58 protein-coding genes and 1 tRNA gene (2 of these 59 only partly in view) are annotated in these 55087 nt (G+C 67.9%); 24 read left to right on the top strand and 35 right to left on the bottom strand.

Features of this window, described 5'->3' with window-relative positions; translation table 11 throughout:
* On the bottom strand, nucleotides 1–757 hold the 5' portion of the coding sequence (locus tag IE266_RS15655) for a threonine-phosphate decarboxylase (protein WP_189681044.1). Its footprint begins 203 nt before the window's first position; only the first 757 of its 960 coding nucleotides appear in the window; the start codon lies at nucleotides 755–757; the stop codon falls past the left edge of the window.
* Nucleotides 758–951: 194 nt separating this feature from the next.
* Between IE266_RS15655 and IE266_RS15650 the strand changes: the two genes are divergently transcribed.
* Nucleotides 952–1314 carry a response regulator transcription factor gene (locus IE266_RS15650; protein ID WP_189681043.1) on the top strand — a complete coding sequence of 121 codons (363 nt, stop codon included), beginning with the start codon at nucleotides 952–954 and terminating at the stop codon, nucleotides 1312–1314.
* Here IE266_RS15650 and IE266_RS15645 read toward each other — a convergent pair.
* Entirely contained in the window at nucleotides 1311–2285 is a 975-nt protein-coding gene (locus tag IE266_RS15645; protein WP_189681042.1) for a glutathione S-transferase family protein, read from the bottom strand. The genes IE266_RS15650 and IE266_RS15645 overlap by 4 nt on opposite strands.
* A 217-nt stretch (nucleotides 2286–2502) precedes the next feature.
* On the opposite strand from IE266_RS15645, the gene IE266_RS15640 reads away from it, so the two are divergent.
* Nucleotides 2503–2853, top strand: coding sequence for a hypothetical protein (locus IE266_RS15640; RefSeq protein ID WP_189681041.1), 351 nt, complete (start codon nucleotides 2503–2505; stop codon nucleotides 2851–2853).
* A 121-nt stretch (nucleotides 2854–2974) separates the two neighbouring features.
* On the opposite strand, the gene rnc is transcribed toward IE266_RS15640, so the two are convergent.
* The 8 genes from rnc to IE266_RS15600 form a co-directional block, all read right to left on the bottom strand.
* On the bottom strand, nucleotides 2975–3655 hold the full coding sequence (gene rnc / locus IE266_RS15635; RefSeq protein WP_189681040.1) for a ribonuclease III: 681 nt from the start codon (nucleotides 3653–3655) through the stop codon (nucleotides 2975–2977).
* A 55-nt stretch (nucleotides 3656–3710) separates the two neighbouring features.
* Nucleotides 3711–4538, bottom strand: a complete 828-nt coding sequence (gene lepB / locus IE266_RS15630; RefSeq protein WP_189681039.1) for a signal peptidase I — start codon at nucleotides 4536–4538, stop codon at nucleotides 3711–3713.
* A gap of 84 nt (nucleotides 4539–4622) precedes the next feature.
* On the bottom strand, nucleotides 4623–5030 hold the full coding sequence (gene acpS, locus IE266_RS15625) for a holo-ACP synthase (protein ID WP_189681038.1): 408 nt from the start codon (nucleotides 5028–5030) through the stop codon (nucleotides 4623–4625).
* Between the two features lie 104 nt (nucleotides 5031–5134).
* On the bottom strand, nucleotides 5135–5680 hold the full coding sequence (locus IE266_RS15620; RefSeq protein WP_189681037.1) for a hypothetical protein: 546 nt from the start codon (nucleotides 5678–5680) through the stop codon (nucleotides 5135–5137).
* Nucleotides 5681–5772: 92 nt separating this feature from the next.
* A complete protein-coding gene (locus tag IE266_RS15615) occupies nucleotides 5773–6405 on the bottom strand; it encodes a LysE family translocator (RefSeq protein ID WP_229864164.1) in 633 nt (210 codons plus the stop codon).
* Between the two features lie 125 nt (nucleotides 6406–6530).
* Nucleotides 6531–7280: a pyridoxine 5'-phosphate synthase gene (locus IE266_RS15610; RefSeq protein ID WP_189681036.1), complete on the bottom strand. Its 750-nt coding sequence runs from the start codon at nucleotides 7278–7280 to the stop codon at nucleotides 6531–6533.
* 67 nt (nucleotides 7281–7347) lie between these two features.
* On the bottom strand, nucleotides 7348–8298 hold the full coding sequence (ispH, locus tag IE266_RS15605; protein WP_189681035.1) for a 4-hydroxy-3-methylbut-2-enyl diphosphate reductase: 951 nt from the start codon (nucleotides 8296–8298) through the stop codon (nucleotides 7348–7350).
* 152 nt (nucleotides 8299–8450) lie between these two features.
* Nucleotides 8451–9023 carry a LabA-like NYN domain-containing protein gene (locus IE266_RS15600; protein WP_189681034.1) on the bottom strand — a complete coding sequence of 191 codons (573 nt, stop codon included), beginning with the start codon at nucleotides 9021–9023 and terminating at the stop codon, nucleotides 8451–8453.
* Nucleotides 9024–9189: 166 nt separating this feature from the next.
* Between IE266_RS15600 and folK the strand changes: the two genes are divergently transcribed.
* From folK to rnhA, 6 genes are all read left to right on the top strand, one after another.
* A complete protein-coding gene (folK, locus tag IE266_RS15595; protein ID WP_229864162.1) occupies nucleotides 9190–9726 on the top strand; it encodes a 2-amino-4-hydroxy-6-hydroxymethyldihydropteridine diphosphokinase in 537 nt (178 codons plus the stop codon).
* An 87-nt stretch (nucleotides 9727–9813) separates the two neighbouring features.
* Entirely contained in the window at nucleotides 9814–10167 is a 354-nt protein-coding gene (gene rpoZ / locus IE266_RS15590) for a DNA-directed RNA polymerase subunit omega (protein WP_189681032.1), read from the top strand.
* Nucleotides 10168–10195: 28 nt separating this feature from the next.
* On the top strand, nucleotides 10196–12331 hold the full coding sequence (locus IE266_RS15585) for a RelA/SpoT family protein (RefSeq protein WP_189681031.1): 2136 nt from the start codon (nucleotides 10196–10198) through the stop codon (nucleotides 12329–12331).
* 25 nt (nucleotides 12332–12356) lie between these two features.
* Nucleotides 12357–13013, top strand: a complete 657-nt coding sequence (locus IE266_RS15580) for a DUF2062 domain-containing protein (protein WP_189681030.1) — start codon at nucleotides 12357–12359, stop codon at nucleotides 13011–13013.
* 184 nt (nucleotides 13014–13197) lie between these two features.
* Nucleotides 13198–13362: a hypothetical protein gene (locus tag IE266_RS15575; protein ID WP_189681029.1), complete on the top strand. Its 165-nt coding sequence runs from the start codon at nucleotides 13198–13200 to the stop codon at nucleotides 13360–13362.
* Entirely contained in the window at nucleotides 13355–13807 is a 453-nt protein-coding gene (gene rnhA, locus IE266_RS15570) for a ribonuclease HI (RefSeq protein ID WP_189681028.1), read from the top strand. Before IE266_RS15575 ends, rnhA begins: the two co-directional genes overlap by 8 nt.
* Before the next feature lie 6 nt (nucleotides 13808–13813).
* On the opposite strand, the gene IE266_RS15565 is transcribed toward rnhA, so the two are convergent.
* The 7 genes from IE266_RS15565 to def (IE266_RS15535) form a co-directional block, all read right to left on the bottom strand.
* Nucleotides 13814–15307 carry a caspase family protein gene (locus IE266_RS15565; RefSeq protein WP_189681027.1) on the bottom strand — a complete coding sequence of 498 codons (1494 nt, stop codon included), beginning with the start codon at nucleotides 15305–15307 and terminating at the stop codon, nucleotides 13814–13816.
* Nucleotides 15308–15490: 183 nt separating this feature from the next.
* Nucleotides 15491–15730 carry a GlsB/YeaQ/YmgE family stress response membrane protein gene (locus IE266_RS15560; RefSeq protein WP_229864160.1) on the bottom strand — a complete coding sequence of 80 codons (240 nt, stop codon included), beginning with the start codon at nucleotides 15728–15730 and terminating at the stop codon, nucleotides 15491–15493.
* Between the two features lie 10 nt (nucleotides 15731–15740).
* The gene (locus IE266_RS15555; protein ID WP_189681026.1) at nucleotides 15741–15977 is read right to left on the bottom strand and encodes a hypothetical protein; all 237 of its coding nucleotides are present in this window, start codon (nucleotides 15975–15977) and stop codon (nucleotides 15741–15743) included.
* A gap of 9 nt (nucleotides 15978–15986) precedes the next feature.
* Nucleotides 15987–16892: a methionyl-tRNA formyltransferase gene (fmt, locus tag IE266_RS15550; protein ID WP_189681025.1), complete on the bottom strand. Its 906-nt coding sequence runs from the start codon at nucleotides 16890–16892 to the stop codon at nucleotides 15987–15989.
* A 37-nt stretch (nucleotides 16893–16929) separates the two neighbouring features.
* Nucleotides 16930–17424: a peptide deformylase gene (gene def, locus IE266_RS15545; protein WP_189681024.1), complete on the bottom strand. Its 495-nt coding sequence runs from the start codon at nucleotides 17422–17424 to the stop codon at nucleotides 16930–16932.
* Nucleotides 17421–17918 carry a peptide deformylase gene (def, locus tag IE266_RS15540; protein WP_189681023.1) on the bottom strand — a complete coding sequence of 166 codons (498 nt, stop codon included), beginning with the start codon at nucleotides 17916–17918 and terminating at the stop codon, nucleotides 17421–17423. The genes def (IE266_RS15545) and def (IE266_RS15540) overlap by 4 nt, the downstream gene beginning before the upstream one ends.
* A gap of 1 nt (nucleotide 17919) precedes the next feature.
* On the bottom strand, nucleotides 17920–18438 hold the full coding sequence (gene def / locus IE266_RS15535; RefSeq protein WP_189681022.1) for a peptide deformylase: 519 nt from the start codon (nucleotides 18436–18438) through the stop codon (nucleotides 17920–17922).
* Nucleotides 18439–18540: 102 nt separating this feature from the next.
* On the opposite strand from def (IE266_RS15535), the gene IE266_RS15530 reads away from it, so the two are divergent.
* The 3 genes from IE266_RS15530 (at nucleotide 18541) to serA (ending at nucleotide 22846) form a co-directional block, all read left to right on the top strand.
* Nucleotides 18541–19719 carry a MalY/PatB family protein gene (locus tag IE266_RS15530; RefSeq protein ID WP_189681021.1) on the top strand — a complete coding sequence of 393 codons (1179 nt, stop codon included), beginning with the start codon at nucleotides 18541–18543 and terminating at the stop codon, nucleotides 19717–19719.
* A 275-nt stretch (nucleotides 19720–19994) separates the two neighbouring features.
* Nucleotides 19995–21149, top strand: a complete 1155-nt coding sequence (locus IE266_RS15525) for a phosphoserine transaminase (protein ID WP_189681020.1) — start codon at nucleotides 19995–19997, stop codon at nucleotides 21147–21149.
* Nucleotides 21150–21247: 98 nt separating this feature from the next.
* Nucleotides 21248–22846, top strand: coding sequence for a phosphoglycerate dehydrogenase (gene serA, locus IE266_RS15520; RefSeq protein ID WP_189681019.1), 1599 nt, complete (start codon nucleotides 21248–21250; stop codon nucleotides 22844–22846).
* 42 nt (nucleotides 22847–22888) lie between these two features.
* Here serA and IE266_RS15515 read toward each other — a convergent pair whose 3' ends face one another.
* Both IE266_RS15515 and IE266_RS15510 read right to left on the bottom strand, forming a co-directional pair.
* Entirely contained in the window at nucleotides 22889–23260 is a 372-nt protein-coding gene (locus IE266_RS15515) for a hypothetical protein (RefSeq protein ID WP_189681018.1), read from the bottom strand.
* A 46-nt stretch (nucleotides 23261–23306) separates the two neighbouring features.
* Nucleotides 23307–23762, bottom strand: a complete 456-nt coding sequence (locus IE266_RS15510) for a cupin domain-containing protein (protein ID WP_189681017.1) — start codon at nucleotides 23760–23762, stop codon at nucleotides 23307–23309.
* A 155-nt stretch (nucleotides 23763–23917) separates the two neighbouring features.
* Between IE266_RS15510 and IE266_RS15505 the strand changes: the two genes are divergently transcribed.
* The gene (locus tag IE266_RS15505; protein WP_189681016.1) at nucleotides 23918–24901 is read left to right on the top strand and encodes a LysR family transcriptional regulator; all 984 of its coding nucleotides are present in this window, start codon (nucleotides 23918–23920) and stop codon (nucleotides 24899–24901) included.
* Nucleotides 24898–25629 (top strand): metallophosphoesterase, encoded by a 732-nt coding sequence (locus IE266_RS15500; RefSeq protein ID WP_189681015.1) that lies wholly within the window; start codon nucleotides 24898–24900, stop codon nucleotides 25627–25629. Before IE266_RS15505 ends, IE266_RS15500 begins: the two co-directional genes overlap by 4 nt.
* 51 nt (nucleotides 25630–25680) lie before the next feature.
* Here the strand turns inward: IE266_RS15500 and IE266_RS15495 are convergent, their stop codons facing one another.
* A complete protein-coding gene (locus IE266_RS15495; RefSeq protein WP_189681014.1) occupies nucleotides 25681–26097 on the bottom strand; it encodes an Hsp20/alpha crystallin family protein in 417 nt (138 codons plus the stop codon).
* A 138-nt stretch (nucleotides 26098–26235) separates the two neighbouring features.
* Here IE266_RS15495 and IE266_RS15490 point away from each other — a divergent pair, with 138 nt between their 5' ends.
* The 4 genes from IE266_RS15490 (at nucleotide 26236) to IE266_RS15475 (ending at nucleotide 29309) form a co-directional block, all read left to right on the top strand.
* A complete protein-coding gene (locus IE266_RS15490) occupies nucleotides 26236–26904 on the top strand; it encodes a nitroreductase (RefSeq protein WP_189681013.1) in 669 nt (222 codons plus the stop codon).
* Nucleotides 26904–27341, top strand: a complete 438-nt coding sequence (gene dtd / locus IE266_RS15485) for a D-aminoacyl-tRNA deacylase (protein WP_189681012.1) — start codon at nucleotides 26904–26906, stop codon at nucleotides 27339–27341. Before IE266_RS15490 ends, dtd begins: the two co-directional genes overlap by 1 nt.
* A complete protein-coding gene (locus IE266_RS15480; RefSeq protein WP_189681011.1) occupies nucleotides 27338–28438 on the top strand; it encodes a DUF4147 domain-containing protein in 1101 nt (366 codons plus the stop codon). Before dtd ends, IE266_RS15480 begins: the two co-directional genes overlap by 4 nt.
* An 82-nt stretch (nucleotides 28439–28520) precedes the next feature.
* Nucleotides 28521–29309 (top strand): DODA-type extradiol aromatic ring-opening family dioxygenase, encoded by a 789-nt coding sequence (locus IE266_RS15475; protein WP_189681010.1) that lies wholly within the window; start codon nucleotides 28521–28523, stop codon nucleotides 29307–29309.
* Nucleotides 29310–29316: 7 nt separating this feature from the next.
* Here IE266_RS15475 and IE266_RS15470 read toward each other — a convergent pair whose 3' ends face one another.
* The 3 genes from IE266_RS15470 to IE266_RS15460 form a co-directional block, all read right to left on the bottom strand.
* On the bottom strand, nucleotides 29317–30234 hold the full coding sequence (locus IE266_RS15470; protein ID WP_189681009.1) for an alpha/beta hydrolase: 918 nt from the start codon (nucleotides 30232–30234) through the stop codon (nucleotides 29317–29319).
* A 10-nt stretch (nucleotides 30235–30244) separates the two neighbouring features.
* On the bottom strand, nucleotides 30245–32125 hold the full coding sequence (locus tag IE266_RS15465) for an acyl-CoA synthetase (protein WP_189681008.1): 1881 nt from the start codon (nucleotides 32123–32125) through the stop codon (nucleotides 30245–30247).
* Nucleotides 32126–32230: 105 nt separating this feature from the next.
* Entirely contained in the window at nucleotides 32231–34051 is a 1821-nt protein-coding gene (locus IE266_RS15460) for an ABC transporter transmembrane domain-containing protein (RefSeq protein ID WP_189681007.1), read from the bottom strand.
* Nucleotides 34052–34301: 250 nt separating this feature from the next.
* Between IE266_RS15460 and IE266_RS15455 the strand changes: the two genes are divergently transcribed.
* Complete coding sequence (locus IE266_RS15455; RefSeq protein ID WP_189681006.1) at nucleotides 34302–35663, top strand: peptidoglycan-binding domain-containing protein; 1362 nt, start codon at nucleotides 34302–34304, stop codon at nucleotides 35661–35663.
* 43 nt (nucleotides 35664–35706) lie between these two features.
* Here IE266_RS15455 and IE266_RS15450 read toward each other — a convergent pair.
* Nucleotides 35707–35780 (bottom strand) — tRNA-Gly (locus IE266_RS15450).
* Nucleotides 35781–36029: 249 nt separating this feature from the next.
* Between IE266_RS15450 and IE266_RS15445 the strand changes: the two genes are divergently transcribed.
* Entirely contained in the window at nucleotides 36030–36260 is a 231-nt protein-coding gene (locus IE266_RS15445) for a hypothetical protein (protein ID WP_189681005.1), read from the top strand.
* On the opposite strand, the gene IE266_RS15440 is transcribed toward IE266_RS15445, so the two are convergent.
* Complete coding sequence (locus IE266_RS15440) at nucleotides 36244–36936, bottom strand: Crp/Fnr family transcriptional regulator (protein WP_189681004.1); 693 nt, start codon at nucleotides 36934–36936, stop codon at nucleotides 36244–36246. The two genes, IE266_RS15445 and IE266_RS15440, sit on opposite strands and share 17 nt — an antisense overlap.
* A gap of 101 nt (nucleotides 36937–37037) precedes the next feature.
* Here IE266_RS15440 and IE266_RS15435 point away from each other — a divergent pair, with 101 nt between their 5' ends.
* Both IE266_RS15435 and IE266_RS15430 read left to right on the top strand, forming a co-directional pair.
* Nucleotides 37038–38234: an NnrS family protein gene (locus tag IE266_RS15435; RefSeq protein WP_189681003.1), complete on the top strand. Its 1197-nt coding sequence runs from the start codon at nucleotides 37038–37040 to the stop codon at nucleotides 38232–38234.
* A gap of 95 nt (nucleotides 38235–38329) precedes the next feature.
* The gene (locus IE266_RS15430) at nucleotides 38330–38770 is read left to right on the top strand and encodes a pseudoazurin (protein WP_189681002.1); all 441 of its coding nucleotides are present in this window, start codon (nucleotides 38330–38332) and stop codon (nucleotides 38768–38770) included.
* A 54-nt stretch (nucleotides 38771–38824) separates the two neighbouring features.
* Here the strand turns inward: IE266_RS15430 and IE266_RS15425 are convergent, their stop codons facing one another.
* The 9 genes from IE266_RS15425 to IE266_RS15385 all read right to left on the bottom strand — a co-directional run bounded on the left by IE266_RS15425 (nucleotide 38825) and on the right by IE266_RS15385 (nucleotide 51520).
* Complete coding sequence (locus tag IE266_RS15425; protein ID WP_189681001.1) at nucleotides 38825–39715, bottom strand: FAD:protein FMN transferase; 891 nt, start codon at nucleotides 39713–39715, stop codon at nucleotides 38825–38827.
* Nucleotides 39712–40236, bottom strand: coding sequence for a nitrous oxide reductase accessory protein NosL (locus IE266_RS15420; protein WP_189681000.1), 525 nt, complete (start codon nucleotides 40234–40236; stop codon nucleotides 39712–39714). Before IE266_RS15420 ends, IE266_RS15425 begins: the two co-directional genes overlap by 4 nt.
* The gene (locus tag IE266_RS15415) at nucleotides 40233–41066 is read right to left on the bottom strand and encodes an ABC transporter permease (protein ID WP_189680999.1); all 834 of its coding nucleotides are present in this window, start codon (nucleotides 41064–41066) and stop codon (nucleotides 40233–40235) included. The genes IE266_RS15420 and IE266_RS15415 overlap by 4 nt, the downstream gene beginning before the upstream one ends.
* The gene (locus IE266_RS15410) at nucleotides 41063–41950 is read right to left on the bottom strand and encodes an ABC transporter ATP-binding protein (RefSeq protein ID WP_189681106.1); all 888 of its coding nucleotides are present in this window, start codon (nucleotides 41948–41950) and stop codon (nucleotides 41063–41065) included. Before IE266_RS15410 ends, IE266_RS15415 begins: the two co-directional genes overlap by 4 nt.
* 2 nt (nucleotides 41951–41952) lie before the next feature.
* Nucleotides 41953–43203, bottom strand: a complete 1251-nt coding sequence (locus IE266_RS15405) for a nitrous oxide reductase family maturation protein NosD (protein WP_189680998.1) — start codon at nucleotides 43201–43203, stop codon at nucleotides 41953–41955.
* Between the two features lie 11 nt (nucleotides 43204–43214).
* Nucleotides 43215–45128 carry a TAT-dependent nitrous-oxide reductase gene (gene nosZ / locus IE266_RS15400; protein WP_189680997.1) on the bottom strand — a complete coding sequence of 638 codons (1914 nt, stop codon included), beginning with the start codon at nucleotides 45126–45128 and terminating at the stop codon, nucleotides 43215–43217.
* A 22-nt stretch (nucleotides 45129–45150) separates the two neighbouring features.
* Complete coding sequence (locus IE266_RS15395; RefSeq protein WP_189680996.1) at nucleotides 45151–47349, bottom strand: NosR/NirI family protein; 2199 nt, start codon at nucleotides 47347–47349, stop codon at nucleotides 45151–45153.
* A gap of 245 nt (nucleotides 47350–47594) precedes the next feature.
* Nucleotides 47595–49961 carry a YbcC family protein gene (locus IE266_RS15390; RefSeq protein ID WP_189680995.1) on the bottom strand — a complete coding sequence of 789 codons (2367 nt, stop codon included), beginning with the start codon at nucleotides 49959–49961 and terminating at the stop codon, nucleotides 47595–47597.
* Nucleotides 49958–51520, bottom strand: coding sequence for a proton-conducting transporter transmembrane domain-containing protein (locus IE266_RS15385; protein WP_189680994.1), 1563 nt, complete (start codon nucleotides 51518–51520; stop codon nucleotides 49958–49960). The genes IE266_RS15390 and IE266_RS15385 overlap by 4 nt, the downstream gene beginning before the upstream one ends.
* Before the next feature lie 99 nt (nucleotides 51521–51619).
* Between IE266_RS15385 and IE266_RS15380 the strand changes: the two genes are divergently transcribed.
* The gene (locus IE266_RS15380; protein ID WP_189680993.1) at nucleotides 51620–52474 is read left to right on the top strand and encodes a LysR family transcriptional regulator; all 855 of its coding nucleotides are present in this window, start codon (nucleotides 51620–51622) and stop codon (nucleotides 52472–52474) included.
* A 476-nt stretch (nucleotides 52475–52950) separates the two neighbouring features.
* A complete protein-coding gene (locus tag IE266_RS15375; RefSeq protein WP_189680992.1) occupies nucleotides 52951–53748 on the top strand; it encodes a PfkB family carbohydrate kinase in 798 nt (265 codons plus the stop codon).
* Between the two features lies 1 nt (nucleotide 53749).
* Here the strand turns inward: IE266_RS15375 and IE266_RS15370 are convergent, their stop codons facing one another.
* Complete coding sequence (locus IE266_RS15370; protein WP_189680991.1) at nucleotides 53750–54448, bottom strand: ribonuclease activity regulator RraA; 699 nt, start codon at nucleotides 54446–54448, stop codon at nucleotides 53750–53752.
* Nucleotides 54449–54574: 126 nt separating this feature from the next.
* Between IE266_RS15370 and IE266_RS15365 the strand changes: the two genes are divergently transcribed.
* Nucleotides 54575–55087 carry the start of a methylglyoxal synthase gene (locus IE266_RS15365; RefSeq protein WP_189680990.1) on the top strand. The gene runs 555 nt beyond the window's last position, so 513 of the gene's 1068 nt are visible here — the first part of the coding sequence; it begins with the start codon at nucleotides 54575–54577; its stop codon lies beyond the right edge, outside the window.

Below are 55087 nucleotides of genomic sequence, written 5' to 3'. Positions count from 1 at the left end.
CGAGCCGCGCCGCATCCTGCGCCAGCCGCGCCCTCGTGTCCTCGGCCCATGCCGGGTTCGCCAGCGCCGCCGCCCCGACCCGCAGCGCCGGGCCCGACACCGGCCAAGGGCCCAGCATCTCGGCCATGCGCGCCAGCGTCTCGGGGCGGGCGATGGCAAAGCCCAGCCGCAACCCTGCCAGCCCCCAGAACTTGCCAAAGCTCTTGAGCACCACCACCCCCGGCCGCTCGGCCAGATGCACCAGCGTCTTCGCCGGGGTGACATCGCAGAAGCTCTCGTCGATCACCGTCAGCGCCGCATCCGCGTCGCTTTCGGCCCATAGCCGACCGTCGGGATTGTTCGGATGTACCAGCACCCGCGCCTGCGCAGGCCCCTCGGACACCACCGTCCAGCCCTGCCCGGCAAAGGCCGCCGCGTGCTCGTTGTAGGTCGGCCCCTCGATCCGCACCCGCCCCGGTGCCGCAAGCCCAGGCATCCGCGCGATCAGCGCCGAGGCGCCGTGCGCGGCCAGCACCCCTGTCCCCTCCGGCACCCGCCAGAAACTGCGCGCCGCCGCCTCCAGCCGCGCCTGCGCGCGCGCATCAGGCAGCGCGGTCCAGTCGGTCGGGGCGAAACCGGTTACCGGGTAGGGACGCGGATTGATCCCGGTAGAGAGGTCCAGCCAATCGCCCCGCGATCCGCCCCAGCGCGCCGCCGCCGCATCGACGCCGCCGCCGTGGTCGCGGACCGGCACAGGAGCTTGGTGGTCTGCGGGCATTGCCAGGCACTCCTCGGCTGCACAAGGTGTGCCCGGTTCAAGCGGAAACGCGCCAGAATCGCAAGCAATCTGTCCGGCCATGACGGCCCCCGGCCCGAATTAACCGTTTGTTAACGAGATAGACGGATCAAGGGTTCGGGCAGACCGTCAGCTCTCGGACGCGCCGCGCCCACCCAAGGTGCCGGATCAAGCGCATGAATGTCCTGATTGTCGAAAGCCGACACGAACTCGGAGTGCTCTGGCAGCGCCACCTGCAGCGCCAGGGCGCCGAGGTGACTCTCGCCCACGGCCAGGAAGAGGCGATCGAGGCCCTGCGCAACGACAACTTCCAGATCATGGTGCTCGACCTGGTCCTCGCCGAGGGCAGCGCGCTGGCGGTCTCCGACTTCGCCAGCTACCGCCGCCCCGAGATGCGGGTGATCTTCGTCACCAACACCACCTTCTTCTCCGATGGCTCGATCTTCGCCCATTCCTCAAACGCCTGTGCCTATGTCCAGAGCGCCACCCCGCCCGAGGACCTGGCGGCGATGGTCGAACACTACGCCCTGCCCGGCTAGCCACGCCCGTGCGGCGCGTCATAGTCCAGCACCGGGTTGATCGGGATGATCCGGTGCGGGTTGATGCTCGCGTGGCTGTAGTGGTAGTGCCGCACGATATGGTCGAAATGCACCGTCCCGCGCACCCCCGGCCACTGGTAGAGCGCGCGGGTATAGGCCCAGAGATTGGGATAATCGACGATCCGCTTCCGGTTGCACTTGAAATGCAGGTGATAGACCGGATCGAACCGGATCAGCGTGGTGAACAGCCGCCAGTCGGCCTCAGTCAGCGCCTCGCCCATCAGGAAGCGGTTCTCGGCAAGGTGATCCTCCAACCAGTCGAGGCTTTCGAACAACGGCACCACCGCCTTGTCATAGGCGGCCTGCGAGGTGGCAAATCCGGCCTTGTAGACCCCGTTGTTGACGGTGTCGTAGATCCGCGCGTTCACCGGCTCGATCGCCGCACGCCGCGCCGCCGGCCAGAAATCCTGCCGGTCGCCGGTGATGCTGTCGAAGGCCGAGTTGAACATTCGGATGATCTCCGCGCTCTCGTTCGACACGATCCGCCCTTGCGCCTTGTCCCACAGCACCGGCACCGTCACCCGCCCGGTCATGTCGGGGGTGTCGCGCGTGTAGACCTCGTGCAGGTGGTCGTATCCGAACAGCGCATCCCCCGTCGCCCCCGCGAAATCCGTCGAGAAGGTCCAGCCCTTGTCCAGCATATCCGGATGCACGACGCTGACGGTGATATGCGGCTCCAGCCTCTTGATCGCCCGGAAGATCAGCGTCCGGTGGGCCCAGGGACAGGCATAGGAGACATAGAGGTGATAACGCCCCGATTCGGCGGCGAAACCGCCCTCGCCGCTCGGGCCGGGCCTGCCGTCGGCGGTGATCCAATTGCGGAACGAGGCCTCAGAGCGTTTGAACTCGCCGCCCGTGGCCTTTGTGTCGTACCACTTGTCCTGCCACTTGCCGTCGACCAGAAGGCCCATCTGCGCATCTCCTCGTTGCCGTTTCGACCAGCAACATAGGGCTTTTGCAGCGCCACCCCATCCGGGCAGAGCGCGCAGAGGGGTCCGCAGATGCGCACAATGCAGGCATGGAACCCTGCGGCTGTCAGAGAAACGAAACAATATGTCGTTAACTCTGCGCTTGATTTTGAATCCGACTGGTCCATCCTTTCGAGTCGGGGCTTGGGAGTGCTGTGCGATGACCACGTTTTTGTCCAGGGAAGTCCGCGAAGGTCTGGAGGCCGCCCGCATCGCGGCCCTGCGCAAGGCCAGCCGCCTGCGGGTGCAGGTCGGCGACGATATCTACCCCGTGCTCGCGCTCTGGAAGAACGGCTTCTCGGTGGCAACCGAGGACGCCTCGCACTTGCGCGGGCTCGTCGATCTCTACGAGGGGGCGAACCACCTCTACCAGTGCCTGATCGTCGCCTCCGAAGCCGAGGCCGGCGAGATGCGCTACGAGTTCAAGCGCCTGACCCAGGCCCATGACGCACCGCCGCTCGACTTCTACCGCGACCCCGGCGCACCGGTGGGGCTGATCCCGCGCCTCTAGGCCCGAGGTCCACGCCTGCGACAACCCGCGCATCGGGGGCGCTGCCCCCGGCTCCCTGCGGTCGCCTCCCCGGAGATATTTGGAAAGAAGAGAAAACAGGGGGCGCGGCGCCTGCCTGACCTCAGGCGCCGAGTTGTTGCAGCAGGGCCGCCGCCGCTGCCTGTTCGGCCTGCCGCTTGGAGGTGGCCGAGGCCCGCGCCTCGGTGCCATCGGCCAGTCGAGCCGCGATAGTGAAGACCGGGGCGTGGTCGGGGCCGGTGCGCGCCACCGCCTCGTAGCGCGGCGGCTGTTCGCCGCGCGCCTGCAGCAATTCCTGCAGCGCCGTCTTGGCGTCGCGGGCATCGGCCTCGACGGTGTCGATGCGCTTGGCCCAGTGCCGCAGGATCACCCCGCGCGCCGCATCGAGCCCGCCGTCGCGGTAGACCGCCGCGAGCACTGCCTCCATCGCGTCGCCCAGCAGCGCCAGCTTGCGCCGCCCGCCCGACATCATCTCGGAGCGGCCCAGCTTGAGCACCGCGCCAAGGTCGATGTCGCGCGCTACCTCGGCACAGGCCTCCTTGCGCACCAGCGCGTTGAAACGGGGGGCCAGCTGGCCCTCGGTCGCGCCCTTGTCGTGGTCGAGCAGCGCATCGGCCATCACCAGCCCCAGCACCCGGTCGCCCAGGAATTCGAGCCTCTGGTTGTCGGTACGGGTGGCCGAGGACATCGACCCATGGGTCAGCGCGCGCACCAGCAGCTCGGGGCGGCGAAAGCTGTAGCCCAGCCGGTCCTCGAAGGCGCGCATCTCGGCGGACAGTTTCATCGCACTGCCCCTGCGGCCACCCGCGGCCGCGTGGATATCCGCGCCGCCGCTGCCCTCATTCGATCGCCTTGAAGAAGCGATCCCCCCGCCAGGTCCAGAAATAGAGCATCGACCGTCCGGCGGAGGAGAACATGATCCGGTCGGCGCGGCCGATCAGGTTCTCGTAGGGCACGAAGCCGACGCCACCGGCGGTCTGCTGCACGCGGCTGTCGGTGGAGTTGTCGCGGTTGTCGCCCATGAAGAAGTAGTGCTTCTCGGGCACCACGAAGACGCCGGTATTGTCCAGCGACTGGTTGCCCACGTTGAGAATCTTGTGCGAGACGCCGCCCGGCAGGGTCTCGACGAACCGCTGCTTCTCGCAGGTGGCGCCAAGCCCTACCACGCCGTTGGCGCACATCGGGGTCGACCCCTGAGGGCCCTGCGGGGAGAAGGTCTCCGCGAAGATCCCGTCGTCCTTCACCTCGACCGGAACGTCGTTGATGATGAGCCGCCCGTCGGTGACCTGGATGCGGTCGCCCGGCAGGCCGATCAGCCGCTTGATGAAATCGTCGCCGGTGACCGGGTGGCGGAACACCACCACGTCGCCGCGCTCGGGCTCGCTGCCGAGGATGCGCGAGTTGTCGCCGCGCATCCAGCCGCAGATGTCCTCGGCGTCGATGTTGATGCCGAAGCCTGGCAGCTTGAGGCTTGGGCAGGAGGCGTAGGAATAGCCGTAGCTCATCTTGTTGACGAAGACGAAGTCGCCGATCAGCAGCGTTTCCTTCATCGACCCCGAAGGGATCCAGAACGGCTGGAAGAAGATCGTGCGGAAGACACCTGCGATCAGCAGCGCATAGACGATGGTCTTGACCGTCTCGACAAAACCGTTGCGCACTTCGCCCATGACCTGCCCTTTATGCTGGTTCCTGCCCTGCGCGCTACATGCGGCGCGGGGCGGGTGAAGTCAAGTTGTGCCGCCCGCGCGGGCTCAGGTCGCGGCCAGCGGCCGCGCCTCGATCACCACCATGGCCTGCGCCCAGGGGTGATCGTCGGTGAGGGTGACGTGGATGATCGCTTCGTGACCCGGCGGGGTCATCGACTCCAGCCGCTGTTTCGCCCAGCCAGTGACATGCATCACCGGCTGCCCGGTGCGCAGGTTGGTGACCGACATGTCCTTCCAGGCGATCCCCATGCGCAGCCCGGTGCCCAGCGCCTTGGAACAGGCCTCCTTCGCCGCCCAGCGCTTGGCATAGGTGCCCGCCGTGTCGCGCCGGCGCTCGGCCTTGCGCTGCTCGGTCTCGGTGAAGACACGGTTGCGGAAGCGGTCGCCATGGCGGTCGAGCACGGCCTGGATGCGGTCGATATTGGCCAGGTCGGTGCCGATGCCGAGGATCATGGTGGGGGTTCCCGTTGCTTCCGAGGCGCCATATTGCCGCCCCCGCAAGCACGGGCAAGCCGAAATGCGCGGCGCCCCCATGGCGGCGCCGCGCGCCGGTCAGATCACTTGACCGGGATCATCAGGTGTTCGTAGGGCGTGTCCTTCCACATCACCCAGGGCTGGGTCATGTCCATCTCATCGCCAGGCCGCGGGTAATCCATCGCCTTCTCGGGAAGGTTGAAGATCATCACATGCGGCGGCTCCATCGCCGGCTCGGTCCCTGCAGGTAACGTGCCGTAGGGATCGGTGTTGCTGGGGGTGCCGCCCCCCGCCAGCATATAGCCGAAGCCGACCTTGCCCGCCGGCGGGGTTGTCTTGTTGATCCAGGCCTCGGCCCAGGCCACCCCGTTCTGATCCAGGCACATCGGGTTGTGGCCCGGCGTCGGGTCATCGGCGAAACAGACGAAGTTGCTGGTGCCCTCGCGCAGCGTCCGCAGGCTGCCGTCCTCGTTGAAGGCCATGATGGTGGCCACGGCCCCCACCGCCGGCGGCGCGGCGCTCATCGCCTCGGCGATCAGCTCCTCGTCGTTTGCGGCAAGCCCTGGCAGCGCCAGCGCGGCCAGCAGCGCGGCCGATGCGGCGGTGGTCTTCGGAAGTCGGGAAAGCATGGCAGTCGTCTCCTTTCGACTCGATTGCGAAGGCAGACAGTATAGCACATTTCCCGGCAAATTGACGCAACGTCAACCGCAGGCGACGGGCGTCAGACCGGCGCGCCCCGCCAGAACAGCAGGCGCAGCCCGGCCAGGGCGAAGAAGGCCGAGAATCCCGCCTCGATTCCCCGGCGCAGCCGGCGATAGCCCGTCATCATCCGTGGCCGCGAAAACAGCAGCGCCCAAGTGCAGGCGTTCAGCGTGCCGATGGCGGCGCACATAAGCGTGGCCGTCAGCACCGCCGCGCCGCCCTGCTCGGGCCCCATCCCGACCGAGAGCGCCGCCATCCAGGCAAAGACCGCCTTGGGGTTCGACAGGTTCAGCAGCACGCCGCGCAGGAACCAGCGCCCCGGCGGAATGTCGGGCGCCCTGACGTCGCCGCCCTTCAGCGCGGATCTCCCGGTCTGCCAGGCCAGCCAGAGCAGATAGGTCCCGCCCGCCAGCTTCAGCACCACAAGCGCCGTCTCCGAGGCCCGCAGCACCGCGCCGAGCCCGAGCGCCGCAAGCACGCCCCAGAAGGCCAGCCCCAGCGACAGCCCCGCGGCAAAGATCAGCGCGGTGCGCTGGCCCTGGGTCAGCGCAACGCTTGCCGTGGCCAGGTTCGCCGGCCCCGGCGACGAGGCCACCACCACGAAGGCCGCCGCTATGGCGCCGAGGTTTCCAAGATCCAGTCCTGCCATCATCTCCGCGCTCCCCCCGACAGGGCCGGCCAAGATGCCCGAGGCCATTCGGCCACGCCCCTGGAAGAGTGATAGCCCCCTTCCAGCCACGGACAAATCGAATTATGGCGCGGTGGCGCCGGAGGCCCCTACCCCCGTGCCTCGTCCATCAGACGGCGCATCTCGGCGATTGCCGGGACCAGCCCCCGGAAGATCGCCTCGCCGATCAGGAAATGGCCGATGTTGAGCTCACGCACCTCGGGGAAGGCGGCGATCGGCTTGACCGTGTCATAGGTCAGCCCGTGGCCGGCATGCACTTCCAGCCCCAGCGAATGGGCATAGGCCGACATCTCGCGCAGGCTCGCCAACTCGCGGTCGCGCGCCTCGAAATGGCCCTCGGCATGGGCATCGCAATAGGCGCCGGTGTGCAGCTCGATCACCTCGGCGCCGATCCGGTGCGCCGCCTCGATCTGCTTGGCGTCGGCGGCGATGAAGATCGACACCCGGCAGCCCGCCTCGCGCAGCGGCGCAATGAAATGCGCCAGCCGGTTCTCCTCGCGCGCCACTTCCAGCCCGCCCTCGGTGGTGCGTTCCTCGCGCTTCTCGGGCACGATGCAGACCGCGTGCGGCTTGTGGCGCAGCGCGATCGCCTGCATCTCGGGCGTGGCCGCCATCTCGAAGTTGAGGGGCACGGTCAGGCCCGCCATCAGCCCGTCGATATCGGCGTCCGAGATATGCCGGCGATCCTCACGCAGGTGCGCGGTGATCCCGTCGGCCCCGGCCTCCTCGGCCAGCTTCGCGGCGCGCAGCGGGTCGGGATAGGCGCCGCCACGGGCGTTACGCACGGTGGCGACGTGGTCGATGTTGACGCCAAGGCGCAGGGAACGGGTCTGGGACACGGGACGAATCCTTCAAGGGTCTGTTCGAGACCGGAAGCTAGACGATTGCCGCGCCAAGGCAAACCGCTCAGGCCGGCTGGCGCAGGATCCGCGGCACCTTGAACTCGACATTCTCGACCGCCGTCTCGACATGGTCGACGGTGACGTCGAACCGCGCATTGATCGCCTCGATCACCTCGTTGACCAGCGTCTCCGGCGCCGAGGCGCCAGCGGTCAGGCCGATGGCGCGGGCGCCCTCGAGCGCGCGCCAGTCGATATCACCGGCCCGCTGCACCAGCTGGGAATACCCACAGCCGGCGCGGGCCGCGACCTCGACCAGCCGGCGCGAGTTCGACGAGTTCGGCGCGCCGACCACCAGCATGGCGTCGACCTTCGGCGCGATGGCCTTCACCGCCTCCTGCCGGTTGGTCGTGGCATAGCAGATGTCTTCCTTGTGCGGGCCGACGATGGCCGGAAACCGCGCGCGCAGCGCCGAGACGATATCGGCGGTGTCATCGACCGACAGCGTGGTCTGGGTGACGTAGGCAATCCGCTCGGGGTCGCGCACCGCGACCCTTGCCACGTCATCCACCGTCTCGACCAACAGCACGTCGCCATCGGGCAGCTGGCCCATGGTGCCGATGGTCTCGGGATGGCCCTTGTGGCCGATCATGATCATCTGCAACCCGTTCTCGGCATGGCGCTGCGCCTCGATATGCACCTTGCTGACCAGCGGGCAGGTCGCGTCGACATAGACCATCTCGCGCCGCGCCGCTTCGGCCGGCACCGATTTCGGCACGCCATGGGCCGAGAAGATCACCGGCCGGTCCGGCGGGCAGTCGTCCAGCTCCTCGACAAAGACCGCGCCCTTGGCGCGCAGCCCGTCGACCACATAGCGGTTGTGCACGATCTCGTGGCGCACATAGACCGGCGCCCCCCATTTCTCGAGCGCCATCTCGACGATCTTGATCGCACGGTCGACACCGGCGCAAAAGCCGCGCGGAGCGGCAAGGAACAGGGTCAGGGGCGGTCTGGTCATGTCTCTACCTCGTTCCGCCACAGCTAGGCGCGATGGCCGGCGGCGTCCAGAGGCAATGCCCCGGAAAGGCAAACGCCGCACAGGCCGGGGCCTGGGCGGCGTTGACGCGTCACCGGACCGGCGCCCCCCAAGGCGCTGGTCTTCGCGACGACTTACTTGGCTGCGGCGACTCGCGTGTCGTCAGAGGACGAGACGTCGCGCGGAGGGCGGCCGATCACCTCTTTCAGTTCTTCGAGCTCGATGAAATTGTCGGCTTGCCGCCGCAACTCATCCGAGATCATCGGCGGCTGGCTGCGGATGGTCGAAACCACCGAGACCCGAACGCCCTGGCGTTGCAGGCTTTCCACCAGCGGACGGAAGTCGCCGTCACCCGAGAAGAGCACGATGTGGTCGACGCGCGGTGCCAACTCCATGGCATCGACGGCAAGCTCGATGTCCATGTTGCCCTTCACCTTACGGCGTCCCATGCTGTCGGTGTATTCCTTCGCCGGCTTCGTGACCATGGTGAAGCCATTGTAGTGGAGCCAGTCGACCAGCGGGCGAATCGGCGAATACTCGTCGTTCTCCAGCAGGGCGGTGTAGTAGAAGGCGCGCAACAATTTGCCACGTCTCATAAATTCCTGGCGAAGGAGTTTGTAATCGATGTCGAACCCCAGCGCCTTGGCCGCTGCATACAGGTTCGATCCATCGATGAACAGCGCAAGCCGTTCGTCTTTGTAAAACATCAAATTGTCCTTCCGGTAGGCCGCTGCGCCGTTGTTCCGTGAGTGAGTGTAAAAATTCCGGCGGGGCGTTACGGTAAAATAAGTCAACTGAGTCCTGCTGCAAGTGTAAAGACTTCACGTCATGCCGTCAAAATTGATCGTATTCCGGTCAGACTATGTGTTCGCGATGGGTGGAAACCTGGATTCCGAGCTGGGTACCCCTGCGGAAACCTTGATCGCGGCGGTCTCCGCCCTATCGCAGGAGGGCCTGCTGATTCGCGCCGTGAGCCGTTTCTACGTCACGCCCTGTTTTCCCGCCGGCGCGGGCCCCGATTATGTCAACGCGGCGCTCCGGGTCGCCGGCCTGGACGACCCCGCGGCCGTGCTCGCGATCCTGCACGGGATAGAGGCCCGCTTCGGCCGCGTCCGCGAAACCCGCTGGGCGGGCCGCACGCTGGACCTCGACCTGATCGCGGCCGGCGACAGGGTGCTGCCAGATGCCGAAACCCAGGCCGCATGGCGCTGCCTGCCCCCCGAGGAACAGGCGCGCCACGCGCCCGACCGGCTGATCCTGCCGCATCCGCGGCTGCAGGACCGCGGCTTCGTGCTGGTGCCGATGCGCGACGTGGCCCCCGATTGGGTGCATCCGCTGCTGGGGCAGAGCGTCCGCGAGATGTGCGACGCCTTGCCAGCCGCGGAAATCGCCGCTATCCGGCCAATGTGATCGTCGAAAGCCTTGTCAATCCCGTATTACATCGTTAGGTAGCGGGCTTCCGTCAGGACGACCGATAACTGTTTCAGGAGCGATGCGATGGCCCGCGTGACCGTTGAAGACTGCGTGGACAAGGTACCGAACCGGTTCGAGCTGGTAATGCTTGCCGCACACCGTGCGCGCGAGATTGCTTCCGGCGCGGCGCTGACCATCGACCGCGATAACGACAAGAACCCCGTTGTGGCTCTGCGCGAAATCGCCGACGAGACGCAGCGCGCCGACGACCTGCGCGAGCGCCTGATCGAGAGCAACCAGAGCCAGATCGAGGTCGACGAGCCCGAAGAGGATTCGATGGCTTTGCTGATGGGGGCCGAATCGGACAAGCCGGTCGATGACGACATGTCCGAAGAGAAATTGCTGCGCGCGCTCATGGAGGCCCAGGGCCAGGGCTGAGTGCGCCGTACCACGGGGTGCGGACCGGATGATTTCTGCGGATGACCTGATCGAGCTGGTCCGCAACTATAACCCCAAGACCAACGCAGCGCGTCTGGCCGAAGCCTATGCCTTCGGCGCCGCGATGCACGAGGGGCAGTTCCGCCATTCCGGCGAGCCCTACTTCAGCCATCCCGTGGCCGTGGCGGCCATCCTGACCGAGCAGCGGCTGGATGACGCCACCATCATCACAGCGCTTCTGCACGACACCATCGAGGACACCAAGGCATCCTATGCCGAGGTCGAAAAGCGCTTTGGAGCCGAGGTCGCCGGCCTGGTCGACGGCGTCACCAAGCTGACCAACCTGCAGCTCTCCAGCGTCGAGACCAAGCAGGCGGAGAACTTCCGCAAGCTGTTCATGGCGATGAGCAAGGACCTGCGGGTAATCCTGGTGAAGCTGGCCGACCGGCTTCACAACATGCGCACCATCAAGTCGATGAAGGTCGAGAAGCAGGTCCAGAAGGCGCGCGAGACGATGGACATCTTCGCCCCGCTCGCCGGCCGCATGGGCATGCAGTGGATGCGCGAAGAACTGGAAGATCTCTCCTTCCGCGTGCTGAACCCCGAGGGGCGGCAGTCCATCATCCGCCGCTTCATCCTGCTGCAGCGCGAATCCGGCGACGTGATTCCGCGGATCACCGGCGACATGCGCAAGGAACTGGAAAAGGCGGGCATCGAGGCCGAGGTCTTCGGCCGGGCCAAGAAGCCTTATTCGATCTGGCGCAAGATGCAGGAAAAGGACCAGGGCTTCTCGCGCCTGTCCGACATCTACGGCTTCCGTATCATCACCCGCTCGGAAGAGGACTGCTACCGCGTGTTGGGCGTCATCCACCGCCGCTGGCGCGCGGTGCCGGGGCGGTTCAAGGACTACATAAGCCAGCCCAAGACCAACGGCTACCGCTCGATCCACACCACCGTCTCGGGCCGCGATGGCAAGCGGGTCGAGGTACAGATCCGCACCCAGCAGATGAACGACGTGGCCGAGACCGGGGTGGCGGCGCACTGGTCTTACAAGGACGGCGAACGCTCCGAGAACCCCTTCGCCGTCGACCCGGCCAAGTGGATCAGCTCCCTTACCGAGCAATTCGACGCCGAGGAGGATCACGAGGATTTCCTCGAGGCGGTCAAGCTCGAGATGTATTCCGACCAGGTCTTCTGCTTCACCCCCAAGGGCGACGTGGTCAAGCTGCCCCGCGGCGCGACGCCGATCGACTTTGCCTATGCCATCCACACCCGCATCGGCTCGGCCTGCGTGGGCGCCAAGATCGACGGCATCCGCGTGCCGCTCTGGACCCGGCTGAAGAACGGCCAGTCGATCGAGATCATCACCGCCGAGGGCCAGACGCCACAGGTCAGCTGGCTCGAGATCGCCACCACCGGCAAGGCCCGCACCGCGATCCGACGGGCCCTGCGCGTGGTCGACCGCGAACGCTTCATCAAGCTCGGCCACGAACTCGCCCGCTCGGCCTTCGAGCATGTCGGGCGCAAGGCCACCGACAAGGTGCTCGAGATCGCCTCCAAGCACCTCCGCCTCTCCAGCTCGGACGAGCTGCTGGCCCGGCTCGGCAGCGCCGAGCTGACCAGTCACGAAATCGTGCAGGCGGTCTACCCCGAACTCGCCCGCGACGAGGGCGAGAAGGTGCCGCTGCGCCGCGCGGTCGTCGGCCTGCAACCGGGCCAGAGCTTCGAGCGCGCGCCCTGCTGCCGCCCCCTCCCCGGCGAGCGGATCATCGGCATCACCTATCGTGGCAAGGGCGTGGTGGTCCATGCGATCGACTGCGACAAGCTCTCGGAGTTCGAGGACCAGCCCAGCCGCTGGGTCGACCTGCACTGGCACTCGGGCACCCACCCCGCCGCCTACGAAGTACGCCTCGACATGACCATCGGCAACGATGCGGGGGTGCTGGGACGAATTTGCACATTGATCGGCGAGAAGAAGGCCAATATCTCCAATCTGGAGTTCGTGGACCGTAAGCCGGATTTCTATCGCCTCATGATCGACGTCGAATTGCGGGATGTGGAACAACTTCACTCCTTATTGCTGACACTCGAGGCCGATAGCGATGTGGCTGCGGTTGAACGCTTCCGAGAGAAATCGCAGGCGCGACCGCGCCAATTGACGTAGACCCGCGACCACGAAGGACCTGCCCTTGGTTTTCAGACGCCGTGACCGCCGCTCGCTGCTGCGCGTGATCGCGGACTTCCTGTATCCCCGCGGCGGCTGGCTCCGTGCCTTCCATTACGTGAAGCACCGGGTGCGCCGGCTGCCCGACACGCCCGAGCGCATCGCGCGGGGCATCTGGGCCGGTGTCTTCACCACTTTCACGCCCTTCTACGGGTTGCACTTCATCGTGGCCGCGATCATCGCCAAGACGATGCGCGGCAATATCTTCGCCGCGCTGATGGCGACCTTCTTCGGCAACCCCCTGACCTATGTGCCCATCGGGGTGGTCTCGCTGAAAACAGGCTACTGGCTGCTCGGCACCAGGTTCGACGAAGAGAAACACCGCTCGTTCCTGGGCAAGTTCGTCGACGCCGGGGCCGACCTGAAGGCGAACCTCTTCGCCCTGTTCAGCGACCGGACGGCCGACTGGAAGGGTCTCGCGATCTTCTACCACGAGGTCTTCTTCCCCTACATGATCGGCGGGCTGCTGCCGGGCATCGTGGTGGCGACGATCTGCTATTATTTCAGCCTCCCGGTGATCCGCGCCTACAAGAAGCGGCGGATGGCCTCGGTGAAGAAGAAATTCGACGCGATCCGCGCCAAGGCGGGCACCAAGGGCGAGCTGCCGCAAAAGGCCGACTGACAGCGGGCCAGCTGGAAGCAGGCACCTTTTTCCAAGCGGAATCAAACGTCAACAAACTGGCGAATCGAATTCCCTGCAGGAATCCGGACATTTTACTCGAAGGAAAACGCCTGCGCGGCGCCCTTGCGCTTGAACGCCCCGCCGGGTCATGGCAACTAGCGGCACCCGCGACACCGCAAGGCCCATGAAACCCGAATTCCCGCTCACCGCCCTGATCGTCTGTCTCGCGCCCGGTACCGGCGTGATCCGCACGCCGACGACCGCGCTTGGCGGCACAGCCCGGCGCGGACTGCTCGCCGCGCTGGGCTGCTCGCGGCCCTCGGCCCTTCGGCCCGCCCCCCATGCCTGAGCTGTTCGCCTATACCGACGGAGCCTGCTCCGGAAATCCCGGCCCCGGCGGCTGGGGCGTGCTGCTGCGCGCCATGCAGGGCGACGCCATCGTCAAGGAGCGCGAACTCTGCGGCGGCGAGGCGCAGACCACCAACAACCGCATGGAACTGCTCGCCGCGATCAACGCGCTCGAATGCCTCGAGCGGGCCAGCAACATCACCGTGGTGACCGACAGCGCCTATGTGAAGAACGGCATCACCGGCTGGATCTTCGGCTGGAAGAAGAAGGGCTGGAAGAACGCCGCGAACAAGCCCGTCGCCAATGCCGAGCTCTGGCAGCGCCTCGACGCCGCCCAGGCCCGCCACAAGGTGAAATGGGAATGGGTCAAGGGCCACGCCGGCCACCCCGAGAACGAACGCGCCGACGAACTGGCCCGCAAGGGGATGAAGCCCTTCAAGGGCTGATCCACCTCACTCGCAGTAATAGAACTTCTTGCGCGGCCCCATGCAGTCCGAGACCGACTCGGCCTTGAACTTGTCCGCGCCCACGGTGCGCCCATACGAGGTTGTCGGCTCGGGCGCGGGCGACGGCCGCGTGCGCACCGTCGGCTGCACCGGCGCAACCGCCGGCGCGGTGCGCACCACGGTCGGCTGGCTGCGCGGCTTCGGCGCGGGCTTGGGCGCGACAACCGCCAGCTTCGGGCATTGCGCGCCCGGATGATCCTCGACCATCCCGATCGCCTCGCGCAGCGCCGCGCCGCCCTCGGTCGCGCCCGCCGGCATCGCCACCCCCGCCACGCTTGCGAAACGGGTCAGCGCCGCGCGCGAGCCGCGCCCGAGAATGCCGTCAATGCCACCGCCATAACAGCCCGCATCCCGCAGCAGCAGCTGCAACCGCCGCGCCGCCTCCGCATCGCTCATCACCGGCGCCACGGCGACCGGGTTGCGCTGCGGCGCAAGGCTGGTCTCGTCGGTGCCCAGCGCGGCGGTCTGCTCCACCGGCTCCACCCGCGTCGGCCGGGGCGGAACACCGGCCGCCGCGCGCAGCTGCTCGCGCTTCTCCAGCGCGAAGGCATAGAGCGGATGGCCACTTTCGGCCTCGTGGCGCACCAGGAAATCGCTCCAGTCCTGGAAGCTGCCCGAACGGTCGACCTGGATGAAATCCTCCGAAATCGACAGGCCCGGCGCCTGCGGCGCGGGGCTGTCGGCGCGGCTGTTGGGGTTGATCACGAACTCGCCCCCGCCCAGCGAGGTATAGACGAAGGGCGCAGCCCCCGGCACGCTCTGGCGCATGTTGTCGCGCACCCGGCCCAGCAGGCGGCGCACATCGGTCGGCGGCCCTTCAAGCGCGGTCAGGAAGGCCTGGGTAAAGGGCGAATTGGCCCCGGTGACGCCGTCCGGCGTGATCTCGCCCGCCGCGGCGGCATAGGCGATCAGCGTGTCGGCCCCGGCGAACTCGATCCGCCCCAGACCCGACCCGATGCTGCGCCCGCTGCTGCTCCGCTTCATCTTCACCACGAAGGGATTGTTGCGGCAGGCGTCCAGCACCACCATCTTCAGCGCCTTCGCGCCCGAGATCTGCCGCAGCACCAGGTCCAGCTCGACCATCTCCAGCTCGGCGTCGCGTTCGTCCTCCAGCCGCGCATCCACCGGCACGAGGTAATTGTTGCCCGAGATCTCGATGCCATGCCCGGCGTAATAGACCAGCGCCACATCGGCCCGGTCGGCCATCTCGCGGAAATCCCGCAGCGTATCGCGCATCTCGGCACGGGTCAGGTCGCTGGCGGCGATCACATCGAACCCCTGCAACGACAGCGCCCGCGACACCGCGCGGGCGTCGTTCTGCGGATTATCCAGCTCGGCCACCGAAGCGTATTTCGAATTTCCGATGACAAGCGCGACCTTGCTGGCCCAGAGGGCCCCCGGCATCAGCACGAACAGCATCAGGATCAACAGGCGTATCATGGCGTCTCAAAGCCTTCCTTGCGGCGAAGGCCCGCATCCTGCCCCAGGCGAGGCACGAATCCCATCGGGCCATTACCCGAATGTAGCGCCACCTGGGCCCGAAAGTCTGTGAAACGTGTCACAGACCGGACCTCACGGCGCACGGCGATTCTACCATGAAAGCCGCGAAACGCCTAACGCGGGCTAGCGCTTCCAGTATTTCTGCCAAAGCCAGATCAGCAGGATCGCCCCCAGAACAGCCCCCACGAAGCCGGCGAGCGCGCCCATCACCGTGGTCAGCACCCGCAGCACCAGCCCGCCGATCAGCGCCCCGGCGATACCGATGAACATGGTGGTGGGAATATCGGCCTCGATCCGCATCACCCGGGTGGCAAGAAACCCCGCCGCGGCCCCGATGACGATCAGCGAAACGATCATGCCCATGCCGGTCTCCTCACTTGCGCCAGTGGAACGGGACGATGACCAGCGCCCCGACCGAAGACAGGATCGCATTCAGCCCCGGAGAGTGAAAGCCGATCCCGAACATCTTCCGCACGAAGAGGAACAGCACCGCGCCGCCGATGCAGATGATGATCGACTGCAAGTAGCCGTTCTTCGTCCAGCCGCTCCTCTCCGAGGCATATCCGACGACCCCCGCGATCACCAAAGTGCCGAACAGGGTGAAGAACATCGCCGGCTCCTAGAGTTGCGTGCCCGCCGCCACCGGCCAGCCCCGCAGGAACGTCTCGCCATCCTGCGCCGCCTTGCCCGCCCGTTGCAAGCGGCTGAGTCGCACCGCGCCGCTGCCGCAGGCAACCGTCAGCGCCCCGTCCAGCACCTGCCCCGGGGCGCCCTGCCCCGCGGCGAGGCGCGAGCCGAGCAGCTTCACCCGCTCGCCGCCGATCTCGCACCAGGCGCCCGGAAAGGGCGAAAGCCCCCGGATCAGCCGGTCGACCTCTTCGGCCGGCCTGGTCCAGTCGACCCGCGCCTCGGCCTTGTCGATCTTGGCGGCATAGGTCACGCCGGCCTCGGGCTGTACCTCGGGCTCCAGGTCGTCAAGCCGCCCCAGCGCTTCGACGATCAGCCGCGCGCCCAGCGCCGACAGCCGGTCATGCAGCCTGTCGGCGGTTTCCTCGGGACCGATGGCAATGGCCTCGCGCAGCAGCACCGGCCCGGTGTCGAGTCCGGCCTCCATCTGCATGATGCAGACGCCGGTGTCCGCATCCCCCGCCATGATCGCCCGCTGGATCGGCGCTGCGCCGCGCCAGCGCGGCAACAGGCTGGCGTGGATGTTGAGGCACCCCTTCGCCGGCGCATCCAGCACCGCCTGCGGCAGGATCAGCCCATAGGCCACCACCACCGCCACATCCGCCTTCAGCGTGGCAAACTCCGCCTGCGCCTCGGCCGTGCGCAGCGAGACCGGGTGGCGCACCATCAGCCCCAGCGCCTCGGCGCGGGCCTGCACCGGCGAGGGGCGGTCCTTCTTGCCCCGCCCCGCCGGCCGCGGCGGCTGGCAATAGACGGCGGCAATCTCGTGCCCGGCATCGATCAGGGCGTCGAGCACCGTCACCGAGAAATCGGGCGTCCCCATGAAGATCACGCGCATGAACTTGTCTCCCTCAGCCCGGTATGAAGGCGCGCACTCAGCCGGCCTTGCGCGCCTTGCGCAGCAGCATGTCGCGCTTCACCTTCGAAAGGTGGTCGAAATACATCCGCCCCGCCAGGTGGTCGATCTGGTGCTGCACGCTGGTCGCCCAAAGCCCGACGAAATCGCGCTCCTCGATCTCGCCCGCCTCGTTCAGGAACCGCACCGTCACCGCCCGCGGCCGCTTGATCACCGCCGAGACCCCCGGCAGGTTCGGGCTGGCCTCCTCGTGCGGGCGCAGCTCGATCGACGCATACAGCACCTCGGGGTTCGCCATGCGCACGGCCTTGCCCCGCGCCTCCGAGGCATCCACCACCGCCAGGCGCTGCATCACCCCAATCTGCACGGCGGCAAGGCCGACACCCGGCATCGCCTCCATCGTGTCGATCATGTCGGCCCAGGTCGCGCGGATCTCGTCGGTGATCCCGGTCACATCGGCGGCGGGCGTGCGCAGCCGCGCATCCGGCCAGGGCAGGCAGCGGCGCACCGTCATTGCGCCTCCGCGTAACGCGCCTCCAGCTCGGCGCGCAGCTCGGGCGCGACATGGTCCAGCGTCACCGTGCCGTTCAGGTGGTCGAACTCGTGCTGGATGCAGCGCGCCTCGAAGCCGTCGAAATCGGCCATGTGGATCTCTCCCGTTTCCGAGGTCCATTGCACCGTCACCGCGACCGGCCGCTCCACCGGCACCATGATGCCGGGGATCGAAAGACAGCCCTCGTCCATGACGACCGGTACCCGCTCGGCCGCCATGATGACCGGGTTGATCATCACCATCGGAGAGCGCTCGCCCTCCTTCCAGGTGCAATCCATCACGAAGAAGCGCTGCATCACCCCGACCTGCGGCGCTGCCAGGCCCCGGCCCGGCGCGGCATACATTGTCTCGAACATGTCGGCGATCAGCGGCGCCAGCGCAGCGACGTCATCCACCGGCGCACAACGCTGCGACAGGCGCGGGTCCGGCCAGGCGAGGATCGGCAGCACCGCCACCTCAGGCCCGCGCCTTCTCGCGCTTGAGCTTCTGCATCCGCCGCGTGATCAGCTGCCGCTTCATCGGGCCCAGGTAGTCGATGAACAGCTTGCCATCCAGGTGGTCGATCTCGTGCTGCACGCAGGTCGCCCAGAGACCGCCGAAGCCCTCGGAGACCTCGTTGCCGTTACGGTCGATCCAGCTTACCTCGACCTCGGCGGGGCGGGTCACGTCGCCATATTCCTCGGGGATCGACAGGCAGCCTTCCTCGTAGGTGTTCAGCTTGTCCGAGACCGCGGTGATGCGCGGGTTGAACATCACCAGAGGCCGCGCCGCCGTGCGCTCGTCCTTGGCGCAGTCGAGCACGATCAGCCGCTGCAGTACACCGACCTGCGGCGCGGCAAGGCCGATGCCCGGCGCGGCATACATCGTCTCCAGCATGTCCTCCGACAGCCGGCGCAGGTCGTCCGACAGGTCGGCGACTGGATCGCACAGCTTCTTCAGCCGCGGATCGGGATGGATCAGGATGTCTCGTTTCATCCTGCCGATTTAGGTGATCGCAAGGCGCGAAGCAACGCCCCCTTGCGCCTGTCGGATATGCGGCTAGCTTCCCAGCGACGCATACGAGGACAACAGAAGCCCATGACCAGCCCCTTCGACGAGATCATCGACCGCCGCGGCACCCATTCCGCCAAGTGGGACAAGATGGAGACGCTCTACGGCGTTTCCCCCGATGACGGCATCGCGATGTGGGTCGCCGACATGGACTTCCGCCCGCCGAAGGTAATCGACGAGGCGCTGAAGCGGCTGATGAACACCGGCATCTACGGCTATTTCGGTGACGACCGCGCCTATCTCGACTCGATCGTCTGGTGGATGCAGAACCGCCACGGCTGGACCGTCGACCCCAGCCACATCTTCACCACCCACGGGCTGGTGAACGGCGTCGCGCTCTGCCTCGACGCCTTCACCAATCCCGGCGAGGGGGTGGTTGTCTTCTCGCCGATCTACCACGCCTTCTACCGGGTGATCCGCGAATCCGGCCGCGAGGTGGTCGAATGCCCGCTGGCGCTGAACGACGGGCGCTACGAGATGGACTTCGACGCCTGGGACGCGCAGATGACCGGCAAGGAGAAACTGCTGATCCTCTGCTCGCCCCACAACCCCGGCGGCCGCGTCTGGACCCGTGCCGAACTGATGGGCGTCGCCGCCTTCGCCCGCCGGCACGAACTGGTGATCGTCTCGGACGAGATCCACCACGACCTGGTCTACCCCGGCCAGACCCACCTGCCGATGGCCACGCTCGACGCCGGCATCGAGGACCGGCTGGTGATGATGAGCGCCACCACCAAGACTTTCAACATGGCCGGCGCCCATATCGGTAACGTCATCATCGCCGACCCCGACCTGCGGGCGCGGTTCAACCGCCGCATGATGGCGCTCGGCATCTCGCCCAATTCCTTCGGCCTGCACACGGCCACAGCCGCCTATTCGCCCGAAGGGGCCGCCTGGGTCGATGACCTGATGCGCTACCTCGACGGCAACCGCCGCCTGCTCGACGGTGCCCTGAACGCCATCCCCGGCGTGCGCTCGATGGCGCTCGAGGGCACCTATCTCGCCTGGGTCGATTTCCGCGGCACCGGCATGCACACTGCAGAGCTGACCCGCCGCATCCAGACCGAGGCAAAGATCGCGGTGAACCACGGCGACAGCTTCGGACTGGGCGGCGAGGGTTTCATGCGCTTCAACGTCGCCACGCCGCGTGCGCGCATCGAAGAGGCCTGCGCCCGCATGACACGGGCCTTCGGCGACCTGCAATAAGGCGACCACGCAGGCGACCCGCGTCCCACTTGGTCATACGCGCTCCCCTCTCCCCGAAACGGGGAGAGGGCCAGGGTGAGGGGTGACCGCCACCCGGCGCAAGGCTGGGCAGTGTCGCCTATCGGAAACTCCCCTCCCCGAAATCTGCAGATTTGCCGCAGGCCGCCCCCCGCACCGCGCATTTTCGCCTCTTGCCGATTCGTCGGCGCCCCTTTATCTGCGGCGGCGGGACACCTCTCCCCAACGAGAGGCGCTTATCTGGAAGGATAGCTTAAATGGCTATGCAAAAACCGGCATCGCGGCCGGCCAATCCGCGGTTCTCCTCTGGCCCCTGCGCCAAGATCCCCGAATTCTCCCTCGACATGCTGGCAGACGCGCCCCTTGGCCGTTCGCACCGTGCCGCTGTCGGCAAGGCAAAGCTGCTTGCCGCCATCGAGGAAACCCGCGCCATCCTCGGCGTGCCCGCCGACTACAAGATCGGCATCGTCCCGGCCTCCGACACCGGCGCCTTTGAAATGGCGATGTGGAACCTGCTCGGCGCCCGTGGCGTCGAGATGCTCGCCTGGGAAAGCTTCGGCGAGGGCTGGGTTACCGACGTGGTCAAGCAACTCAAGCTCGACGCCACCGTCAAGACCGCCGGCTATGGCGAGATCGTCGACCTGGCCACGGTGAACTTCGACAACGACGTCTGCTTCACCTGGAACGGCACCACCTCGGGCGTGCGCGTCCCCAACGGCGACGCCATCCCGGCCGACCGCGCAGGCCTCACGCTCTGTGACGCCACCTCGGCCGCCTTCGCGATGGACCTGCCCTGGGACAAGCTCGACGTCACCACCTTCTCCTGGCAGAAGGTGCTCGGCGGCGAGGGTGCGCATGGCATGCTGATCCTCAGCCCGCGCGCCGTGGAACGGCTCGAAACCTACAAGCCGGCCTGGCCGCTGCCCAAGATCTTCCGCCTGACCAAGGGCGGCAAGCTGATCGACGGCATCTTCAAGGGCGAGACGATCAACACGCCCTCCATGCTGGCGGTCGAGGACTATCTCGTCGCGCTCGACTGGGCGAAGAAGGCCGGCGGGCTCAAGGGCCTGATCGCCCGCGCCGAAGCCAATACCGCCGTGGTCTCCGCCTTTGTCGCGGGCCATGACGGCATCGACTTCCTCGCCGCCGATCCGGCGATCCGGTCCTGCACCTCGGTCTGCATCAAGTTCACCGATCCGCGCATCACCGACGGCGCCGCCTTCGCCAAGGCCGTCGCCAAGCGGCTCGAGACCGAGAACGTCGCGCTCGACGCCGGTGCCTACCGCGATGCGCCTCCGGGCCTGCGGATCTGGTGCGGCTCGACCGTCGAGACCTCGGACGTCGAGGCGCTGATGCCCTGGATCGACTGGGCCTTCCAGGCCGAGATCGCCGCCCTGGCCGAAGCCGCCTGAGGCGCGGCGGGGTAAACCCCGCCCTACCCGACACGCCCAATCCCGTAGGGTGCGCATTCATTGCGCACCCCCACCCGACCCCACACAAGGACCACATCATGGCTCCCCGCGTTCTCATTTCCGACAAACTCTCCGACGCCGCCGTCCAGATCTTCAAGGATCGCGGCATCGAGGTCGATTTCCAGCCCGACCTCGGCAAGGACAAGGACAAGCTCGCCGAGGTGATCGGCAACTATGACGGCCTCGCCATCCGCTCGGCCACCAAGGTCACCCCGACCATCCTCGAGAAGGCCACCCGCCTCAAGGTTGTCGGCCGCGCCGGGATCGGCGTCGACAACGTCGACAAGGACGCCGCCTCGAAGAAGGGCGTGATCGTCATGAACACCCCCTTCGGCAACATGATCACCACCGCCGAACACGCCATCGCGCTGATGTTCGCCGTCGCCCGCCAGATCCCCGAAGCCTCGGCCTCGACCCATGCCGGCAAATGGGAAAAGAACGCCTTCATGGGTGTCGAACTCACCGGAAAGACACTGGGCGTGATCGGCGCCGGCAACATCGGCGGCATCGTCTGCGACCGTGCCCGCGGCCTGAAGATGAAGGTCGTCGCCTACGACCCGTTCCTGTCGCAGGAGAAGGCCGACCACATGGGCGTCGAGAAGGTCGAGAACCTCGACGACCTGCTCAAGCGCGCCGATTTCATCACCCTGCACGTGCCGCTGACCGAGCAGACCCGCAACATCCTCTCGGCCGAGAACCTGGCCAAGACCAAGAAGGGCGTGCGCATCATCAACTGCGCCCGCGGCGGCCTGGTCGATGAACAGGCGCTGGCCGACCTGCTGAAATCCGGCCATGTCGCCGGCGCGGCCTTCGACGTGTTCAGCGTCGAACCCGCCACCGAGAACCCGCTCTTCGGCCTGCCGAACGTGGTCTGCACCCCCCACCTGGGCGCCGCCACCACCGAGGCGCAGGAGAACGTGGCGCTTCAGGTCGCCGAGCAGATGTCGAACTACCTGCTCGACGGTGCCGTCGAGAACGCGCTCAACATGCCCTCGATGACCGCCGAAGAAGCCAAGGTCATGGGCCCCTGGGTCACGCTCGCCGGCCACCTCGGCAACTTCATCGGCCAGATGACCGACGAGCCGATCAAGGCGATCAACATCCTCTATGATGGCTCGGTCTCGACCATGAACCTCGCCGCGCTGAACTGTGGCGTGGTGGCCGGCATCATGAAGAAGGCCAACCCCGACGTGAACATGGTCTCGGCCCCGATCATCGCCAAGGAACGCGGCATCAAGATCTCGACCACCAACCAGGACAAGTCGGGTGCCTTCGATGGCTACATCAAGGTGACCGTGGTGACCGACAAGCGCGAACGCTCGATCGCCGGCACCGTGTTCAGCGACGGCAAGCCGCGCTTCATCCAGATCAAGGGCATCAACATCGACGCCGAGGTCGGCGCCCACATGCTCTATACCACCAACGAGGACGTGCCGGGCATCATCGGCACCCTGGGCCAGACCCTGGGCACCAACGGCGTGAACATCGCGAACTTCACCCTGGGCCGCGCCACTCCCGGCGGCGAGGCCATCGCGCTGCTCTATGTCGATGACGCGGTGCCGGCGCCGGTGCTGAAGAAGCTCGAGGACACCGGCCTGTTCCGCCAGGTCAAGCCGCTCGAATTCGACGTCGCCTGACGTCGATCCGGGCAGGGCGGTCCGCCGCCCTGCCCGACTTGCCTACCGCTGCAACCCGTGGCGCAGCACGACGACCCCGAAGGTCAGCATCGACAGCAGGGTCAGGATCGACCCGATCGCCGCCATCGGCTCGCTGCCCTGGGTCAGCGCCAGGTAAATCCCCGGTATCATCAGAACCAGCCCCGCAACCGCCAGCCCGAAATGCAGCTTGGCCAGCCCGCTGGCGGCGGCCGAGGGCATCAGGTGATAGTAGAAGGCGAAGATCGAGAAGGTCACCCAGCCCACCAGGTTCAGGTGCGCATGGGCGGGCGCCAGCGAGTGATCCTGGCTGATCGCCATGTGGATGCCCCAGCTCATGCCCATGAGTGCTGCCAGAACGGCAAGCATCAGGAAATACTGCGGTAGTTTTGTCATTTATCCGTTGTCCCTGTTCTTGATTATGGTCGTTCTGTTTCAGGCCCTAGGCCGGTCCGTTGCCAAGGGGCGGCCCGGTGAAATCCAGCTGGAAAGCCTGGCCGATCTTTACCACCTCTTCCATATCCTGCGGAATCCTGAATTTTCCCCGTGCCATTTCGAGGAAGAAGCCCTCGAACCCGCCCGGCGTCAGGATGATCAGATGCCGCGAGGGCTGCGGCCCGACGACGCGGAAAGTGTGCTCCTTGCCGCGCGGAATGAAGACGCTCGCTCCGGCCCCGCGGTGAAAGCTCTCCCCCTCCAGCCAGAACTCGCATTCGCCCGACAGCATGACGAAGGTCTCGTCGGCGTCATGGTGGATATGGCGCGGAGGTCCGCTCTCCGCCGGCCCGACCGAGTCGGTGACCGACAGGCCGCCGCCGCTGTCCTTGCTCGACAGAAGAACCTTGTACCAGGTGCCCAGCCACTCGACGGCATCGGGCCCCAGGATCGGATGTGACATCAATTTCCTCCCGGCTCGGGACATGCCATGCCCAGCCCCCGGAAGCGCGGCTCCGTGGTCTCTGTGGTTCTGGCAGGTCGATTATTTGTGGCAGCAGTCTGCCAGCCGCCGGATCAGCTGTGAAATGGATAGATATTATGATATCTATTTGTACGATGAATTTATCGGGCTTCGATCTCAACCTGCTGCGGGTGCTCGACGCCCTGCTCGCCGAGGGCTCCACCGTCCGCGCCGGGACGCGCATCGGACTGAGCCAGCCCGCGGTCTCCGCCGCGCTCGGCCGCCTGCGCCACGCGCTCGGCGACCCGCTCTTCGTCCGCCAGGGCCAGCGGCTCGTGCCCACCGACTATGCCCGCGACCTCGCCCAGCCGCTGCGCGACAGCCTCGACGCGATCGAGGTCCTGCTCGACGGCCCCGCCCGCTTTGACGCCGCCACGGCCAGCGAGACCTTCAAGATCTCGGGCAGCGACTTCTTCGCCGAGATGCTGATGCCCGCGCTTGGCGAACGCCTCTCACGAATCGCGCCGGGGGTCCGCGTGCAGCTGGTCGACCTGGTGCCCGACAACTATGTCCGCTCGCTGGAAAACCGCGAGGTCGATGTCGCCCTGATGCCCAAGCCCGAGCTGCCCGGCTGGGTCGAATGGCAGCCGCTCTTCCATTCCGATTTCGTCATGGTGGCACGGCGCGGCCACGCCCGCCTCGGGCGCGCCGGGGTGAACCCCGGCGCTACGGTGCCGATCGACCTGTTCTGCGACCTCGGCCATATCCTCTTCTCGCCCGAGGGCCGGCTTTCCGCGATGGGCGATGCCGCCCTCGCCGCCGTTGGTCGCAGCCGCCGGGTGGTGATGACCATGCCGGTCTTCTTCGGTGTCGCCCGCGCCGTGGCCGAAAGCGACCACGTCGCGCTGCTGCCGGGCCAACTCGCCGCCAGGCTTGCCGAACCGTTGGGCCTCGACATCTACCGCCCGCCGATGCCGGTGCCGACACCGCAGATCGGCATGGTCTGGCAGAAGCGGATGACCAGCACCCCCGGCCACCGCTGGCTGAGGGACGAGATCGCGCGGCTGATGGAACCGCTCGACACTCCCGCCCCACACGTGGCACACCGGGACGGACCTCAAGGCAAGGAACCGACGTGACGACCCCTCTCTACGTGATCGGCGACACCCACGGCCAAACCGCCTTCCTCGACCAGGCCCTCGACTGGATCCACACCGACGGCGGCGACAACGCCCGCATCATATTCCTCGGCGACTTCGAGGATCGCGGCCCCGACAGCCGCGGTGTGATCGAACGGGTGATGACCGGCATGGCCCAGGGCCGCCCCTGGCGCGCGGTGATGGGCAACCATGACCGCATGTTCACCCGCTTCCTGGACGACGGCACCCTGACCGACAGCCGGGTCAAGACCAAGGGCCTCGACTGGCTGAACCCGCGCCTCGGCGGCTCGGCAACGCTGGCGTCCTACGGTGTCGAAAACGCGGCCAGCCGCCCCGGCGACGAGGTACTGGCCGAGGCCCGCGCCGCCGTGCCCGCGGCGCACCGCAGCTTCCTGGCCGGCCTGCCCCGCTTCATCGAAGAGGGACCCTTCCTCTTCGTCCACGCCGGCATCCTGCCCGGCGTCCCCCTGTCCGGTCAGACCGAGGACGATCTGGTCTGGATCCGCGACCCTTTCCTGATGTACTCGGACCCGCATCCCTGGCTGGTGGTGCATGGCCATACCGCGCTCGACATGCCGTTTCACCACGGCAACCGCGTCAACCTCGATGGCGGCGCGGGCTATGGGCGTCCGATCTATCCGGCGGTTTTCGAGAATGGCCAGGTCTGGCTCCTCGACGAGGCCGGCCGCCTGCCGCTGGTCCCCTGACGAATAGAGCGCCCCGCCCGCAACACCGCGGACGGGGCGCCCGGCACCACGTCACCCCTTACGAATCTCTACCCGGTTCTGCTTCGGCTCCGGCGGCGCACGGCGCGGTACCTTCACATGCAGCACGCCGTCCTTCATCTCGGCGCTGGCCTTGCTGCCATCCGCATCCGGCGGCAACCGGAACGACCTGCTGAACGCGCCATACTGGCGCTCGCTGAAATACCAGGTGTCGCCTTTCTTCTCGGACGAGGTCTTCTTCTCGCCCCTTACGGTCACCACACCCTCGTCCACCGTCAGCTCCACGTCCTTCTCCGAGACGCCCGGCAACTCCATCGCGATGTCATAGGCATCCGTCCCCGAAGAAGCCTCGCTCGCCGGGCTCAGCCAATCCGCCACTCGCGAGCCGAAGGCACGCAGCGGATCGTAGAGCGCGGGCCAGAACCCGCCGTTTTCGGATTTCTCGACCATGTCCGATCCTCCATTCCCACACAGGACTCAAACATATGCAACTTCCGAAATGCATGCCTTGATCCAGCGCAAACACCAGCCCTTGTCCTCGCCGCGCCGCCGTCCCATCCTGCGCCCGAGTCAAGGCGAGGAAGCATTATGACACCCGAAGATCTCGACACCGTGATGGCCGCGCGCTTTTCCTGCCGCGGCTTCCGGCCCGACCAGGTGCCGCGCGACAGGATCGAGGCCATCGTCGCCACCGCCCGCCGCGCGCCCTCCTGGTGCAATGCCCAGCCCTGGCAGCTGGCGATCACCGCGGGGGCCGAGACCGACCGCTTCCGCGCCGCCCTGCGCGCCGAGGCGGCCGAGGCCCCCCACACACCCGACATCCCCTTCCCCACCGGCTACTCCGGCGTCTACCAGGACCGTCGCCGCACCTGCGGCTGGGCGCTCTACGACGCGGTGGGCGTGCAGAAGGGCGACCGCGCCGCGTCTACCGCCCAGGCGATGAAGAACTTCGACCTCTTCGGCGCCCCGCATTGCGCCATCGTCTCCTCGCCCGCCGAACTCGGGCCCTACGGAGCGCTCGACTGCGGCGGCTTCGTCACCGCCTTCTGCCTGGCCGCCCAGGCGCAGGGCGTGGCGACGATCCCGCAGGCCGCCGTCGCCTCCTTCGCGCCCTTCCTGCATCGGCACTTCGGCATTCCCGACGACCGGCTGGTGCTCTGCGCCATCTCCTTCGGCTATGCCGACCCCGACCACCCGGCCAACGGCTTCCGCACCGAACGCGCCACCGTGGCCGACATCGTGGATTGGCGCGGCTGATGCGGGCGCTGGTACAACGGGTCTCCGAGGCCTCCGTCTCGGTCAACAACACCATCATCGGCGAGACCGGCCCAGGCCTGCTGATCCTCGTCTGCGCGATGGGCGGCGATACCGAGGCCCAGGCAGAGGTGCTCGCCACCCGCATCTCCAAGCTCCGGATCTTCCGCGACGAGGCGGACAAGATGAACCGTTCGGTGCTGGATATCCAGGGCGCGGCGCTGGTGGTCAGCCAGTTCACCCTCGCCGCCGACACCTCGCGCGGCAACCGCCCCGGCTTTTCCGCCGCAGCGCCGCCCGAGGTGGGCGAAAGGCTCTACCTCCACTTCGCCCGCGCCTTGGCCGACCTCGGCGTGCCGGTCGCCACCGGCCGCTTCGGCGCCGACATGAAGGTGCGCCTGGTCAACGACGGCCCCGTGACCATCTGGATCGAGTCATGAGCCGCGCCGATGCGCTGGCCATCTGGCACGCCGGTGTCGCCGCGGTCGGCGGCCATGCCGCCGTCGCGTCAGCGCTCCGCGATGCGCACCGCCCCGACCGCATCCTCGCGGTCGGCAAGGCCGCCGCCGACATGACCCGCGCCGCGCTCGACCGCTTCCCCGACGTGCCGGCACTGGTGGTCACCAAGGACGGTCATGGCGCCGGGCTGCCGCCGCAGGCCAGGCTCATCGAATCCGCCCACCCGGTGCCCGACGACCGCTCGCTCGCCGCCGGCCGTGCGCTGCGGGCCGCGGTAGCCGAGATGCCCGCCGGGTCCCGGCTGCTGCTGCTGGTCTCCGGCGGCGCCTCGGCCCTGGCCGAAGACCTGGTCGAGGGCAAAACCCTGGCCGACCTCGCCGCCCTCAACCGCGCCCTGCTTGCCAGCGGCAAGGACATCACCGCCATGAACGCCGAACGCCGCCGCATCAGCCGGGTCAAGGGCGGCGGCCTGCTGGCGGGCTTCACCGGCGGCGCGGTCACGGTGCTCGCCATCTCCGACGTGCCCGGCGACGACCTCGGCGTGATCGGCTCGGGCATCGGTTCGGCCCCCGACGCCCCCGACTTTGCCTATGACGCCCGCATCGTCGCCTCCAACGCCACCGCCCGCGCCGCCGCAAGGGCCAAGGCGCAGCGGCTCGGCTATCCGGTGCTGGACGAGCAGGAAGCCCTGCACGACGACCTGCACCGCCTCGCCGCGCACTGGGGCCCGCGGCTGCGCGCCATGGCCCGCGGCGCGCTCATCCTCGGCGGCGAGCCGACCGTGGTCCTGCCCGAGAACCCCGGCCGGGGCGGGCGCAACCAGGCCCTGGCCCTCGCCCTCGCCCGCGAGATCGCCGGCACCGAGGGCCTTCAGCTCGTCGTCGGTGGCACCGATGGCAGCGACGGCCCGACCGATGCCGCCGGCGGTATCGTCGACGGCACCACCTGGGCCGAGGGCGGGCAACAGGCGCTCGACCGCGCCGACGCGGGAACCTTCCTCGCCGCCCGTGGCGCGCTGCTTGTCACCGGCCCGACCGGCACCAACGTGATGGACCTGCTGATCGCCCTCAGGGGCTGACGCACGCAGACTGTGCGCGGACGGCCCTGTGCAGGCGCCGCAACAAGATCTATCCTGCCCGCACCAACCGGGGGAGACCGACATGACCGACACGCTGCCCACCTATTTCATCTCGCACGGCGGCGGCCCCTGGCCCTGGCTGCCCGAGATGCGGCGCATGTTCGCCAACCTCGAAGCCTCGCTGGTCAAGATGCGCGCCGAGCGGCCCAAGGCGGTGCTGATGATCTCCGGCCACTGGGAGACCGAAGAGGTTGCGGTGATGTCCTCGGCCCATCCGCCGATGGTCTACGACTACTACGGCTTCCCGCCGGAAACCTACCAGATCGTCTACCCCGCCCCCGGCGCGCCAAAGCTGGCGCAGCGCACCGCCGACCTGCTCTCTGCCGCCGGCCACAGGGTCCATCTCGACGGCAAGCAGGGCTTCGACCACGGCACCTTCGCCCCCATGGCGGTGATCTGGCCCGAGGCCGACATGCCCACCTACCAGCTCTCGATCCGCAAGGACTACGACCCGGCCACCCATTTCGCCATCGGCCGCGCCCTCGCCCCGCTGCGCGACGAGGGCGTGCTGATCGTCGGCTCGGGCCTCAGCTTCCACAACCTGCGCATGTTCGGCCCCGAGGCCCGCGTCCCCTCCGAGGCCTTCGACGCCTGGCTCGGCCAGGCCCTCGCGCTGCCTGCCGACCAGCGCACCGCCGCGCTGCTCGACTGGGAAAGCGCGCCATACGCCCGGCTCTGCCACGCCCAGGAAGACCACCTCGTGCCGCTCTTCGTCGCCCTCGGCGCGGCCGAGCATGACAAGGCCGAACGGGTCTACCACGATGTCATGCTGCGCGGCGGCGTCACCGCATCAAGCTATCGGTTCCACTGACCCCGGCCTATTCGTAGACCCACAGCCCCTGCCCCAGCGCCTCGATCGCCAGCACGATCCGCTCAAAGCTGGCATCGGCCCGCGCCGACATGTGCCGGGCCCGCAGGAAGCCATGCACCAGCCCCCGCTCGTGCACCAGCTTCACCGGCACATCCGCCGCCTCCAGCAGCCGGGCATAATCCGCCCCGTCGCTGGCGCCGGGGTCGCATTCGGCGGTGAAGATCACCGTGCGCGGCAGGTCGTCGAAATCCTTGTCCAGCAAGGGCGAATAGGTGGCATCCCCCGCCGGCACCACCCCGCCCGAGCGCACGCCCCGGTAATACATCAGCGCCGCCGCGCTCAGCAGCGGCGCCTCGGCATGGTCCCGATAGGACGCGCCGGTGCCATCGGCGCCCAGCGCCGGATAGATCAGCACCTGTCCGATCACGTTGCGCAGCCGCCCCCGCGCGTGATGTGCGACACTCGCCATCAGCGTCGCCCCGGCGCTATCGCCCGCCAGCACGATCGGCAGGTCGAAACTCTCCTCGACCCATTCCACCGCAGCAAAGCAGTCGTCGAAGGCCACCGGATGCGCATGTTCCGGGGCCAGCCGGTAATCGACCGCCACCACCCGATAGCCGGTCTGGTTGCAGATCTCGGCGCAGATGTCGTCGTGGCTCTCCAGCCCGCCCTTCACGAAACCGCCGCCATGGGCATAGACCACCGTGCAGCTCGGCTCGCCCTGTTCGTAAACGCGCACCGGCACCTGCCCGATCCTGCGGTCCTCGGTACTCACCCCCTCGGGGCGATCCTGCCGGAAGGCGGCGCAGAGCGCGTCATAGGCCCGCCGCTCGGCCTCCAGCCCTTCCCCCTCGGGGGGGAAGGACTCCGACTTGCGGATGAACGCGAGGATCTCGGCGTCGAGCAGCGCGGAATAGTCGGGCATCGGCGCGGCCTCAGGCCACCCATTCCCAGGGCCGGGTGAATTCGCCCAGCACCCGGCTGACATCGGCCTCGTCCGCGCCGTTGCGGTCAAGCTGCGCCACCAACCCACGCTTCTTGTCGTCGATCACCCGCGCCACCCGCGCCTGGACCTTCGCTGCCTCCAGCGCCTCGTTGTAGATCCGCGTGATCGCCTCCTTGCGCAGGTCCGGCTTGAACACCTTGCCAACCGCCGTCTTCGGCAGCTCGGTCATGATGGTCATGTGCTTGGGCTGCGCCGCGCGCTCGTGCACGTGCACCTTGCAATGCTCGATCAACTCTTCCTCGGTCACCTTCGCCCCGGCCACCAGCTCGACATAGGCGCAGGGCATCTCGCCCACGCGCGCATCCGGCTGACCGATCGCCCCGGCGAATGCCACGGCAGGGTGCGACAGCAGCGCCTCCTCGATCTCGGCCGGGTCGATGTTGTGCCCGCCGCGGATGATCAGGTCCTTCGCCCGCCCGGTGATCCAGAGATAGCCGTCACCGTCGATCCGCCCCAGGTCGCCCGTGCGCAGGTAGGAGGTGCGATAGTAGAGATCCTTGTTCTTGTCTTCCTCGGTATAGGTGTGCCCGGCATAGACGCCCGGATTGGCGATGCAGATCTCGCCCACCTCGTCCACGCCCGCCTCGATCGGGCCATCCGGCGTGCCCTTGTAGATTTTGACGTCGCTATAGGGGAAGGGAATCCCGACGCTGCCAATCTTCTTCACCCCGTCCACCGGGTTGCACGACACCACGCAGGTCGCCTCGGTCAGGCCGTAACCTTCGATGATGTTGATGCCGGTCGCCGATTCAAACCGCTTGAACAGCTCGACCGGCAGCGGTGCCGAACCCGAAAAGGCCTTCTTCACCGTCGAGATATCGGCATTCACCGGCCGCTGCATCTTGGCCGAGATGGCGGTCGGCACGGTGATGATGAAAGTCGTCTTCCAGCGTTCGCACAACTTCCAGAAGTTGTCGAAGACGCCCTCGCCCCGATAGCCCTGCGGCGTCGGGAAGACCACATGCGCACCCGAGGCCAGGCTGCCCATCACGATGGGATAGCAGGCGAAGACGTGGAACAGCGGCAGCGGGCACATCACCGAATCCTTCTCGGTATAGAGCAGCCGATGGCTGATCCAGCCGTTGTAGATCGCGCCCGAATAGAAATGCTGCGCCACCTTCGGCATCCCGGTGGTGCCGCCGGTGTGGAAATAGAAGGCCACCCGGTCGACCGGGTTGTCGGCAAAGCTCAGCGTCTTGGGCTGCTTCGCCATCTCACGGTTGAAGCTCTTGTAGTCGGCGTGCAGCTTGCCCTCGATCTTGGGCCGGATCAGCGGCACGATCCAGCTCTTGGGCGGGGTCAGATAGCGGTTGAGGTCGACCTCCAGCACCGTCTTGACGTTGGGCGCATGGCGCACCGCCTCGGCCACCTTCTGCGCCACGTCGGTCTTGGGGAAGGGCCGCAGCGTCACCACCACCTTGGCATTGGTCTCGCGCAGGATCGAGGCGATCTGCTCGGGCTCAAGCAGCGGGTTGATCGGGTTCACGATCCCGGCGGTCGCCCCGCCCAGCAGCGCCAGCAGCGTTTCGTTGCAGTTCGGCAGGACATAGGCCACCACGTCCTTCTCGCCGATCCCGAGCGAGCGGAACAGGTTCGCCGTCTGGTTCACCTTCTCCAGCGTCTCGGTCCAGGTCAGCGTCTCGGCCTTGTCCGTGGGCCCCGACAGCAGCTGGAAGCTGAAGGCCTTGTTCTCCGGGAACGCTTTGGCCGTGCGCGACAGCATCTGGTGCAGCGTGACCGGCAGGTCGCGCTTGCTCCAGGGCATCTCGTTTTCGATTGCGTCGCGGTCGGCCTTGGTCGCGATGGACATATTCTTCTTCCTCCCCTGCCCCTTTCCGGGGCCCATTTGTTCGGCAGAGAATGAAAGGAATTTCCGAACCGCGCAAGCGCCGGGCATTCTGACGTCGCGCCAGTTCTACTCGGCGGCGAGCCCGTCGGTGAACTGCAGCCGCGCCAGCCTTGCGTAAAGCCCGCCCTCGGCCACCAGTTGGTCATGGCTGCCGGTGGCTATGATCCGCCCCTGGTCCAGCACCACGATCCGGTCCGCCTTCTTTACCGTCGCCAGGCGGTGCGCAACGATCAGCGTGGTGCGCCCCTTGGCCAATAGGTCAACCGCCTGCTGCACCGCACGCTCGCTCTCGGCATCCAGCGCCGAGGTCGCCTCGTCCAGCAGCAGCACCGGCGCATCGCGCAGGATCGCCCGCGCGATGGCGATGCGCTGCTTCTGCCCGCCCGAGAGCATCACGCCGCGCTCGCCGACATAGGCGTCATAGCCCTCGGGCAACGCCGCGATGAAGTCATGCGCCGCCGCCGCCCGCGCCGCCGCCTCGACCTCGGCATCGCTGGCCGAGGGCCGCCCGAAGCGAATGTTCTCGCGTGCCGTGGCGGCAAAGATCACGGGGTCTTGCGGCACCATCGCCAGGTGGCGGCGGAACTCGTCGCGGTTCAGTTCGCGCAGGTCCATCCCGTCCAGCAGGACGCGGCCCGCATCCGGGTCATAGAACCGCTGGATCAGCTGGATCACCGTGGTCTTGCCCGCGCCCGACGGCCCGACAAAGGCCACCGTCTCGCCCGGCGCGATGGTCAGCACGATGTCGTCCAGCGCCTGGGTGCCCGGCCGCGACGGATAGGCAAAGCTGACGTGGTCGAAGGTGATCTCGCCGCGCACCGGCTCGGCCAGCCGCTTCGGCGCCGCCGGGTCAAGCACGGTGTCGGTGGCGCGCAGCAACTCGATCAGCCGCTCGGTCGCCCCCGCCGCCCGCTGCAACTCGCCCCAGATCTCGCTCAGCGCCGCCACGCCCCCGGCCACCATGACCGAGTAGATCACGAACTGCACCAGTGCGCCTTCGGTCATCGCCCCCGCCCGCACGTCGCGCGCGCCGATCCACAGCACGCCGACCACGCCGCAGAACACTAGGAAGATAATGATGACCGTCATCAGCGCCCGCGTCCGCATCCGCCGGATCGACACGTCATAGGCGGTCTCGGTCATCTCCGCGAACTGTGCCCGGCTGGCCGCCTCATGGGTGAAGGCCTGCACCGTCTGCACCGCGCCCAGCGTCTCGGCCGCATTACCCGACGAGGCCGCGATCCAGTCCTGGTTCTCGCGGCTGATCCGCCGCAGCCGCCGGCCCAGCGTCAGGATCGGCACGATCACCAGCGGCACCAGCAGCAGGACAAGCCCGGTCAGCTTGGCCGAGGTCGCCAGCATCAGCACCAGCCCACCCAGGAAGATCAGCACGTTGCGCAGCGCGATCGACGCGGACGACCCCAGCACCGACTGGATCAGCGTGGTGTCGGTGGTGATCCGGCTCAGCACCTCGCCGGTCATGATGTTCTCGTAGAAGGCCGGGCTCATCCCCAGCACGCGGTCGAAGACCGCCTTGCGGATATCGGCCACCACCCGCTCGCCCAGCCTGGTCACCAGCGCATAGCGCACGCCGGTGCCCACGGCGAGCAGCCCGGCAATCCCGATGGCCGCCAGGAAATACTGATCCAGCAGCGCCCCGTTCTCGATCCGGAAGGTGTCGATCACCCGGCGCACCGCCAGCGGCAGCGCAAGCGAGACCATGGCCGTGAAGCTCAGCGCCAGCAGCGCCGCCACCATCAGACCGCGATAGGGCCGCACGAAGGGCCACAGCGCCTCGAGCCCGCCAATATTGCGCGAGGTCGCCCGCTCCTCGCTTGCGCCCGGCGCGGTCGGTGCGGGCGGTCGGGCGTTCGGAGTCCTGGCCATGGGTCGTCCTGTGCTTCCGGGCGCATGTACGCCCTTTTCTGGGCCCCGTTCATGGCCTCCGGGCGGGTTGGGGTCAAGCGCCCTGACATGCGACCACTTGACGAGGCCGGGCCTCACTCCGCACAATCTCCGCCACGCGACGGGCAAGATCCGGCGCGACCGGCAGAGGACGGTCGCCCCCAAAGCCCCCAACCGCCCGCGGCGATTTCCGGAAATGCACTTTCATACCCCTATAACGCGGTGAGACAGCATGGCGGCAACAATCGAACCCGGCACCTCCTCGAAGGAAGCCCAGGACCTCCAGAAAAGATTGGTGAAATTCGGCTACTCGGTCCCGACCGACGGCAGCATGGACGACCGGACCATGAAGGCGGTCAACGACCTCTCGGGCCGCATCGGCTACAACTCCAGCCTCAAGACGGTCGACGCCGGTTTCCTCAAGGCTCTGGCCGCCTTCGAGAAGAAGAAGTTCCACAAGATCAAGCTCTGCGGCACCTTATACGTGGTCGACGATGAAGAGCTGGAAAAGCTGAAGAAGGCCTTCGCCCCCCATGCTGAGAAATCGATCCAGCCCTATGTCTCGATGGCCGAAGAGGTGCAGTCGCTCTGGAAGGCGCATGACGACACCCGCAGCGACAACTGGTTCTGGTCCACTGTCATCGAAAAGGCCGCCGGCATCAGCTTCCCCCCCAAGTCGGTTGCCGACGGCGCGCTGAAATCGGCCGAGAACCTCAAGTCGGCGGCCCGCAACCTGCGCCTCACCAAGTCGCTCTACGCGACCGAGACGAACAACATCCGCAAGGCCTTCGCCACCATCGACCAGTACCGCGACGAGCTGTTCATCGGCGCCGAGGGGCTGGTGGTCCAGCTCCAGGCGATCGAGCAGAGCTGCGTGGTCACGCTGGAAATCTCCGCCGCGCTGGCCACCGGCGGCGCTTCGGTGCAGGCGCAGATCGCGCTCTCCATGGCCGTCGCGGGCTATGCCCAGGCCCTGAAAGAGGTCGAAACCGCCTCGGTCCAGGCCAATTACAAGGTGATCGACGGGCTGGGCCGCATCGCGTTTTCGGCCGGCATCGACGGGGTCTGCAACATGATCCTCAAGGGCCCCAAGGGCAAGGCGGTGCTCGACGGGATCGAGAAGGCGGCGCTGAAGGAAGCATCGCCCATGCTCAAGACCTATATCGTCAAGGGCATCCGCGGCGGCGGCGAGAAGATGATCGAGGACGGCATCAAGGGCCTCGGCAGCCTGCTCACCGACCCTTCCAAGAAGCTGACCCTCGAAGAGGTCATCAAGGCCGCCGTCGCCAGCTTCGTCACCGGCATGAGCGTCGGCATCCTCGACAAGACCGCCGCCAAATGGGGCAAGAGCGCCTCGAAGAACTTCTACGCCAAGGACTTCGAGGTCTTCGGCAAGAACGTCGAACTCGACAAGGCCGGCGAAGAGGCCATCAAGAAGACCATCGAGAAGGTCGCCGGCGGCATCGCCGAATCCGTGATCTCGAACTGGGATCCCAAGAAGGACGCCAACAAGGCCTATGACGCCATCAAGGCCGCCGTCCTGGGCGACTCGCGGGTCAAGGCCACGGCCAAGAAATACGCCAAGAAGAAGTGACGCGCCGCCTCAGGCCACAACCGAGCTGTCTCTGGTGAGGTTCTGGAGCGGGCGGCGGGAATCGAACCCGCGTCTTTAGCTTGGAAGGCTAAGGTCTTACCATTACACAACGCCCGCTCGGCGCCTATTCACCTATGTCACCGATCCGGCGGCGTCAAGTATGGCGCGACCATTCCCGGCATTGCACGATCCGGGCAGACGCAGAGCCCGGGCCCGACCGGCCATGCGTCGCTCAAGCCGTCTTCCGCTCCAGGCCCTGAACGCAACAGGGGCTGAAATCCCGCTCCTCGGCCACGCAGTTTGACCGCGCACAAACTCCGGCCGCGCCAATCTGCGACAATGGCCCCGGATGATGCGGGAAATGCCATGGCCGAGATGGACATCGACGATCTGGATCTGACCCTGGCCGAGATATTCCGTCGCTGGCCCTGGATGGTCCGCGTCTTCCTCGACCACCAGACCCACTGCCCGATGTGCCCCATCGCGCCCTATCACACCATCATCGACCTCTGCGCCGAGTATCACCTCGACGAAACCGCCTTCCGCGGCGAATTGCGGAGACTGCTGGAGGAACGCGACCCTAGGACGCGCCGCTGAGCAGGAACAGCCGGTGCGGTTCGGTCACCGTGATCTGCTTGCGGGCCGAGCTGACGATGCCGTCCTTCTCCCAGGCCGACAGCAGGCGGCTGACCGTGTGCAACGTGGTGCCGGTCATCTCGGCCACTTCCGCGCGGGTGATCGGAAAGCCGATCTCGATGGCATTGCCGACCCGTGTGCCCGACTGGTTGGCGAGGTGCAGCAGCGCCGAGGCGACCCGCTGCTCGACCGCCTTGGTGGCAAGATCGGCGATGCGCGCGTGCAACTCGCCCATGCGCTCGCCTATCGTCTTCCAGGTCTCGGTGGCGAAACCGTCATATCGGCTCACGAAACCTCCCCAGCAGTGGCTCGGCCAGGACAGGGCGACAATCTCGGCCGCAGCGACGGCGGTGGCCGGATAGGTGTCGCGCCCGAAGGCCGGGGCGATGCCGAAGAGCTGCCCCGCCGGGATATGCAGCGGGATGACCTGCGCGCCGTCGGGCGTGGTGCGCACCACCCGGATGATCCCGTCGAGCAGAAGGAAGAAGCGTTCCGCCGGATCGCCGTCGTGGAACACCGTGGTGCCCTCCTCGAACCGGCGCGGCATCGCGAGGTCCAGGATCTCGCGGATCTGCGGCCGCGACAACCGGCTGAAGGGCGGCAGGCCGGCCAAAAGGCTTTCATCGAGCTTGGCCAATTGCGCGGGCCCTCAGTTTGCGGCGGGACAACGTTCCGGCCCCATCAATACCGCAAGCTCCGGAAGTACGAAACCCACGATACATGCAGCAAGGAACGACCATGCCGACCCGCGCCACCGCCCCCTGCCCGCCGCTGCTCAGCCACGGCTTCCGAACCTTCTTCCTCGCCGCCACCCTCTTCGCCATCGCCGTGGTACCGCTCTGGTTCGCGGTCTGGCGCGGCGACGTGAACCTGGGCGGCCCCTTCCCGCCCCTGGACTGGCACGTGCACGAGATGATCTTCGGCTATGCCGGCGCGGTGATCGCCGGGTTCCTCTTCACGGCGGTGCCGAACTGGACCGGGCGGATGCCGATCCGCGGCTGGCCGCTGATGCTGCTGGCGCTGCTCTGGCTGGCAGGTCGCCTTGCGGTCGCGGGCCTGCCGCCGCTGCCGCCGCTTGCCGTCATGGCCGTCGATGCCGCCTTTCTCGCCGCCATCGCCCTGATGATCCTGGTCGAGATCGTCGCCGGCAGGAACTGGCGCAATCTCAAGGTCATGGTGCCGGTCTTGCTCCTGCTCGCGGCCAACGTGACCTTTCACGCCGAGACGATGATCGAAGGCACCAGCGATATCGGACGCCGGCTCGGCCTGACGGCGGTCCTCTTCCTCATCATGCTGATCGGCGGGCGGATCGTGCCGAGCTTCACCCGCAACTGGCTGGTGCGGCAGGGCAGCCCCTCGCTGCCCGCGCCCTTCTCGCGCTTCGACGCTGCCTGCCTGGTGGCCGGCGCGCTGGCGCTGGCGGCCTGGACCGTCGCGCCGGCATATGCCCCGACGGGCGCTCTTCTGGCCCTGGCGGGCCTGCTGCACCTGCTGCGCCTCGCCCGCTGGCGCGGCGCGGCAAGCTGGCGCTCGCCGCTCCTGGCGATGCTGCACCTGGCCTACCTGTTCCTGCCGCTGGGGCTGCTCGCCACCGCGGCGGGTGCCTTTGGCCTGACGCCAGCCGCCACCGGCACCCACCTGCTGGGCATCGGCGCCATTGGCGGCATGACGGTCGCCGTGATGATCCGCGCCAGCAAGGGCCACACCGGCCGCCCGCTGGAGGCCGGAGCCATACTGACCGTCGGTTTCGTGCTGATCCTCGCCGCCGCACCGGTGCGCGCCTTCATGGCCGGGCAGGCCGTCCTCGGCCTCGACGGTGTCGCCTTGGCCGCGCTGCTCTGGACCCTGGGCTTCGCGGCGGTCGCGCTGCGGCTGGCCCCCTGGCTGGTGACACCCAATTCCGACCGGCGGCGGCCGACAGCCGCCCCGGCCTGATCCTCCCGCAGTTTGTGCTTACGCAAAGTCCATCCGGCCCGGCCGGTCTATGCCCCCAGGTGTCACGACAACGCGCAGACAAGAAAGGAAATACGATGCAACGCAGACTTCCCCTGATGGCCGCCATGCTGGCCGGGCTTCTCGCACAGGCCGCAAACGCGGCCGAGATCGAGGTGAAGATGCTGAACAAGGGCGCCGCCGGCGCAATGGTCTTCGAACCGGATTTCATCAAGGCCGAGGTCGGCGACACCGTCCGCTTCGTTCCCACCGACAAGGGACACAATGCCGAGACGATCAAGGGAATGGTGCCCGAGGGCGCCGGGATGGTTGTCGGCAAGATGAACGAGGAGGTCACGGTCGAGATCACCACCGCAGGCGTCTGGGGCATCCGCTGCAAGCCGCATTTCGGCATGGGCATGGTCGCTCTGATCGCCGCTGGCGAGCCCGCGAACCTGGAGGCGGCGAAGGAGGCGAAGGTGCCCTCGAAGGCCAAGGCAAAGTTCGAGGCCCTGTTCGAGCAGACCGAGGGCGAGTGACGCCCAACGTCACCGCGACATGGCGAGGCCGGGCATTGCCCGGCCTTTGCCGTTTCAGACGGTGAGCACCCGGATGTCGTCCCCCTCCAGCGCACGCAGGGCGGCCTCCGGCATCAGCACGGCGGCGGTCGAGAGGGCATCGGCCAGGGCGGCACTATCGGCGATGACGCTGGCCTGCGCCCGCGCCGGTTCGGCCCAGCCGGAACCGGGTTGGAAGATATGGCCGATCCGCCCCTTGGCATCGAGCACCGTGCCAAGGGCCACCGAAGTGGCAATCGCGTGATTGTCGAGCGTCACGCGCCGCGCGGTGCCAGCGATGCCGACCCGCCAGCCAGTGCCAAGGACCGCGATCTCGCCCATGTCCACCAGCACCTCTCCCAGCCCCCGCGCGCGCAGCAGCCCGGCGATGCGGTCGGTGATGAAACCCTGCGCGATGCCGTTCAGGGTCAGCGCCATGCCCGGCTCCAGCCGGATGGCCTCGGCGTCGAAGGCGACACGGCCGAAGCCGGTGAGGCCACAGGCCCGCTCCAGCGCCGCACCCGAGCAGGGCCGCCCGGCGGCCCCCGCCTCGGCATAGGCCGCGAACAGCGGCTGGACGCTCGGGTCGAACAGGCCGCCGGTCATCGCATGGGCCGTCCGCGCCAGCGTCAGCACCTCCAGCAGCTCGGGCGGCGGCAAGTCGAGCCGGCCCCGGCGGTTCAGCCGCACCAGCGCGCTGTCAGACCGGTAAAGCGAGAAGATCGCTTCAAGCCGGGCAAGCTCGGCCTCGACCTCGGCGAGCAGCGGCGCGCCCTCGGCCTGGCTCAGATGGCGGATGTGCAGGCTGGCATGGGCGCCCAGTGCCTGCCCCTGCCAGCGGGCCTCGGCGGCCAGGGCGGCACGGCCCGGCAGGGCCAGCGCGGCGGCAGAGATGGTCAGCAGGCGGCGACGGGTCAGCGTACTCATTTCGAATGTCCCTGGTGAGGCAGGTTGGCGGAAAGGGCGCCGCTGCGGATGAGGTCATCGGGCACCTCGGCCCAGGCGACCACGCGGCCGCCGTTCTCGGCCGCCCAGCCCTGCGCGGCAGCCTCGGAGGCGAAGGGCACCGCCTCGGGCAGCCCCATGCCGCCACTGACGCGGCTTCCGATGACAAAATGCGCGGTGTCGGCGGCGATCCAGTTGTCGATACCGGGTTCGCCCCAGCTTTCGGCGCGGCCCATGTCCGAGACATATGTCACGACGATCGCCGCCGGCTTCTCGCGGTCGGCGCGGAAGGCGGCGGCATCGCCGACCTGGCTGAACCAGAACGGCTGGGCATAGCCTTCGACGAAGACCTGCGCCTTCGGGCCGGGGTGGTCGGCGAGATACATCTGGCAGTAATGGCCCAGCGCCTCGTCGGTCATCGCCAGCGGGCCGGGCAGCTCGTCGGCGTCCTCGCGGCAGGCGACGAGCCCGAGGGCAAGGGTGAGGATCAGCAGCGGCTTCATGGCACGAGTCTCCGGATCAGGGCCAGCCCGCCGGCCAGCGCCGCAACGGCCCAGAGGGCCAGCGGCACCAGCGCGGCGGCGGGCGGAACAGGCAGGGTCCGGGCCAGCCCGTCGATGCCGGCAACCGGCGCACCGTCGAGCTGGACCAGGTTGTAGAGGCGGAAGGCATCGGCCGGGTTTGCCAGCACCAGCCAGGGGAAGATGTCGGTGGTGAAGCCGCTGTCACCCGCGGCGATCACCGCGCCCAGCAAGGCGACGTCATAGAGCACCACGAAGACCAGCCAGACCCCCACCGCCAGCGCCGCCGCGGTGCCGGTGCGCCGCGCGCCGACCGAGATCAGCAGTCCAAGCGCGGCAAAGACCGCGCCGAGCGCGAGGCTGGTGAGCCCAAGGCGCAGCCAGGCGAGCAGGCCCGGCCCCGTCACACCGGTCGTCGCCGCCACCAGCAGCACCGAGGCGGCGAAGGCGGTCAGGATCGCAAGACCCACCACCAGGCACTGCGCCACCAGCTTGCCGAGGAACAACTCGGCCCGCCCCAGCGGCGTCGCCAGTGCCAGGGCCAGGGTGCCGCGGTCGATCTCTCCCGCCAGCGCGTCGTAGGAGATCAGCAGCGCCAGCAGCGGGATCAGGTAGACCGCCAGCGTGGCGAGGCTCGCGGCGGTCAGGGTCAGCGTATCGGTGCGGGTCTGCCCGACCTGCCCGATGGCAAACAGCGCCAGGGCAAGGGCAAAGACCGTCATCAGCACGGTTGCCAGCACTGCCCAGCGGTTGCGCCGGGCGATGCGGAACTCCTGGCCGGTGACGGCGGCGATGCGAAGAAGCGGGGTCATGACCGGCCTCCGTTGTCGGAATAGAAGCGATAGACGTCGTTCAGGCTGGGCAGGCGAACCTCGATGTCCGCCACGCCTTCATCGGCCGCGATCCGCCGGACCAGGTCGAACTTCAGCTTCATGTCGCAGGACAGCTCCAGCGCCGTGCCGTTGAAACGGGTGCCGCCAAAGCGTGTCTGCAGTGCATCGGCCTGCCCGGCACGGGCGGTGACGCGGATCTGCGCCCGCAGCGCGGCGGCCTCGGCCAGCGCCGCCAGCGGCCCCTGTGCGACCAGCCGCCCGGCCGAGAGGATCGCGACACGGTCGGTGCGGTTCTCGACCTCCTCCAGCCCGTGCGACGACAGCACCACCGCCGCGCCCCGCCCCGCCACCTCGGCGATCAGCGCATAGAAGTCGCGGCGCGAGACCGGGTCGAGGCCCGAGGTCGGCTCGTCCAGCAGCAGCAGGCCCGGCGCACCGATCAGCGCCTGCGCCAGCCCGAGCCTCTGGCGCATCCCCTTCGACCAGGTGCCGACCGGGCGGCGGGCGGCATGGGCCACGCCGACTTTCTCCAGCAGCGGCATCACCACCGACACCGGCTCGCCGCGCAGCCGCGCGAAGAAGCTCAGGACTTCGAGGCCGGTGAGGGCGCGATGAAAGACGACATTCTCGGGCAGATAGCTGACCAACCCGCGCGCAGCGGCGCTGCCGGGAAGGTGGCCGCCGATGCTCAGCTGGCCCGCCGCTGGCTTCAGGAAGCCGAGCACCGAGCGGAAGAAAGTCGACTTGCCCGCCCCGTTGTGGCCGAGCAAGGCGAGCGTCTCGCCCGGCGCCACCGAAAGCGACAGGCCGTCGAGGGCGGTGAAACCGCCGAAACGCACGGTCAGGTCGCGCACGTCAAGCATGGTCATTGCGATACTCCTGCAAGTCCTGCGCCCGCCGGAGTGAGCAGCGGCGCGCTGTCGGTGACACCGCCCGGCAGCAGGCCGGGAAAGCGCGACTGCGACCAGCGCACCAGCTGCATCGCGGGCGCGCCCATCAGCAGCTTGGCCATGGGCTGGGTCCACATCACCTGGTCGATGGCGTCGTTCGGGCGATAGGGGCTGTCGGCCCGGCCGTCGCCGTCGATGTCAAAGGCGACATGGTCCGACCAGTAGTTGCCGCGCCCTTTCTCGGACCATTCCAGCCACCGCGCCCCGACATACTTGACCTGGGTGCGGTTGTCCTCGACCGCATTGTCCGAGACCACGTTGTCCATTGAGCCGCCGGTAAAGTGGATGCCGATCTCGCAGCCCGAGAGGCGGTTAAAACGGATGGTGTTGCGGTTGGAATTGTAGACGAAGAGACACTTCTCGCCGCCCTCGCGCACCTCGTTGTGATCGAGAGCCGCGCGGTTGACGAAGTTCATGAAGAAGCCGTGCGTGGTGTCGCCCTCCGACAGGTTGCCCGAGGCGCGCACGTCGTTGGAATACATGAAGGCAAAGCCCATGTGGTTGCCACGCGAGATGTTGCCGGCAACCTCGATGTCGTTGGCATACATCGAGTGGAAGGCAAACCGCAGGTCGGCAAAGCGGTTGCCGCGATAGGTGGCATGGCTCGAGGTGGTGATGAATACCCCGTCGCGGCCACGGCTGATGTCGTTCCCCTCGACCAGCAGGCCGGGCGCGTTCCAGACATAGATGCCGGGCCCCATCTCGGGGCGGCGCAGGTCGTCGCGGCCGATGATCGTATTGCCGCGCACGGTGGCGTCGAGGCCGCCCTGCACGTCGACGCCGATCAGGTTGCCGACGATCCGGTTGCCGATGACCTCGGCCCGCCTGCGGCCCTTGCCGATGGCGATGCCGCTGTCGAGCTCGTCCAGGCGCCGGCCCGATCCGGTGATCTCCAGGCGCTCGATGCGCACGTCGTCGGCCTCGATGCGGATCACGGTGCCTACGCCGTGGCCGACGACCCTTGCGCCCTGCCCCGTCAGCACCAGCGGCTTGTCGATTATGACCGGCCCCGGGTGGTCACCCGGAGCCAGCAGGAGCACATCGCCGGGGCTAGCCCCGGCGAGGGCGCGCGCCAGCGCCCCCGGCTCCGCCGGCACGCCGCGCTCGGCGGCGGCGAGACCGCCGGCCAAAAGCAGGAACGCGCCGAGCAGAACCGGGAAACGCATCTCGCCCTCCCTCAGGCTGCGCGCGGCTTGACCAGCATCCGTCCGCGCATCTCCATGTGGAGCGCGTGGCAGAACCACTGGCAGTAGTACCAGTGCACGCCCGGCCGGTCGGCGACGAAGGTGACCGAGGCGGTCGCCTGCGGCCCGATCTCCATGGCGATGCCGTGGTTGGACAGGCAGAAGCCGTGGGTCAGGTCCTCGATCTCGTCCATGTTGGTGACATAGATCGTCACCTCGTCGCCCTGCATCACCTCGAACTTGTCGAGGCTGAAGGCCGGTGCGACCGAATGCATGTAGACCCGCACCTTGTTGCCATCCCGGATCACGTCGCCGGCATAGTCGAGATCGACACCATCGGCCTCGGCCTGCTTGCGCGCCGCATCCCACATCGGGTCGTCGCGGTTCCAGACCGTCGCCGGGTTCACCTTGGAGGCGTGCACGATGATCGAGTCATGCGGCTCGGCGAAGGTCGGGCCGTCATGCACCACCTTCATCTCGTCGCCCGAAATGTCGATCAGCTGCTCGTTCTCGGGCTTCAGCGGGCCGACGTTGAGGAACCGGTCCTTCGAGAACTTGTTCATCGAGATCAGCCACTTGCCATCCGCCTCGGCGGTTTCGCCCATCGAGGTGGAGTTGTGCCCCGGCTGATAGGCGACATCGACCTTCGAGATGATCGGATCGACATCCTCGCCCGCATACTTGCGGATCGCCTTGTCGATGTTCCACTTCACCACCTGGCTGTCGAGGAACAGCGTGGTAAAGGCGTTGCCCTCGGCGTCATAGGCGGTGTGGAGCGGGCCAAGGCCCAGTTCCGGCTCGGCCACGATGCAGGAACGCGGGTCGGCGTTCTCGGAGAACAGCGGCGGGATCCTGGTCACGTCGATCACCGAGACGGTGGGCGAGAGCTTGCCGTTGATGACGACGTGCTTCCTGTCAGGCGCCGTGTTGACACCGTGCGGCGAGTTCGGGATCGGCACGTAGCGGGTATAGGGCTTGCCGCTGTCCTTGCGCCCGTCAACCACCTTGACGCCGTTCAGTTCCTGGAAGTCGCCGGCGGCGATCCCGGCCTCGATGGCCTTGATGTCGAAGATCACGCAGTGATCCATCTCGTTGGCCGTCATCCCGGCCAGGTCCATCCCCATCTCCGAGTTGTAGGACGAGGAGAAGGCGTAGTTGCCCTGGTAGTCGCAGTCGACGTTGTCGAGGTTGCCCGAGACGATCACCTGCCAGGCCACTTCCATCGCATCGCCGTCGATGGCGGTGAAGATGTTGACATACTGGCTCGGATCGTCGAGCACCTTGCCGTCGTTGACCAGCGGTGCCTCGTGTTCCGAGTTGGCGAAGATATAGCCGGTGCGCGGATATTTCTGCGGCCGCATCCCGTGGATGTCATGCGCGTTGGGGATCTCGATGATCTTGTCGCATTTCATCACGTCGCAGCGGACACGGGCCACGCGGGTGTTGGCCTTGTCGTTCATGAACAGGTAGCGCCCGTCATAGGTGCCCTCGGTGAAGGACATGTGCGGGTGGTGCAGGTCGCCGTTGTCGTAGGTCACCTTGCCCTGCGTGGCGAGATAAGCCTTGGTCTCGGGCAGCAGCCCCTCGGTCAGGATTTTCAGGCTCTCGTTGGTCTGGCCCCATCCGGTGGCCGAGCAGCGGTTGAACACCGGCACCCGCATCAGCTCGCGCATCGAGGGGATGCCGAGGATGCGCAACTCGCCCGACTGGCCCGAGGACCAGAAGCCATAATATTCGTCGAGCTCGCCGGGGCCGACCTCGGCCTTGCCGGCGGCACGGGCCGGGCTGGCGCCCAGGCCCGCGAAGGCTCCCGCGCCGATGGCGCCGGCGGCCAGCGCCGCGCCCGCGGTTCCCTGGAACAGCCCGCGCCGGGTCAGTCCCTGTGCCTTGTCAGACGTATCGGTCATGTCAGTCACTCCTTTCAGGGGTTCAGTGTCGTGCATTGGGGTGCCCGCCGAGATCGCGGGCCGTGGCGGCCGCCAGCGCGGCGGCCGATTGGGCGTCCTTCGCCCGGCGCTTGTCCTTCGCGATCACGACCGGGCAGCGGGCGTGGTCCTGGTAGAGCACCTGGCAGTTCAGGCAGGAGATGCATTCGTTGGGGTTGATCTCGCCGGTCGGATGGATCGCCTCGACCGGGCAGTCCTGCGCGCAACGCTGGCAGGGGTTGCCGCACTCGCGGTACCGCTTGAGCCAGCGGAACATGTGCAGCCGCGCCGGGATCGCCAGCCCGCCGCCAAGCGGGCAGACATAGCGGCAGTAGAACCGTTCGATGAACAGCCCCGGCAGCAGCATCGCCAGCGCGAAGAGGACATAGGGCAGCGGCCGCGCGAACTTGAGGATGATCGCGGTCTTGAAGGGCTCGACCTCGGCGTAATGCTCGGCCAGGTCCAGCGAGTAGAGCGACATGCCGAAGAGGCCGAGGAAGAGGATGTATTTCACCGCCCAGAGCCGCTCGTGCAGGCCCCAGGGCAGCTTGACCTGCGGCACCCGCGCCAGCCTGGCCAGCTTGTTCGACAGCTCCTGCAAAGCGCCGAAGGGGCAGAGCCAGCCGCAATAGGCCCCGCGCGCCCAGAACAGGATGGCGGCGGCGGTGGCGAACCAGAGCAGGAAGATCAGCGGGTCCATCAGGAAGGTGTCCCAGCGGAACTCGCTGAACATCGCCGAGAAGACCGCCAGCACGTTCACCACCGAAAGCTGGGCGTTGGCGTACCAGCCAAGGAAGACCAGCGTGAACACCAGGTAGAGGTTGCGCAGCACGGCAAAGGTGCGGGCATTGCGGGTGGCGAACTGCTGGAAGAAGAAGATCCCCGAAAGCAGCGCCAGCGCCACGGCCAGCGTGATGACCTGCACCCGCTTGGTCTCCCAGATCCGCAGCCACAGGGCGTCGCGGCCACCCTCCTGCACCTCTGCGCGCGTCTCGGGCTGCGGCGCCGCGGCCAGCGCGCGGGTGTAGAGCGACGGGATGTCATAGGCCAGCTCGTAGGTGCGGAAGACCTTCTCGATCGGGCCGACCGCGCGCTGAACCAGCATCTGCAACCGCCAGGGCGCGGCGGGGTCGAAACCGGCGGCTGCCGGGATGATGAAGATGTCCTTCTCGGCGAACTCCGGCGCACCCTCCGCGGCGAGCGTCACCACGCGGCTGTGCTCGCGGTCGCGGAAGCGGTGCGAAATCTCGCCCTGGATCACCTGGATGCGGTCGAAGATGCCGCCGCGCACATAGCCCGACCCCTTGAACGACCAGCGCCCCGAGCCGGCCAGGAGGATGGCCTCGTCACCCTGCTTCAGGCGCTTCTGCAGGTTGGCGAAGGCGGCCTCGCCCAGCAGGCTGCGGCCGATGGCTGGCTGGCTGACCAGCGCCGCCCAGAGGTCGACATAGTGGTCGTCGCCAGGCGCCGGTTCCGCCGCCTTCGCGGTGCGCTTGTCACCGAGCGCCGCGAAATCCGCGTTGACCGTATCCACATCGAGCACGAAGCGGCGCAGCGCCCCGTTCCCGGCCAGCGTCTGCCAGTCCGTGACCTCGCCGGCCGCAGGGTCGATCTCACGGGTCGGCCCGGTGGGGGCGGCGGCGGTGAACCCGCCCAGGCCCAGCGCCTGGGCCACCTTGATCCCGGCGCGCAGGATGGAATCGTCGATCACCATGATCGTGACCGTCGCGCCCGAAACGATGTCGATATCCTCGGCATCGTGATGCGCCTGCGCCTTGGCGAGGTCGAGGCCGCTATAGCCTTCTGTCACCTCGCGGATGCGGGCCTCGGGGATGCCGACCAGCACGATCGGCTCGGAATGCTTGACCAGCTTCACCCCGGTCAGCACCGCCTCGGGCGAAACGGCGGCCAGAACGTGGATCGGCTTGCCGGAATAACCGGTGGTCGGCACCCAGTCCGACGTCAGGAAGGCCCAGGCCACGGTCTCGCCCGCCTTCAGCACCGGCGCGACCGCGGCATCGGCGCGGACCGGGCCGAAGGCATCGGCGCCAGCGGCCAGTTCCGCCGGATCGGCCTCGCCCAGGAACTTCGGCAACAGGCTCTCCGCCGCGCCGCTGCCGGCAAGCAGCGCCAGGCAGGCCATCGCGGCGATCAGATGCGCCCCGATCCGTCCCAGCGCCGCTCTCGCAATTCCGACCCGCATCTGCCCGTTCCCCGTGTTGTTCTCCTCGGGGATTAGCAGGGGTCCGGCGGGCCAAGTTTGCTCTGGCGCAAACAACTTCGCGGATGCGGAATGCCGAAGCCGTCGCGAACGCCACGGGGCATGTCCGCCACAGGCACAGGAATACAAAGCCTCGATCGCCGGCGCGCCTAACAGCCGCAAAACGGGTCGAGGCCGGGAACCCAAGCGCTCCCGGCCTCCGTTTCCTTGTCAGCGCCCCGACGCCGTCACGCAGCCGCAGAGATGGCCTCCTCATCCGCGCAACAGACGGCCCAACTGCCCTTTTCATACCGGCGACCGAACCCGCCGGTACCCTCCATCGCCACGAGCGCCAGCCAGCCGTTGTCGAAAAGCGCCCGAACGCCGGGCTGGCGGTCCAAGACGGCCTCGATCATCTCGACCGGCGCCTCGACGGCAACGACCAGCCGCGTCGGCACGTGCCGCGGCGCATCCCCGTCGTGCACCGACTGCCACGGCAGCCCGGCCCGCAGCGGCCCCCCGTTGCCCTCCAGCACGCCGATCCCGCCAACCACGTTGTGCAGCAGCTTGTTGCCCGCGCCAAAGATCTCGGCCGCGACGGTCGAGCCGTGGTATTGCAACGCAATCCAGCTCGCCACCACCACCGGGGCGCTCAGGATCAGTTCGAGCGTCGCGGCCCCCTCGTCCCGGCGCCATTCGTAATCATGCAGGAACACCTGCCCGCCCAGATCCCGGCCAGCCGTCCGGGCACGCGGCGCGGCGATGAACCCCCGGCATCCGGCAAGCCCCCATTCGGGCCGGATCTCCGACCAGTCCCGCCCCCGCAAGCCCAGTTTCCCGGCCGCTCCACGCGGCAGCGCCCGCGCCCGCTCGGTCCGGCTCAGCACGCCCGCCATCCCAAGCGCGGCGCGAAGCCGTTCGGCCTGCGCCCGGTGGCTCGCGGGCAGCCTCTCCTCGAACAACTGGACCTCATCCGAGACCGTATCATGCAGCCCGGCGACGAAATGCGTGTCATCGGGTATCGCGAACCCCCTCGCCTCCAGCCCGCTGCGAACCGCCCGGTCATTCAACAGCCTCGCCAGAAGCCGCGCGTTGACATCCCCCGCAAAGCCGCCGCAAGCACCGCACTGCAAAGCACTGGCATGGGGCGCGTTGGTCACCCGCGCGCCATGCCCGCAGATCAGGACCAGCGGGGCGAACCCCTCTGTCAGCGACATCGCCCGCAGGATCTTCTCCGCCGCTGCGACCCGGTCGCTAATCGGCAGGTCCAGTTCCGGCGCCGGATCCTGCGAGGCAGCCGCCGCCACGCCAAGACCGTCCCGGACAAGCTTGCCGACATAGAACGGCCCCGCCGCCTCGACAAAAGCAAAGGCCGAGACCGCCGCCCGCTTGAAACGCCCCCAGGCCCGGACCGCCCGCAGCCGGACACGCTCGCCCCTGTCGGCCTCGGCATCGCCCCCCGCGAAGGTCTCGATGGCGGGCGCCAGCAGAACCGGCGCGCGCGCCTCCACGCTGTCCGAGGCAAAGCCCCGGTGGCGAAGCGGCAGCCCAAAGAACCCCGCGAAACCGATCGTGCGGATCGTCGGATCGGCGGTTTCGAGCGCGCGGCGCAGGCGTTCGGACCGAACGTCGATGCAGAACGCCGCCTGAATCGCCGGGCGGCCCACCTCATCCGGCCCCGCCTCTCCGGCCAGCACCTCGGCAAGCCGCCGCTCCCCGCTGCGGTCGACCGCCTCCTGCAGCGCCGCGTCCATCACCATCTCCGGCCCGACCGCGGTCGGCGCCGTGTAATCGGCTTTCAACCGCTCCCATGCTTCGGCCCGCGCCGCGCCACCCGCCTCCAGCAAGGCAACCTCCCAGGCAAGGCGCAGAGTCAGCAGCTCGAACAGCGTGTCGTCCCGGCCCCCGTCCCGCTCGGCCAGCCAGCCGAAATGGCGCGCGTATTGTCCCCAGCCCGAGAGGGTCACGAGCAGGCGGTGAAAGTAGAGCGGCGCCGCCTCCGAGAACAGACCGAGCCTGTCGCAGGCCTCCGCGAAAGCGGCCCGCGCGTCCCTGGGCATCGCCGCCACGCGCGCCGCGAACCCGGCGAGGCCAGCTATGCCCGGTGTCAGGTCGCGGCTGGCATAGGCCTGCCACGATTGCCAGGCACCGCCCTCCGGCGCAGGCCAGAACGCCTGGCCACGGTCGAAATGCGCCGCCGCCCAGTGACCGATCCGCTCCTCGACAAGGGCCACCCAATCCACCCCGTCATCCCGCCCCGCAAGATCGGCGAGTGTCGGCAGCGGTTCTGCAACCGGCCGCTCCTCGTAGGCCGCGCGGGCCAGGCGCACCGGGTCGATGCCCCGTGCTTCCGCGGCAGCGAGAAGGTCCTCCGACCGAACCTCGCGCGCCGTGATCATCGCCGCCACGGTCGCGCGCGGCAGGAACATGCCGCCCGCACCGACACGCGCCATCCGGCTGGCCGCAACGGCCCGCTCCTCGCCGACCTGGCCAAGCCAGGGATTGACCGCGACAGTCGCATCGAGCGGGAAGGCCGGCGGTATCTGCCGCATGGCCTCCTCGGCCGCCGCGAACAGCGCGAGGATGTGGCCGGGCCAGGTCATATGCGCAGTCATTCGATTGCTCCGCTTTTGGGGGTCCAGCGGCCGGCAAGCCGCTCCGAGACCGCGTTGAGATAGAAACCGTTCATCAGGTGAACCCGCAGCCCCGCCGCGGCGGGATGCCCGGCCCAGAGCGGAAAGGTCGTCTGGGCCACCGCCGCCACGGCAAAGCTCGCGAGGGCCAGGACAATCGTCGCCCAGATCAGCCCGTCCGGCACCGGCGGCGGCGGCAGCCTGCCCGCCGCGATCCATGTCGCCCCCTGCTGAAAGGCGAAGTAGGCAACCGTCGCAAAAACCGAGAGCGCGATCGTCCGCCAGGCCAGCGCGCGCGGGGCGAGATCGGCAAGCCCCTGCGCAATCAGGTAGACCACGCCGAAGATCAGGATCGCGCCCAGCGCAACCGCCTGCGGCGGCTTTGACAAGATCCCGAAGCCGAGCCCGACAACCAGGTAGAGCGTGATCGCAAGGCCGAAGGCGCGGGCGACAGCCCCCAGGTCCGGCACCGCGACGGCACCGGGGCGGCGGATCGAAGCCACCTCCCTGACCGCCCCTCCCGAGGCGAGGAAGGCATGTGCCTTGTACAGCGAATGCGCCACGATATGCAGCAGCGCCAGCGGGAACAGCGCAAGCCCGCATTGCAGCACCATGAAGCCCATCTGCGCGCAGGTCGACCAGGCAAGGGCCGTCTTGACCGCCGGCTGCGTCAGCGCCACGGCCGCGCCCAGCAAGGCGCTGAACCCGCCGACCAGGGCCAGCACCGCAAGCACACCCGGCGCGGCGACAAACACGTCGGCAAAGCGGATCAGGAGGAAACCGCCCGCATTCACCACCCCGGCATGAAGCAGGGCGGAAACCGGCGTCGGCGCCTCCATCACTTCGGTGAGCCACCCGTGCGTCGGAATGAGCGCGGACTTGAAGACCGCCGCCACCCCGAGGAGCAGCGCCGCCAGCCAGAGCAGCTCCGGCCCTTCGCCCATCCGCGCCGCGGCATTGATCGTCGCGATGTCCGAACTGCCGACCCCCCCGAGCAGGACACCACCCGCAACCAGAAGCGCCCCGCTCGCGACGATGCCACTTACGGCCTTCTTCCGCGCCGCCCGGCGCGCCCGCGGCCGTTCCGGGTAATGCAGCAGCAGGCGATGCAGGGTGACGCCGGTTGCGACCCAGCCAAGGGCCAGCTGCACCAGGTTGCCCGCCCCGACCAGCAGGAGAACGCAGGCGATGGTCGCGGCCATCCAGGCCATGAACGCCGCCTGCCGTGCCTCCCCGTCGAGCGCGACGCGCGAGAAGCGCAGGACCACCCAGCCGACGAAAGCGACGGTCAGGGTCATCGCGACGCTGACAACGTCGATCCGGGCCGACAGACCGACCGGGCCAACCCCGAACAGCCGGCTGGAGGACGGTCCCGAAACGGCAAGATCAAAGGCAGCGCACACCCCGACCGCAAGCGCGACAAGCGCCGCGACTTCCGGCAGACGCAGCCGCCAATGTGCCCGTGCAGGGGGGTTGAGATAGACCGCCAGCAGCGCCGATGCGGCCAGCGCGAGCGGGGCGAGCAGAAGCAGGAAACTCATCCGAGACCTCCGAGACTGAAACTCCGGTCGATCTAGAGGGCCCTTAACTTGAATAAAAATACATTGTTTGGAACTCAGCGTTCTATAAAATAGAACTCCATGCGGCTGAACTATCATCATCTCAGGTATTTCCAGGAGGTCGCCCGCGAGGGGAACCTGACCCGCGCCGCCGGGCGGCTGAACCTGTCGCAATCCGCGCTCTCGACGCAGATCCGCCAGTTGGAAGAGCGGCTTGGCCACCTCCTGTTCGAACGCACCGGCCGCTCGATGGTCCTGACCGAGGCAGGCCGCATCGCGCTCGATCACGCCGAGCGGATCTTCGACGTCGGAGACGACCTCGTCGCCACGCTCTCCGGCAGCGGCGCAGCCTCGGCCCCGCTGCGCGTCGGCGCGCTGTCCACGCTGTCCCGCAACTTCCAGCTTCGCTTCCTGCGGCCCGCCCTCGAAGCAAAGGCCGAACTGGTGCTTTCCTCGGGCAACAGCCAGACACTGCTGCGCGCGCTCGAGGATCTTGCGCTGGACGTGGTTCTGCTCACCGATCCCCCCCCGCGCGACACCTTCCCCTCACTGGTGTCGCACCGCATCGCCGAGCAGCCGGTTGCCCTGCACGGCACGGCAAGGCGGCTGGCCCATGAGACCCTTCACGATCTCCTTGCCCGCGAACCCGTGATCCTGCCGACCGAAAGCTCGATCCGCACCGGCTTCGACAGCCTCGTCGCGCGTCTGGGCGTGACCCCGAGGATCGCGGCAACAGTGGACGACATGGCAATGGTCCGCCTCCTTGCGCGCGACGATGTCGGGCTGGCCATCACCCCCGCCGTCGTGCTGGCCGATGAACTCGCCCAGGGCCTCCTCGTCACCGCGCGATTCCCGCTCGACATCGTCGAAAGCTTCTACGCCGTCACGGCCCCGCGCAGCTTTCCCCATCCGCTGCTCGAACGGCTGATCGGCTAGCCGCCAACAGGCGAAGAATGGAACACCTTGCCGGAAAGCACCGGCAGGACGTCGCCCTGCGACCCGGCCAGTCGCAACACCGTGACGTCCCGAGTACCCGCCCGACTGCGCCCTTTGACGTGAAATCTCCCCCCAGTGGATGCCGCATCAAGGCGGGGATCCCGCGTTCGGGAACTGATGTCCTGCGCCAGCCACAGGAGGCGTTCGCCTCGCCTTGACCCATGGACCACCAGCCCGCGCCGGGATCCCCCCTCAATGGCCTGCAAGCCACGCCCGCTCTCTCGATGCAATCGCTAAACCCTGCTGCCACAACGACACCTGCGACCGCGACAGGCTAAACCCACAAGATATCTGGAATAAGATTATTGGAATATGTAGAGAGGCCCAATACTCTGCCCCTACGTAAACGGTGACCGCCGGCGATCCTGCATCGCGGCCGCCGGCGAGGGCCAAAAGCGGCGCCAAGGGGGACGGACTTGCGCATACTGATGCTGTCGAGCTGGGTCGCGCGCGGCCATGTCGGCCTCTCCGCCGGCGCGCCTGTGCTGCAGATCCTCGGCCACGAGGTCACCCAGCTGCCCACCGTGCTGCTCTCCAACCATCCCGGTTTCGCCCAGACCTCCGGCCGCCCCGTGGCCACCGACCAACTTGCCGGCATGATCGACGCGCTCGACGCCAACGGCTGGCTCGCCAGCCAGGACGCCCTGCTGACCGGCTACCTGCCCACCCCCGAACATGTCGCCCTGGCCTGCCACCTGATCGCCCGCCTGCGCCGGCACGGCCGCCCGCGGGTCATCGTCGACCCGGTGCTCGGCGACCACCCCAAGGGCCTCTACCTGCCCGGCGCCGTCGCAGACGACCTGCGCGACCGGCTCGCCCCGCAGGCCGACACGCTGACCCCCAATGCCTTCGAACTCGGCTGGCTCACCGGCCTGCCGACCGACACCCCCGAGGCCGCCGCCACCGCCGCGCGCACCCTCGCCGGCACCTGCCGCGAAGTGCTGCTCACCTCCGCCCCCGCCGGCCCCGACCGCATCGGCGTCTTCCGCGTGGCCCAGGGCGACGAGGGCCTCTGGTCCGCGCCCCTCCGCCGGGGCGTGCCGAACGGCGTCGGCGACGTCTTCGCCGCGCTGGTCGCCGCCGGCATCCCGACCGGCCAGGCGCTTGGCCATCTCGATGTGCTGATCACCGCCAGCTTCGGCGCGCCGCACCTGCGCATCGCCGAAAGCGCGGCCCGCTGGAGCCGCGCCGCACCGCTCCCCAAGAGCGCCTGACTCAGCCCTTCGAGGCCTCGTAGCGCGCCTTGGTCTCGGCGTTCATCGGGTAGAGCCCCGGCAGCGGCACGCCCGCGTCGACCTGTTCCATGATCCAGGCCTCCATGCGCTCCTGCTCCTCCGCCTCGGCGACCACATCGTCGAGCAGCCCCTGCGGGATCAGCACCGCGCCATCGTCATCCACCACGATCACGTCACCGGGGATCACCGCCACGCCACCGCAGGCGATGGTCTCCTGCCAGCCGACAAAGGTCAGCCCGGCCACCGAGGGCGGCGCCGCCACGCCGTTGCACCAGACCGGCAGCCCGGTGCCCAGCACCCCCGCCGCATCCCGCACCACCCCGTCGGTGATCATCGCGGCGGCACCGCGCTTGACCATCCGGGCGCAGAGGATGTCGCCGAACACGCCGGCGTCGCTCACCCCCATCGCGTCGATCACGCAGACCACGCCCTCGGGCATCGCCTCGATCGCCGCGCGGGTCGAGATCGGCGAGCCCCAGCTTGCCGGGGTCGCCAGATCCTCGCGCGCGGGCACGAAGCGCAGCGTGAAGGCCGGTCCGACAATGCGCGGCTGGCCCGGCTTCAGCGGCCGGGTGCCGCGGATCCAGACATTGCGCAGCCCCTTCTTCAGCAGGACCGTGGTCAGGGTGGCGGTGGACACCGCCTTCAGCGTTTCGATTGTCTTGGCGTCGAGCGGCACGTCATGGCTCCTTGTCGCGTGTCGGATTTCGCCCGCACCATATGCCGCCCTCCGCGCCTTCGCACGAGGCGAATCTGCGCTATGGTGCAAATGCCGCCGCCCCGCATCCCGCCAGAGGACCCTGCCATGGCCTTCGACTTCATCCTCATGCTCACCTCGAACGACCGCACCATTCCCGACGCCCGCGCGCGGCTGGACGAGGCGCTCGAAGGCGGCGTGCGCCATATCGGCTTCAAGGACGTCGGCCTGCGGTTTTCCGAGCTGAAGGGCCTCGCCGAAGCCATCCGCGCCGCGGGCGGACGCTCCTACCTCGAAGTGGTCAGCCTCGATGCCGAAAGCGAACTCGCCTCGGCCCGCGCCGCCATCGACCTCGACGTCGACTGCCTGCTCGGCGGCACCCGCGCCGAGGAGGTCGCGACCCTGACCCGCGACCACCCGCTGCGCTACTACCCCTTCCCCGGCCGCATCACCGGCCACCCGAGCGTGCTGGAAGGCCCGGCAAGCGAGATCACCGAAAGCGCCCGCCGCCTCGCCGATCTCGAATGGGTCCACGGGCTCGACCTGCTGGCCTACCGCTTCGACGGCGACGTTCCCGCACTGATGACCGAGGTCTGCGGCGCGGTGGCCAAGCCGGTCATC

The sequence above is a fragment of the Seohaeicola zhoushanensis genome (assembly GCF_014656415.1).
Taxonomy (GTDB): domain Bacteria; phylum Pseudomonadota; class Alphaproteobacteria; order Rhodobacterales; family Rhodobacteraceae; genus Seohaeicola_A; species Seohaeicola_A zhoushanensis.
This window is presented reverse-complemented; position numbering and strand designations above follow the sequence as displayed.

Bases quoted from the DNA above. Each gene is read 5' to 3' on its own strand.
- IE266_RS15650 (WP_189681043.1), top strand. From the start codon at position 952: ATGAATGTCCTGATTGTCGAAAGCCGACACGAACTCGGAGTGCTCTGG.
- IE266_RS15645 (WP_189681042.1), bottom strand. From the start codon at position 2,285: ATGGGCCTTCTGGTCGACGGCAAGTGGCAGGACAAGTGGTACGACACA.
- IE266_RS15640 (WP_189681041.1), top strand. From the start codon at position 2,503: ATGACCACGTTTTTGTCCAGGGAAGTCCGCGAAGGTCTGGAGGCCGCC.
- rnc (WP_189681040.1), bottom strand. From the start codon at position 3,655: ATGAAACTGTCCGCCGAGATGCGCGCCTTCGAGGACCGGCTGGGCTAC.
- lepB (WP_189681039.1), bottom strand. From the start codon at position 4,538: ATGGGCGAAGTGCGCAACGGTTTTGTCGAGACGGTCAAGACCATCGTC.
- acpS (WP_189681038.1), bottom strand. From the start codon at position 5,030: ATGATCCTCGGCATCGGCACCGACCTGGCCAATATCGACCGCATCCAG.
- IE266_RS15620 (WP_189681037.1), bottom strand. From the start codon at position 5,680: ATGCTTTCCCGACTTCCGAAGACCACCGCCGCATCGGCCGCGCTGCTG.
- IE266_RS15615 (WP_229864164.1), bottom strand. From the start codon at position 6,405: ATGATGGCAGGACTGGATCTTGGAAACCTCGGCGCCATAGCGGCGGCC.
- ispH (WP_189681035.1), bottom strand. From the start codon at position 8,298: ATGACCAGACCGCCCCTGACCCTGTTCCTTGCCGCTCCGCGCGGCTTT.
- IE266_RS15600 (WP_189681034.1), bottom strand. From the start codon at position 9,023: ATGTTTTACAAAGACGAACGGCTTGCGCTGTTCATCGATGGATCGAAC.
- folK (WP_229864162.1), top strand. From the start codon at position 9,190: ATGGGTGGAAACCTGGATTCCGAGCTGGGTACCCCTGCGGAAACCTTG.
- rpoZ (WP_189681032.1), top strand. From the start codon at position 9,814: ATGGCCCGCGTGACCGTTGAAGACTGCGTGGACAAGGTACCGAACCGG.
- IE266_RS15585 (WP_189681031.1), top strand. From the start codon at position 10,196: ATGATTTCTGCGGATGACCTGATCGAGCTGGTCCGCAACTATAACCCC.
- IE266_RS15575 (WP_189681029.1), top strand. From the start codon at position 13,198: ATGAAACCCGAATTCCCGCTCACCGCCCTGATCGTCTGTCTCGCGCCC.
- rnhA (WP_189681028.1), top strand. From the start codon at position 13,355: ATGCCTGAGCTGTTCGCCTATACCGACGGAGCCTGCTCCGGAAATCCC.
- IE266_RS15565 (WP_189681027.1), bottom strand. From the start codon at position 15,307: ATGATACGCCTGTTGATCCTGATGCTGTTCGTGCTGATGCCGGGGGCC.
- IE266_RS15560 (WP_229864160.1), bottom strand. From the start codon at position 15,730: ATGGGCATGATCGTTTCGCTGATCGTCATCGGGGCCGCGGCGGGGTTT.
- IE266_RS15555 (WP_189681026.1), bottom strand. From the start codon at position 15,977: ATGTTCTTCACCCTGTTCGGCACTTTGGTGATCGCGGGGGTCGTCGGA.
- fmt (WP_189681025.1), bottom strand. From the start codon at position 16,892: ATGCGCGTGATCTTCATGGGGACGCCCGATTTCTCGGTGACGGTGCTC.
- def (WP_189681024.1), bottom strand. From the start codon at position 17,424: ATGACGGTGCGCCGCTGCCTGCCCTGGCCGGATGCGCGGCTGCGCACG.
- def (WP_189681022.1), bottom strand. From the start codon at position 18,438: ATGAAACGAGACATCCTGATCCATCCCGATCCGCGGCTGAAGAAGCTG.
- IE266_RS15530 (WP_189681021.1), top strand. From the start codon at position 18,541: ATGACCAGCCCCTTCGACGAGATCATCGACCGCCGCGGCACCCATTCC.
- IE266_RS15525 (WP_189681020.1), top strand. From the start codon at position 19,995: ATGGCTATGCAAAAACCGGCATCGCGGCCGGCCAATCCGCGGTTCTCC.
- serA (WP_189681019.1), top strand. From the start codon at position 21,248: ATGGCTCCCCGCGTTCTCATTTCCGACAAACTCTCCGACGCCGCCGTC.
- IE266_RS15515 (WP_189681018.1), bottom strand. From the start codon at position 23,260: ATGACAAAACTACCGCAGTATTTCCTGATGCTTGCCGTTCTGGCAGCA.
- IE266_RS15510 (WP_189681017.1), bottom strand. From the start codon at position 23,762: ATGTCACATCCGATCCTGGGGCCCGATGCCGTCGAGTGGCTGGGCACC.
- IE266_RS15505 (WP_189681016.1), top strand. From the start codon at position 23,918: ATGAATTTATCGGGCTTCGATCTCAACCTGCTGCGGGTGCTCGACGCC.
- IE266_RS15495 (WP_189681014.1), bottom strand. From the start codon at position 26,097: ATGGTCGAGAAATCCGAAAACGGCGGGTTCTGGCCCGCGCTCTACGAT.
- IE266_RS15490 (WP_189681013.1), top strand. From the start codon at position 26,236: ATGACACCCGAAGATCTCGACACCGTGATGGCCGCGCGCTTTTCCTGC.
- dtd (WP_189681012.1), top strand. From the start codon at position 26,904: ATGCGGGCGCTGGTACAACGGGTCTCCGAGGCCTCCGTCTCGGTCAAC.
- IE266_RS15480 (WP_189681011.1), top strand. From the start codon at position 27,338: ATGAGCCGCGCCGATGCGCTGGCCATCTGGCACGCCGGTGTCGCCGCG.
- IE266_RS15475 (WP_189681010.1), top strand. From the start codon at position 28,521: ATGACCGACACGCTGCCCACCTATTTCATCTCGCACGGCGGCGGCCCC.
- IE266_RS15470 (WP_189681009.1), bottom strand. From the start codon at position 30,234: ATGCCCGACTATTCCGCGCTGCTCGACGCCGAGATCCTCGCGTTCATC.
- IE266_RS15465 (WP_189681008.1), bottom strand. From the start codon at position 32,125: ATGTCCATCGCGACCAAGGCCGACCGCGACGCAATCGAAAACGAGATG.
- IE266_RS15460 (WP_189681007.1), bottom strand. From the start codon at position 34,051: ATGGCCAGGACTCCGAACGCCCGACCGCCCGCACCGACCGCGCCGGGC.
- IE266_RS15455 (WP_189681006.1), top strand. From the start codon at position 34,302: ATGGCGGCAACAATCGAACCCGGCACCTCCTCGAAGGAAGCCCAGGAC.
- IE266_RS15445 (WP_189681005.1), top strand. From the start codon at position 36,030: ATGGCCGAGATGGACATCGACGATCTGGATCTGACCCTGGCCGAGATA.
- IE266_RS15435 (WP_189681003.1), top strand. From the start codon at position 37,038: ATGCCGACCCGCGCCACCGCCCCCTGCCCGCCGCTGCTCAGCCACGGC.
- IE266_RS15430 (WP_189681002.1), top strand. From the start codon at position 38,330: ATGCAACGCAGACTTCCCCTGATGGCCGCCATGCTGGCCGGGCTTCTC.
- IE266_RS15425 (WP_189681001.1), bottom strand. From the start codon at position 39,715: ATGAGTACGCTGACCCGTCGCCGCCTGCTGACCATCTCTGCCGCCGCG.
- IE266_RS15420 (WP_189681000.1), bottom strand. From the start codon at position 40,236: ATGAAGCCGCTGCTGATCCTCACCCTTGCCCTCGGGCTCGTCGCCTGC.
- IE266_RS15415 (WP_189680999.1), bottom strand. From the start codon at position 41,066: ATGACCCCGCTTCTTCGCATCGCCGCCGTCACCGGCCAGGAGTTCCGC.
- IE266_RS15410 (WP_189681106.1), bottom strand. From the start codon at position 41,950: ATGCTTGACGTGCGCGACCTGACCGTGCGTTTCGGCGGTTTCACCGCC.
- IE266_RS15405 (WP_189680998.1), bottom strand. From the start codon at position 43,203: ATGCGTTTCCCGGTTCTGCTCGGCGCGTTCCTGCTTTTGGCCGGCGGT.
- nosZ (WP_189680997.1), bottom strand. From the start codon at position 45,128: ATGACCGATACGTCTGACAAGGCACAGGGACTGACCCGGCGCGGGCTG.
- IE266_RS15395 (WP_189680996.1), bottom strand. From the start codon at position 47,349: ATGCGGGTCGGAATTGCGAGAGCGGCGCTGGGACGGATCGGGGCGCAT.
- IE266_RS15390 (WP_189680995.1), bottom strand. From the start codon at position 49,961: ATGACTGCGCATATGACCTGGCCCGGCCACATCCTCGCGCTGTTCGCG.
- IE266_RS15385 (WP_189680994.1), bottom strand. From the start codon at position 51,520: ATGAGTTTCCTGCTTCTGCTCGCCCCGCTCGCGCTGGCCGCATCGGCG.
- IE266_RS15380 (WP_189680993.1), top strand. From the start codon at position 51,620: ATGCGGCTGAACTATCATCATCTCAGGTATTTCCAGGAGGTCGCCCGC.